Source organism: Microbacterium sp. ARD31, assembly GCF_031844425.1.
On the sequence record NZ_JAUZVE010000045.1, the window covers coordinates 1 to 54,241 of the forward strand.

Consider the following 54,241-nt stretch of genomic DNA (forward strand, 5'->3'; position numbering starts at 1 on the left):
CCAAGAGCAGCCTGCACGCGCTCCTGCGCACGATGACCGACCGCGGGTGGCTGCAGACCGACCCGACCGGCAGCGTCTACCAGCTCGGCATCCACTCCCTCGTCGTCAGCTCCGCCTACCTCGACGGCGACCCCGTGCTCGCCCGGGCGCAGTCCGTCCTCGACGAGGTCGCCTCGGCCACCGAGGAGACCGTGCACCTCGGGCGCCTCGACGGTGCCGACGTCATCTACACCGCCAAGCGCGAGTCGATGCACCCGCTGCGCATGCACTCCGCCGTCGGCCGCCGCCTGCCCGCCTACGCGACCTCGCTCGGACGCGCCCTGCTCGCCGAGATGCCGCCCGAGGACCGCCGCGACCTCGTGCCCGAGTCGATCAGCGCGATCACGCCCAACACCACCACCGACAAGGAGGCCGTGCTCGAGATCATCGACCGCGCGGCCTACCAGGGCTACGCGACCGAGAGCGAGGAGTCGTGCATGGGCGTGCGCTGCTTCGGCGTCGCGCTCCCGTTCAGCCACCAGGCCGTCGACGCGCTCAGCGTCGCGGTGCCGATCAGCCGCCTCGACAACGGTCGCGAGGACCTCATCATCGAGACGCTGCTCAGCGTGAAGGCCCGCCTGGCCGCAGTCCACGGCAACAGCCTGGTGCGCTGACGCCCCCGCTCGCCCCTCACCGCAACGGCCCTCAGTGGGCCAGGCGCTCCAGGACCGCCCGCAGCGGCGGCCAGCCGTCGCGACCGCGGCGGGTGACGGCGTACGCCCGGAGGAACAGCGAGGGCTGCCTCAGTCGTACGACGCTGACGCCACGCCGCGACGCTCGCCCGCGTGGCAGCAGCCCCACTCCCCTGCCGGCGACGACGAGGTCGTCGAGCAGCTCGAGGGAGTCGATGCGGTGCACCACCCGGGGCGTGAAGCCGGCGCGCGAGGCCAGGGTGCGCAGCGCCACCTCGTCGGCGGTGTTGCGGGAGTTCACGATCCAGTCGCGGTCGGCGAGGTCGCCCAGGCCGAGGTGGCGGTCGCGGGTCGGCACGCCGATGCCCCACTCGACGTCCCACAGCGGCGTGACCTCGTGGTCCGCGCGCCAGTCGAGCGGGGCGAGGTCGTAGTCGTAGACGAGCGCGAGGTCGACCTCGTCGCGGGCGAGCAGGTCGAAGGACTCGAACGGCTCGTGCTCGTGCACCCGGACCTCGATGCCGGGATGCGCGGTGCGCAGCTCGTCGATGGCCGGCAGCAGCGAGCGCCGTACGGCCGAGGCGAAGCCCGCCACGCGCAGCACGCCGAAGGGCTCGGAGGTCGGGTCGAGGTCGAGCCGCGCCGCGTCGACCGCGGCGAGGATGGTCACTGCGTGCTCGGCGAGCCGGCGCCCGGCCGGGGTGAGCCGCACGCGGCGCCCGTCGGGCTCGAGCAGCGCGCTGCCCACGTCACGGGCGAGTGCGGCGATGCCCTGCGAGACGCTCGACGTGGTGGTGCCCATCGCGTGGGCCACCTCGTGCATCGAGCCGAGCCGCGACAGCTCGAGGAGCATCTGGAGGCGACGGACGTCCACTCCGTCATTGTGCAGGTTTCGCGAACGGTCCGTCCAGCAAGGTCACGTGGACGCGAACACCACCCGCACCGTTCACTGGTCGCATGCAGCTCTCCCCCGCCCGCACCGGCGCCTCGATGGCGGTCGCCTCGATGCTCTGCGTCCAGCTCGGCCTCGCCGCGTCCGTCGGCCTGATCGACGACGTCGGTGCAGGCGGTGCTGCGTGGCTGCGCCTCTTCTGGGCCGGCGTGCTGTTGCTGGTGCTGGTCCGTCCGCGGCGCGCCACCTTCAGCCCGGCGGCGCTCCGTGCCGGCACCGCCCTCGGCGTCGCCACCGCCGGCGTGACGCTGCTGTTCATGGCCGCCATCGCCCGGCTCCCGCTCGGCACCGCCAGCGCGCTCGAGTTCCTCGGCCCGCTCGGCGTCGCCGTGGTCCGCAGCCGTGGCGCCGCACGTCTCTGGGCGCTGCTGGCCGCGGCGGGCGTCGTGTGCCTGACCCAGCCGTGGACCGGCGACGCCGACCCGCTGGGCGTCGGCTTCGCCCTGGCCGCGGCCTGCTGCTGGGCGGCGTACATCCTGCTGACGCAACGGGTCGGCGACGAGGTCAGCGGGCTCGGCGGGCTCGCCATCTCCATGCCGGTCGCGGCGGTGGTGGCCACGGTGGTCGCCGGTCCCGGCGTGGTCGGTGACCTCACCCCGGAGCTGATGCTCGTCGGGCTCGGCCTGGCCGTCCTGCTGCCGGTGGTGCCGTTCGCGCTCGAGCTGCTCGCGCTGCGCCGGCTGACCACCGGGGCCTTCGGCACCCTGATGGCCCTCGAGCCCGCCTTCGCCCTGGGCATCGGCTTCGTCGCGCTCGCGCAGGTGCCCAACGCCCTGTCCGTCGCCGGCGTCGCGCTGGTGGTCGCGGCCGGCATCGGTGCCGAGCGCAGCGGGGCGCGCCACGACGTGCACCTCGCCGAGCCGGCGACCCCGGCGCCGACCTCGGTCTGACAGGGCGCGCTCACCCGAGGTCGCGGACCCCGGTGGCCGACGGCGAGTTCTCCGTGGCGCAGAACGCCAGGCCGGCGGGGTCGCGCATCGTGTGCCAGCCGCGGCCGCGACCCACGTCCTCGGCGCCGAGCGCGAGCAGCCGACCGACCTCGGCGTCGAGGTCGTCGGTCCCGTGGTCGAGGTGTGCGCGGACCGCGCCGTCCGGCTCGTCGAGGCGCTGGAACAGCAGCTGGAGGGGTGATCGTCCGTCGTGCCACTTGCCGGCGAACTCGGGCGACGGCGAGTCGACCCAGCGGCCGGGCAGGAGGTCACGCCAGAACGCCACCTCGCTGTCGAAGGCCGCTGCGGGCGCGTCGACGCACACCTGGACGAGTCGGCCGCGATGACCGCCCGTCCACTTCACAGGCCCCGGGACGACGCGTCCCTCCTCCGGCCCGGCCGACCGCAGGACGCAGAACGGCAGGCCGCCCGGTGACGCCAGGGTGGTCCAGCGGTCGTGCTCGGAGACCACCTCCGCGCCGAGCGCGGCCGCGCGGGCGAGGGTGGCCACCGGGTCCGGCACCTCGACGTCGAGGTGGACGCGCGGCGGTCCCTCGATCTCCTGCACGTGGACATAGGGCTGGACGTGGGACTGGCCATGGCGCTCCCCCGCATCGGGTTCGAGGCTGCGCAGCTCGGGGTGGCCCGGCCAGGGCGCGCCGGGCTGCCACCCGAGCGCGGCGGACCAGAAGGCGAGCTGCGCGTCGTACACCTCGGGAGGGACGTCGAGGACCACGTGCAACCAGCTCGGGGGGACCGCCATGGCCGAGCAGTTCCCGCAGGGGCCCGGCTTCATCCCTGCCAGCGCCGCGCGGTCGTGGCGCGCCGCGGCAAGGTCTGGCACGTTGGGCACGTGACTGCCGAGGCCGCACCCGCCGTCGCGCCGCGCGACTGGACAGCCGAGCCCGCGGACGTGCTGCTCGCCGACGGGACCATCGCGGTCATCCGGTCGCTGCGCGAGGACGACCGCGACGCCGTCCTCGCGCTGCACGAGTCGGTGTCGGTCGACACGCTGCGGCTGCGGTTCTTCTCCCCCAGCAGGGAGGCCGGTCGTCACTACGTCGCCCACCTCTTCGCGCCGGAGAACACCCGTTCGGCTGCGCTGGTGGCCGTGATCCGCGGCCGGGTGGCCGGGCTCGCCACCGCCGAGCTGCTCTCGCCGGACAGCGCCGAGGTGGCCTTCCTCGTCGCCGACGAGGACCGCGGGCGCGGCCTCGGCAGCCTGCTCCTCGAGCACCTCGCCGCGCTGGGTCGGCGCCACGGCGTGAGCCGGTTCGAGGCGGAGGTGCTCGGCGACAACTACGGCATGCTGCGCGTCTTCCGCGCCGCCGGGTTCGCCGCGACCCGCCGCACCGTCGAGGGCGAGGTCGAGGTCGAGCTGCGCACCGACGCGTCCCGGGAGGCGGTCGAGGCGGCGGACCGGCGCGAGTGGCGCGCGGCCGCCCGGTCCCTGCGGCCGCTCCTGCACCCGACGAGCGTCGCCGTCGTCGGGGTCCGCCGTTCCGCCGGCGGCTTCGGTCACGGCGTGCTGCAGGCGATCCGCGAGTCGTCGTACTCCGGCGCGCTGCACGTCGTCCACCCTGAGGCCGAGTCGATCGACGGCCTCCCCGCCGTCCGCGGCCTCGCCGAGCTCGACGGGCCGGTCGATCTCGTCGTGGTCGCGGTGCCCGCCGAGGGCGTGGCCGACGTGCTGCGCGACGCCGCCGCGAACGGGGCCGGGGCCGCGGTGGTGATCTCGTCCGGCTTCTCGGGCACCGGCAGCGACGACCGGCGCCGCGAGCTCCTCGAGCTCGCACGCAGCCACAGCCTGCGCCTCGTCGGGCCCAACTCCCAGGGCGTGCTGGACAACGCCGAGGGGCTCAACGCGACCCTGCTCCACGACGTCCCCGACGTCGGAGGCCTCGCCGTCGCCTCGCAGTCGGGCGGCATGGGGTTCGCGCTGCTCGACCTCGCCCGCGACGTCGGGCTGGGCGTCCAGGCCTTCGTCTCGCTCGGCGACAAGATCGACGTCTCCAGCAACGACCTCCTCGCCGCCTGGATGGACGACGATGCCGTGCAGGCAGGCGCGCTCTACCTCGAGTCGTTCGGCAACGCGCTCAAGTTCGCACGGACCGCGCGCCGGTTCGCCGAGCAGAAGCCGTTGCTCGCCGTGGTCGGCGGCCGCTCCCGCGCGCGGCAGGACCCGGCCTCGGGATCCACCGTCGGCGTGGGCGTCGACGCGCTCCTCGACCAGTCCGGCGTCATCGCCTGCCGCACCGGCGCCGAGCTCACCGAGACCGCGCTGCTGCTCGTGGAGCAGCCGCTGCCGGCCGGCCTGCGGGTCTGCATCGTGTCGAACACCGGCGGCGTCGGCGCGCTGACCACCGACCGGGCCGACGGCCAGGGCATGGTCGTGGAGCCGCCGTCTCCCGGCCTGGCCGCCGCCCTGCGCGCGGCGGCGCCCGCCGCGGTCGACGTACGCAACCCGGTCGACCTCGGCGCCGACGTCGCACCGGAGGAGCTCACCGCCGTGCTGCGGGCCGTCCTCGACAGCGGCGAGGCCGACGCGGTGCTCGTCATGCTCGTCGCCAACCGGCTCACCGACCGCGACGCCCTCTTCGCCGCCGTCGCCGCCGCCCGCCCCGCCGGCGAGGAGGTCCCGCTGCTGCTCGTCGCGCCCGGGGCCGCCTTCGAGGCGGCGCGCGGGCTGCCGGGCGTCACGTCCTACCGCACGACCGACGCCGCGATCGGGGCGCTCGGGCGCGCCATGCGCTACGCCGCCTGGCGACGCGTCCCCACCGACCAGCCCGAGGTCGAGCTCGGCACGCGCGGTGTCCACGCGCGCACCTGGGCGCGCGCCCGCCTCGCCGCCCGTGGAGGCGAGCCCGAGTGGCTGGCTCCCGACGCGCAGGCCGAGCTGCTCGCGCCCTACGGCATCCACCTGGTCGGCACCCTGGCGTCCGGTCCCGAGCAGGCCGCGCAGGAGGCTGCCGAGGTCGGCTTCCCGGTGGCGGTGAAGGTCGCCGACCCGACGGTGCTGCACAAGTCCGACCGCGGCCTGGTGCGCATCGACGTACGCACCGGGGCGGACGTCGCCGACGCCGTACGCCGCTTCGCCGAGGAGCTCGGCCGCCCCGACGTCGACGTGCTGGTCCAGCCGCTCGTGCTCGGCCACCAGGCCTCGGTCGGGCTGGTGCGCGACCCGCAGCTCGGTCCGCTCGTCCGGGTGGCGGGCGGTGCTGCCGGCCCGGCCGGCAGCTGGGCCGAGGACGTCCTGCTCCTGCCACCGGTCGAGGCCGCCGACGCCGCCCGTGCCGTGCGCGCCCTGCGGCTGTGGCCGCAGCTCGTGGGCGACCACGGCCTGGAGGAGGTCGACCTGGCGCCGCTCGAGGCGCTGGTGGTCTCGGTGGGACGGTTGGCCGTCGACGTGCCCCACGTCGTCGACCTCACCCTCGAGCCCGTCGTCGTCAACGCCCACGGGCTCTTCTGCGTCGACGTCAAGGTCCGCATCGCCGAGCCGCCCGAGCTCGACACCGGTGTGCCGCGCCGCCTTCGCTCCTAGGCCATCGCCTCCAGCACTGCCGCCCGCACGCGCGGGTCGACCAGTGGCGGCACCTCGTCCGGGGCGAACCAGCCGATGTCGACGTGCTCCTCGGGCGCGACGTTGGCCGGCACGCCCTCCCACACCGGCACCAGCCAGGAACTCAGGACCGCCTCCCCGGCCCCCGGACGGACGGTCACCCGGCAGAGGTGGGACGTCGACGCCGCCGTGATCCGCACGCCGAGCTCCTCGTGGAGCTCGCGCGCCAGCGCCTCCAGCTCCGACTCACCCGCCTCCACCACCCCACCGGGCAGGTCCCACACGTCGGGGAACGCCTGCTTGTCGGGCCTGCGGTGCGCGAGCAGCACCCGCCCCTCGCGGACGAGCACGCCGACGACGACCTGGACCATCCCCGGATCGAAGCACGGCCGTACGACAGCGGCTGCGACGAGCTTTCGTCAGGCGCCCGCCGACTGCCGGTCGCGGAGGTCCGCCAGCGCCTCGTCGAGCTCGGGGTGGGCGAAGCGGAAGCCGTTCTCGAGGAGGCGGGCGGGCACCGCGCGACGACCGGTCAGCGCGAGCGCCGGGTCCGTGCGCAGCAGCATCGCTCCGATGCGGACCAGAGCAGCCGGCGTCGGCGGGGCCGCCGGACGACCGAGGCTGCGACGCAGTGCTGCCATCAGGTCGGCGTTGCGGGCGGGTTCCGGCCCGGTCGCGTGCAGGACCCCTGAGAGCGGCGACTCCGGCTCGAGGATCGTGCGGACGATCGCCAGCCAGTCGTCGACGTGTGTCCAGCTCACCCACTGGGTGCCCGGCCCGACGCGGCCGCCGAGTCCCCAGCGCGCGAGCGACCAGAGCCGGTCGAGCGCCGGGGTGTCGTTGTCCAGCACGATCCCGGTGCGCAGCACGACGAGCCGCCCGGCGTTCGCGCCCTCGACCGCCGCCTCCCACGCCCGGGCGACACCGGCCATCTGGGGCGGGCCCGCGGCGGGCGGTGCCGACTCGTCGAGGACGACGTCACCGGCGTCGCCGTAGATCGCGAGCGTGCTGGCCTGCACCCAGACCGGGACGGGCGAGCCGAGCGTGCGGCTCGCCTCGACCAGCGCCTGGGTCGGCTCCACGCGTGATGTCGTGAGCAGCTCGATGTTGGCGGCGGTCGGCCGGCGGTCCACGAGCTCACCGGCGAGGTTGACCACGGCGCTGCCCGCGAGCTCCTCGCCCCACGGCCCCAGCGTGCGTCCGTCCCACCCGACCTGGCGGTGGGGACCGGGTCGCGGACGACGGGTCAGGACGACCACCTCGTGCCCGGCGGCGGCCAGGTCGGCGCACAACCGACGTCCCAACGCACCCGACCCACCCGCCACCACGACCTTCACGGGCGCGAATGTACGGCAGCCCGCTGGCGGGTTCCGCGCACGCCGCACGTGAGCACACGTGTCCGAGATCTGGCCCTCGCCGGGCCGTTCGGAGGGCGACGTCTCGGACACGTGTGCGCGGTGACGGCTACGCCTCCCGCACGACCTCGAGCGCCTGGCGCGCGATCTCCCACTCCTCGTCGGTGGGTACGACGAGCACGGCGACCCCGGACCCGCCGGTGGAGACGGCACGCGCGGAGGAGGAGCGCTCCTCGTTGCGGACCGGGTCGAGCTCGATCCCGAGCCGGGAGAGCCCCGAGAGAGCGGCGGCGCGGAGCTCGGCGCTGTGCTGGCCGACGCCGCCGGTGAAGACCACCGCGTGCAGCTCGCCGAGCGCGGCGTAGTAGGCACCGACGTACTTGCGGACGCGGTAGGCGTAGACGTCGAACGCCAGGCTCGCCGCCCGGTCGCCCGCCGCGCGCCGCTGCGACACCTCGCGGAAGTCGTTGACCCCGGCGAGCCCGAGCAGGCCGGACTCGCGGTAGAGGGCGCGGTCGACCTCGTCGAGCGACCAGCCCAGCTCGCGGTGCAGGTGTCCGTGGATGGCGGGGTCGAGGTCACCGGAGCGGGTGCCCATCACCAGGCCCTCGAGCGGCGTCAGCCCCATCGAGGTGTCGATCGACCGGCCGCCGCGCACGGCCGCCGCGGACGCGCCGTTGCCGAGGTGCAGCACGACGAGGTTGGTCTCCTCGAGCGGGCGGTCGAGCATCTCGGCCGCGCGGCGCGACACGAAGGCGTACGACGTCCCGTGGAAGCCGTAGCGCCGGATCCGGTGCTCCTCGCGCCAGGCGACGGGCACGGCGTACGTGTAGGCGTGCTCGGGCATCGTCTGGTGGAACGCGGTGTCGAAGACCGCGACCTGGGGCACCTCCGGGAAGAGCCGGCGCGCCACCCGGAGCCCCTCGAGGTTGGCGGGGTTGTGCAGCGGCGCGAGCGGGACGAGGTCCCCCACCGTCTCGAGCAGGCGGTCGTCGACGACGACCGGCTCGGCGAACAGGTCGCCGCCGTGCACGACGCGGTGGCCCACCGCGGCGAGGTCACCGGCGTCGATGGCGGGACCGTGACGGTCGAAGGCGTCCATCGCCGAGCGGAGCGCGTCCTCGAAGTCCGCGACCTTCCGCTCCTCGGTGTGGTCCTCACCGCCCACCGAGTGCGTCAGCGTGCCGCTGGCCTCACCGATCCGCTCGACCGTGCCCGACGCCTCGGCCTCGCCGGTGGCGCCGTCGAGGAGGCGGTACTTCAGCGACGACGACCCCGCGTTGAGGACCAGCACCCGTTCGGTCACGATCGCTCCTGGGCCTGGATCGCGGTGATCGCGACCGTGTTGACGATGTCGCGCACCAGCGCCCCACGCGAGAGGTCGTTGACCGGCTTGTTGAGCCCCTGCAGCACCGGTCCGACCGCGAGCGCCCCGGCCGATCGCTGCACGGCCTTGTAGGTGTTGTTGCCCGTGTTGAGGTCGGGGAAGACGAAGACCGTCGCCCGCCCTGCGACGGCGGAGTCGGGCAGCTTGGTGCGCGCGACCGCGGCGTCGATGGCGGCGTCGTACTGGATCGGGCCCTCGACGAGCAGGTCGGGCGCCCGCTCGCGGACCCGCGCGGTCGCCTCGGTGACCTTCTCCACGTCCGTCCCGCTCCCGGACGTGCCGGTGGAGTACGACAGCATCGCGACGCGCGGCTCGACCCCGAACGCCGCCGCGGTGCGGGCCGAGGCGATCGCGATGTCGGCGAGCTGGGTCGCGGTGGGGTCGGGGTTGACCGCGCAGTCGCCGTAGACGAGCACCTGGTCCTTGAGGCACATGAAGAACACCGACGACACCACCGACACCTCGGGCACCGTGCGGATGATCTCGAGCGCCGGCCGGATCGTGTGGGCCGTGGTGTGCACCGCGCCCGACACCATCCCGTCGGCGAGGCCGAGCTCGACCATCATCGTGCCGAAGTACGACACGTCGACGACGATGTCGCGCGCCGCCTCGAGGTCGATGCCCTTGTGCGCGCGCCGCGTGGCGTACTCCTGCGCGAACCGCTCGCGCAGCTCCTCGTCGTAGGGGCTGAGCACGCGCGCGGCGGACACGTCGATGCCGAGGTGGGCCGCCCTGGCCCGCACGATCATCGGGTCGCCGAGCAGGGTCAGGTCGGCGACGTTGCGGCGCAGCAGGATGTCGGCCGCGCGCAGGATCCGCTCCTCCTCCCCCTCCGGCAGCACGATGTGCCGGCGGTCGGCGATCGCGTCGTCGAGCACCTGGTGCTCGAACATCAGCGGCGTCACCACGGAGGTGCGGGCCACCTCGAGCCCGCTCATCAGCTCCTCGCCGTCGACGTGCTCGGCGAACAGCGTGAGCGCGGTCGCGATCTTGCGCGGGGAGTCCTTGTCGAGCCGGCCGCGTCGGTTGGTCAGGGCGGTCGACGTGGCGTGCGTGCCGAGGTCGGTGGCGATGATCGGAAGCGCCACCTCCAGCCCGTCGAGGAGCCGGCCGACCTGCTCGGGCAGGTCCAGCCCGCCGTTGAGGACGATGCCGGAGATCTGCGGGAAGCTCGCCGACTGGTGAGCCGTGAGCACGCCGAGCACCACCTCGGGCCGGTCACCGGGGGTCACCACCAGCGCACCGTCGAACAGGCGGTCCAGCACGTTGGGCAGCGTCATCGCGGCGACGACGAGGCCCGGCACCTCGCGCGTCAGCTGGGACTCGTCGCCGCGCACCAGGTGCCCGCCGCACGCCGCCATCAGGTCGGCCACCGACGGCGCGCTGAGCAGCGGCTGCTCCGGCAGCGCGAAGGCCGGTACGCCGTCGCGGCGCAGCGCAACGGCCGTGCGCTCGGTCGCCGACGGGTCGACGCGGTTGGCGATGACCGCGAAGAGGGACGCGTGGTTGGCGGCGAGCTCGGCCTCGGCCATCGCCGCGGCCGTGCACAGCTGGGCGGTGTCGCGGCCGTTGCCGCTGAGGACGAGCAGGACGGGCGCGCCGAGGTTGGCCGCGACCCGGGCGTTGAAGGCGAACTCCGCCGGCGCCCCGACGTCGGTGTAGTCGCTGCCGACGATCACCACCGCGTCGCTCTGCTCGGCGACCTGGTGGTAGCGCGCGACGATGCGGTCCATCGCGCCGTCGGGGTCGGCGTGCACGTCGTCGTAGCTGACCCCGGCGCACTCGTCGTACGTCAGCGCGACGGCGTCGTGCGACACCAGCAGGTCCAGGACGTAGTCGTGCTCGTCACCCGTCGAGGCGTCGGTGCGGACCACCGGGCGGAACACCGCGACCCGCGCGACCCGGCGCGAGAGCTGCTCGAGCACCCCCAGCGCCACGGCGGACTTCCCGGTGAACCCCTCGACCCCGGCGACGTACACGCTGCGTGCCATGGGGCGAGCGTAGCGAGTGGTCGCGGTGGTGAACTCAACGACCACAACCTCGACGGTGGCGGCCTGGTCCCCCACCGTGATGATGGTCACACCACGAGGTGTCACAGCCTGAGCAGCGCCAACGATCGGAGCCCACCCATGGAGATCCTCCACTCGTCGATCGCGATCCTCGCCGCGATCGTCCTCATCATCAGGTTCAAGGTCGACCCCGTCATCTCGCTGGTCCTGGCCTGCATCTACCTCGGCCTGGCCGCGGGGCTGGGTGCCGAGGGCACGATCGAGCAGATCACCGGCGGGTTCGGCGAGATCATGGTGGAGGTCGGCCTGCTCATCGGCTTCGGCGTCCTCATCGGCGCCCTCATGCACGCAATGGGCACGTTCAGGGACCTGGTGGAGATCCTCGCCCGCCGCGTCGGTCGACGCCTGCCCTACGCGATGGCCGCCACCCTGGCCACGATCTTCCCCTCCATCTACGTCGACGTGCAGGTGGTGCTCGCCGCGCCGATGGCCAAGGAGTCCGCTCCGGCGGTCGATCGCCGCCACGGCCTGCCCTGGCTCGCCGGGGCCATGGCGATCGGCATCTTCGCCGGCTACGTCTTCGTCGTGCCGGGCCTCGCCGCGGTCGCGGTCGCCGGGCTCATGGACGTGCCGCTGGGGACCTACGTGCTGTACGGCCTCCCGATCGGGCTCGTGACGGCGCTGGTCACGACCCTGCTGTTCCGCGTGCTGCTGAGCCGGGGTTGGTGGAACGACGCCACGGACATCGACCCCGACGTCACCGTCGAGGAGGGCCGCATCCACGACAGCTCGGAGGAGGTCCCGGTCGCCGAGGGCTCGGCCCGGCTGCCGCTCCCGGTGAGGCTGCTGCCGATCCTGGTGCCCCTGCTGCTGATCGGCACCGGGGCGATCACCGGGCTGGCGGACATCACCCACCCCGTGCTCACCTTCCTCGGCGACGCGAACATCGCGCTCTTCCTCGGGCTGATGATCGCCTTCGTCATGGTGCGTGCGTCGATGGGTGCCGACGGTGTCGGCACGGTCCTCACCGCGGGGTTCCACACCACCGGCGAGATCCTGCTGGTGACCGGCGTGGGCGGCAGCCTGGGAGCGGTCATCGCGGCGACCGGCCTGGACAAGAGCCTGGAGCAGCTGTTCACGGCCGACGAGAGCGCATCGGTGGTGGTGAGCATCCTGCTCGCCTGGCTCATCGCCGCGGTCCTCCACTTCGCCATCGGATCGGTCTCCGTCGGCGCCATCACCGCGGCCGGCATCATCTCCCCGGTCGTCGGCACGCTGGGCGTCGACCCCGTGGTGATCGCACTCGCCATCGCCTCTGGTGCGATGTTCGCACTGCACGTCAACAGCAACTTCTTCTGGATGTTCAGCACCCTGCTCGACCTCACCACGAAGGGGAGCCTCAAGACCCTGACCATGGCGACGTCCCTGGGCGCGCTGGTGTCACTGCCGCTCGTGATGGTGGCCAGCGTGGTGGCCGCCGCCACCTGAACAGCAACAGGGCCTGATCTGCGTTTCCGCAGATCAGGCCCTGTTCTTTGTAGCGGGGGCATTGTTTGATCCCGCGCACCCTGGCTTCTTAGGTCTGGTCATCCACGCTCACTTCCCTGGTTGCGCACCTGGTCGTCCACCTGGTCCTGGGTTCAGCTTCGGTCGCCTCTACATAATCGATCAGCACAATCAGCGTGCCGCGGGTTCGCAGCGAGACAATGGCCTCGCTGTTGCTGGCCCGCCGCAGCGTGCCCGCCGTCACTGTCTCTGACCCAACGCGCGCTCGTACTCCCGCATGTCGAGCGCGAGTACGGTGCCGAGTCGTTGGAGCTGGTCGAACAATCGGATGGCGAAGTGGATGAGCTGGCGTTCATGGTCGCTGAAGGTCAGCGTTGTCTCTGGTTCGTCCGTCTGTCCATCGACGGGGGCCGGCGTGTAGTCGAACGCAATCTGGTCAAGGGCAACGCCGATGTCGAGGGAGTCTTCCTCCCCCGGCGCGGGGAGATGCTCGGCGAGCTTCGCCATTGCGCCTTCGTGCGAGGTCCACGAGGAGTGAGCCGTCAAGATCCCTCCGATGATGTGCTTCTCGCTCGGGTCGGTCGCGCGGTAGGTCCCGCCCGCGTGCTTGATCGCAGCTGAGCTTCGGTGCAGGCTGCGGACGGAGGCGACCTTCTCTCGTGCGTAGGTGAGGTAGGTCGAGTTCATCGTGGGCTTGGCCTCGAAGACGGCGTACACGCTCTCCACCGGCACGAACTTCGTTCCACCGCTCCCGCCGAACCACATCGGTGAGTACTGCTTGTCGTAGATCGCGACGTCGATCTGCTGGCTCGAGTCGCCTCGCGAGTCAACGGCGAAGATCGGCCCGACCGAGTAGCGGGCCGGCAGGAAGTCGCTGAGCAGCATGACCCAGTCGGCCTCGGACTGGTCTCCCAGGGTGCCCGGGTGGCCGGTGACGGTCCGAATGCCGGCGTGCGTGAGCAGCAGTCGGTCCTGGAGGTGCTGGAACGCTTCGTCGAGCTTGAACACTGGCTTCGTCTCGTCGGACGATCCGGGCGAGGTCATGGCAGGGCTCCTAGGTGGAGGGGTACGGCGGTCGCGGTTCGACCTTCGATGACCCACGTCACGATGGTTGGAGCATGTTCGCGAACGTGCGGGAAATCGCGTGAGATCGAGGCGTCATAGGTTTCCAGGCGAGCCGGCGGGCTAGGGACTCCGACAGGCCCGATGATGATGCTGATGAACCGGTCGAACCCGAGATCAGCGTCGTCGAGGTGGCGAAGGTAGGACGACAGATCGGTCTCGCTAGGCACCGGACGAACGTGTACATGCGTGTGCCACTCCCCCAGCCAAACGGCCCGTTGCTGCTGCCATGCCTCCTGAGCGAGCTCTTCGGCATGGTCCAGGTCCCTGTCGAAGGACGTCGGCGTGCGCACGGCCCGCGGGCCAGGGCCCCCTGCGACCGAGACGTGACAGCCCATGGACGTCTCGTGCCCGAGGAGGATCCCGCCGGTTTCCGATTCGACACCTCCAGCCCGTACGTGCTGCTCGATCGCAGCGAGGGCTTCCTTCGTGATCAGGACGTTGCTCCCCTCCTGCCCCGACATCTGCCCCACTCCCGGCTCACCGACCATCGGGACCCCAAGTGCGGTGGCGTCGTAGCGCTGACCGGGGCGTGGTCAGAGGGGGTCGCATGTGGGGCAGCCATCCCTGGGTGGCGGGAGTTCCGACCAGCGGACATCCATGGCCGTCGTGACGTCGAAGGGCTCGTGGAGCGTGTCGGCTGACGGTCGGAGGCCGACGACGGCGTGCTCACCGGGAAGGCGGTGCGCCAGGTCGCCGTGCTGCTGCTCGAGGACTGTCCCGACCGCGACCTTGGCGGCGAGGTGGCCGATGAACCACAGGTCCGGTCCGACCGCAGTCATCGGACGGTGCGGGTCACCCGTGCCGTAGCCGACCTCCTGATGTGCCTCGAGGTCCAGCCCGCCGCCAGCCATGAGGGCGGCGCGCTGGCAGAGCAGGCACCCGTAGCGGCCGCCCGGGCGAAGGCGGATGACCTCGCCGATGGCGCCGTCGTCAAGCACGCACGCGAGCACCGCAGGGACCTGCGCTCGTCGAGCGAGGTGACTCACAACTCGCCTCGCCGCGATGCCGTCCGCCGCGCAAACGACAGCGTCGTAGCGCGGGAACAGGGTGCGCATGTAGTGAGCTGAGCTCACGACGTTGACCGGGTACGGACGAACGCGTGTGTCCGGCCACGCGCGGGTGATCCGGTCGGCAAGTGCGTCAACCTTGAGCAGCCCGACGGACTCAGGGCCAAGGACGTGGCGGACCTGGTTGTGCCACAGGAAGCGATCTGGGTCGATGAGGTCCATGGTGCCGACGCCGTACGCGGCCAAGGCGTCTGCGACAACCCCGCCGATGCTCCCCACCCCGACGACACCTACGTGCATCTGCTGCAGCGCAGCGACGGGCCACTGTGGGTCGAGCTGGCCGATGCCGACCTCTTCCGGCTCAAACGCCACTGAGAGCGGGGTGACTCCATCGTCCGAGAGGTGCCAGCCCGCGTACTCGGGCACGCCGGCGTCTCGCCAGTCCTCCGGCATGTCGCGCTCGTGAGTGATGAGCAACAGCGCGCCTCCACGCGGAGCGCGCACGTTCGGCACCAGGGCGGTGAATCCGTCGTAAGTGATCGCTGTTCCGGGCCGGTGCATCAGACGCCAGTGCGCCACGTGGGTGCCGGCCGGTACGTCGGTCAGCCACTGACCGGCGACCTCGCGCCCTCCAACGTCTGCAAGGGCCCTGTAGGTCCGCGACAGGCGCGGTCGTGCACGGTAGTGGGCGGCGGTCTCGATCTTCGTGACTACGAGCAGGTCGTCGTCCTTGTTGGAGAACTGCGCGGCGAGTTCCCCACCGGCGAAGTTCGTCTTGTGGATGTACTCCCGCACGGCCGCGGGGACGATGATCTGGGTCGATTGCGCGCTCACGGGCGCACCTCGCGGACTTCTACTTGCCCTTGCTGGCCGGAGGAGGTCGCCGGTGTGTCGGGGGCTGCAACGCGGCCCTCCGCGCGACCGATCAGGCCGTCGAGCGACGCGTCCGAGACGATGCCAGACAGGGTCATGGTGTCGATGGCCCCAGCCTTCATGAGCGCGTACTCGATCCGCCACCCGCACGCCTTCTCCAGCAGCTCGACGACGCTGGTCGCCGGGTCCCAGTCGGCCAGGGTCTGCATGAGGCACAGGCTCCCGTCCGGAGCGACGTGCCACGTGTGCTGGCTGCGCTCGATGATCTCTGGTTCCGGAGCGATCGGGTAGACGCGCGGTGGCACCATAGGATGCGCGGCCGCGTAGTAGATCTCGCAGGTGAGGCCCTCGTCGACCAAGTCAGTCAGTCCGGGCGGCTCGGGGCGGTCGAACGGCCAGATCGGGAGCCGTCCGGACCACATGCCGTGGTGGACATCGTCGGGTGTCGCGCCTGGCCCCGCCGTGAAGGCCAAGTCGGGCGCGAACTTGGCGACATCCGCGAGGTCTCGTTCCAGACGGCCCGGTTCGGCGTCGTGCCAGTAGATCGGAGGTCCCAGCTCGTCGTGCGCCGTCATGCCACTCACCCCTGCGGGGTGTCCTTGACCGGCCGGCGCCGCGGCTCGGTCGTCGGAGTGGGGTCGGCCCCGGGCACGAGGGGCACGACTGCTGGCGACGGGTTGGGCGTGCCCGACTTCGACGGCGGGGGCGGCGGAGGCGGCGGGAACCCTTCGCCGAAGATCTCGTGCCACTTGGTGAGGGCCTTGTGGATGTCGTTGTTCGCCTGCGCCGTGATGGCCTCACTCGCGAGGATCGCCGAGCTCCTCAGACGCTCGCCGAGACCGATCATGTCAAGGTCGGCCTGAATCGCGCCGCACACCCCAGCAGGGTCCTCGATCGCGGTAGCGGACTCCACCCGGTAGGCGGCCTTGACGAAGAACTCCTTGAGGGCGGTCGGTCGGTTGTTGCCGGAGGGCATGTGATCGAGAGCGAGGATCTCCATGACCAGCGACTTGATGTCGATGTCCTGCTTGTGGGCCCAGTCCTTGAGCATGCGAACCAGGCCGGCGAAGCGGTTCCACTCGGCGTGTTTCTTGGCGACCTGCTCGATGAGCTCCTCGGGATCGGTGTAGATCCACTTCTCGCTGAGCTTCTCGGGGACGAGGAACATGCCCTCGCGCCGCAGAGCGGGCATGGCGTCGACCGTGAAGGGTTCGTCAGCGTCGGGGTCGTCGAGGAAGCACTTCACTGCATGGTTGCGCGGACTGGCGAGCCGCACCTCTTGAGCGAACGTGCCGTTGGTCGCACCGAGCAGCTTGTTCACGAGGGCACGGGTGTGGTCGAGCGCCTCGCCAGCCGACTCGCCGGGCGTTCCCCATGTCGGGTGCTCGGCGCCGTCGAACACGACGATCGTGTCGACGTCGTGGATGGGATCGCGGTGCGTACCGCGCCGCAGCGAGCCCGAGGACACCACCTCATCCACGTCGTCACATCCGCCGAGCGAGTCGGTGAACAGGTCGCGACGGCGCCTTGCCTCAACGACCTGGGGGTCATCGGCGTTGACGTGCTTCTGGTAGTCGTCGAACGCGTCGTTGATGCCGCTCATCGCGAGACCTCCAGCGAGGTAGCGCGCGTGCCCGCGCTCATGACGGGTGCAGGTGGCTGACCGGCCATCAGCCGGGTGGAGTAAGGGGTCATCGGGCGGTTTCTCCTGTCGAAGAGGTTCGACGGAGGTCTGACCCGCGTGAGATCTGTCTCTCAAATTCCCGTGCCCGGGATCTACCCCGATCGGGGGTAGGTGTGTCTACACTGCAAGCGACCAAGCAAAACGGTGTAGGCCTTGAGATCAGACGCACGTCGACTCAAGGCCTACGTCCATTTGAGGTGTGAAGTTGGCGTGCCGGATACACGATACGTGGCGCTTTGAGCAATTCGCGACGTTGTGAGCATCGAGAACTACAACGCTGTAGTTATCCACAGAGTACGGGTTAGGAACCTCTTTGGCTACTACATGTTGGGGTCGGCGAACAGCAGGCCACTAGATGAGTCATCCGCCATCAGGTGCGCGAGCGGTTCCTGTGGATAACGCGATGCCCTACGAATCCCATCTGTCTCGTGCGCCACACCAGCCCCAGCTCCGCACCTTCGACCGTTATCAAATCGTTATCCCCGACGGTCTATCCGTCCAAAACTTGCGGCGTCCCCTGGCTCTTTCTGGCGGTTGACTAGATTCGCGCTCATGAGCGCGCCGGTCACGACCTTCGACATCGAGCTCTCTCCGGTAGCGCGTCAGCTCGCGGTGGCCTACCTGCACGACGTCGACCTCGTCGCCGGGCATGAACCCGCAGTGGGCGACCGGTTGGTCCTCCGCGACGAGGGCATGGCCGTCTGGGATGCCGAGGTCGTCGCGATCGAAGGGCTCCGGTTGGGACACAAGTACCGACTCCACATCAGCCCCCGCTCCGGGTAGCGGTAGCGCGAACGAGTCCACAGCCCGTCAGCGGATGCGCGCGGATGTCGTGCCGACCGCGACCCTGACGGCATGAGCATCCCTGAACAGCGCGCCCGTTGGCGCCGACGTGCGACCTGGTTGACGCAGCTGGGCCTTGCCGCCGACGAGCCCGCCCCCGCGGAGACCGTTGAAGAGGTCGGCCATTCTGTGCTCCACCTCCTAGGTGAGATTGAGCGCCTCGAGGATGAGCTGCGCGAATCGCACCGGATCGGTGTTTGGTTGTACGACCATCTCTCCCCGGGAGCCCGCATCCTCCTCGGCGACGTGTCCGAGTGGCCGTGGCTTGTGACCAACACCGAGGAGCGATGATCGCGGTGGCGCGGTCCGTACGGCTCAAGGGGGCACTGTGCTGCCTCAGTTTCGGGGCACGGTGGCGCACATGACCGAGTTCTACGACCACGACCATCGGGCCGAGGCGGCGTTCCTCGACTACATCGCTTCGCCAACGCCGGACAACGCCCACGCGACCGAGCTCGCCATCGCCCTCCTGCAACGCCGCTACGACGGACTCCTCCGACGGTTGGACAGCGACGCAGCCCCACCCCTGGCGCCCGCACACACCCACAACGCCTGGGACCTGCCGGAGGCCTGCCTCGAGGGCAGTCTGACGGACCTCGCGGAGGGGGCGTTGGGGAACCGGCCGGCCACCCTGGCCCACGGTTTCGAGGCCCTGCGCGCACTGGTCCACGACGTCGACGAGGCGAGGCGCTACGCACGACTGCTCTACCAGCAGGTGACGTTCGGGGTGATCGACTACGGCGCCATCGGAGTGCCGATGGACCCGGATGAGTGGCCGGCCTGGTTGACGTACTACGACGGCGAGGAGCCCGCGCGGCAGGACCCCTCGCCGATGTAAGGCCACGGCAGGGACGACGCAGAGTGAGGAGGAGCGCATGGATGCGCTCCTCCTCACTGGTTCTACGGGTGCATGAGGGCGATGCCCTCGGTCAGGCTGTCCCTGACCTTGATCTGCGTGTCTCGGCCGAGCACGATCAGCTTCTCGATCGAGGTCTTGGCGCTGTTGGCCAGGCGTCCGACCTCGTCGAACTGCTCGATGCTGGCGAGGGCGATGTTGAGCCGGGTCTCGATCTGGTCGAGGTCGATCTCGGAGCCGTCGTCGTGCCTGACCTTCAGCATCGCCACGTGCTCGCGGAGAAGCAGGTAGATCAGCTCGACGGTCTCGGCACGCTCGGTACTGACGACGTACGCGCAGGTGTCCACGCGGGCGAACGATCCACCCCCGGGCACCTCTTCGTCCTTCGGTACGAGCACCAGACCGCCAGCCGCGTCGCGGACGCGACACGCGTTGGCGATCTCTTCGCGATGGGCCTTGGCCGACAAGGGCCTTGTTCTCGACTTCGACTCGATTGCGAGTCGAACCTGCCGACCGTGGCCTGTGATAGCCGGCGACAGTGTTGCCACACCGTCACCAGTACGACGAGTTCCTCCTGCACCCGGCTGGCTCCCGGTGCGCTCGAAGAGGTCACCGGCAGCGGTAACGACCTCATTGCACAGAGCCATGGCCTCGTCTTCGTTGGCCGCACCGATCGCACGGCTGCTCTTGGCTCCGGCGGCCTTGGCCACCTGCGCAGCTTCAACGAGGCCCTTGAGCACGCCCAGCTGTTCGCTGAGCTCGCGTCGGGTGCCGCCCAGCTCTTGGAGAAGGTCCTGTCGAAGGGTGTGGACGGGCCCGGCTCTGTCGAGGCTGAGTGCGTCTCGAACGGACTCGGAGTGGCGCGCGAGCGCGGTGGTGATCTCCTGGACCCCGGCGTCCTGGACGGCTCGAGCCGCCTCCATGACGCTGGCCCGGACGTTTCCCGCCTGGCCGGCCAGTGCGGCTTCAACCTGGGCTGGCAGCTTGTCGAGGACGGCATCGGCCGCTCGGGCCACGGCCTCCTCACCGCCGCGGAGCCGGGTCAGCGTCTGGTCGAGGCTGGCCAGCGCGGCTCCGGACTTCTCGTCCACCCGCTCGGCGAACGCGTCGAGGGTACGGGTGAGGCTGCCGGTGTCGATGCCGGCGGTGCCGAGCGAGAGCGCGACCAGCCCGACGGGGATAGCCCGCCGGATCAGGTCGGCAGCGGCTTCGGGACCGTGTTCGGTCAGGTGAGACCGAACGAGGGCCGCCGCCTCGCCGTGGATCACGGAGAGGTCGTGGATGACGACGGCGTCGCCGTTCACGGCGACCGGCGCTGCTCCCTGAGGGATGTGTGCGACGGTCATCGGCCGCCTCCCAACCCAGCAGGGAGAGGCAGGTCAGCCGGAAGGCCGAGCCGTGCCTTGCGGCAGATCAGACAGTCCTCCGGCGGGGTCTCCGCCGTGTGCAGCAGAGCCGCTTCCCAGCACCAGAGCTCGTCCAGCACCGGATACGGGTCGTCCAGCCGATCGCTGAGGGCGCCCTCGACCTGCAGCTGCAGGTCACGCAGGGACGCCTCGTCGGGGCTGTGGTGCGCCGCCGCGGAGGCGGTGCGGTAGGTGAGCTGCACCCAGAGATCGAGAAGACGCTGGGTCTCCCGGTCACGCGGTGGAGCCGGGGTGGCAGCCAGCGCGAGTGCGGGCTGCGGCTGGTTCGTCGGTGTCACGTTGGACCCTCCAGCGGGTGTTGGCCGCAGCAGAAGGAGCCGGATGCCCCCGCCGTCTGCGGGGGCTCTCTTGTGTGGCCCGCCTGCACCGGTGGGCGCGGGTTGTCGCCTCGCAAGGGCATGACCCAGATCACATCAAGAAGTTCGTGCACCTGATTGCGATCCGATCAACACCGGGGACCTTCGGTGATCGCCGCACCAGCGGCGTACCACCGAACCGATCACACCAGGACTCAGATGACCTCCCCCAGCACCAACCCGACCACCCCGACCACCCCGACTAACGACGTGGCGATCGTCGTCCGCCTCCCACAGGACCTCCGTGAGGCCCTCAAGGCACGCGCCGCAGCCGAGGACAGGTCCGTGGCCTCGGTCATGCGCCTGGCGGCACGGCAGTACGTCGAGAGCGAGGTGACCCTGTGACCGCCCAGACGCTGCAGCCGGCGGTTACCGACGGCACTGCGGCCCCCGACGCGTCGTACGAGCTCTTGGGCCGCCTGCGCCTCGCGAGCCGACTCGACAGCCGGAGCACGCCTCCTGAGCTCGGCCCGGACGCACTGCACGGGATCTCCGGACGGATCGTCCAGGCCCTCGCCCCTCTCACCGAGGCGTCGCCCCCGGCGATGCTCCTGACCCTGCTCGTCTCCTTCGCCGCCATGGTGGGGCGCAGCGCCTACGTGAGCGTCGGGCACCAGAAGCACTACCCGATCCTCTTCGGCGTGGTGGTCGGATCATCAGCCCGGGCGCGGAAGGGCACGTCAGCCGCCGCGGTCCGGCCTGTCCTGGATGCCGCCGACGGGGACTTCATGGCCACGCGACACATGCGAGGTGGCATCCAGTCCGGAGAAGCCCTCATCCAGGCACTCGCGTCACTGGCCGAGGGTCCAGAGAACGACGGGGATCAGCGCCTCCTTCTGACCGAGGAGGAGTACGGGCGTCTGCTCACCGTCGCAGGACGTCAGGGCTCGATCATCTCCCCCATCCTGCGGTCGGCTTGGGACGGCGACGCGCTCAGCGCCCGGACGAGGGCGGCGACGCTCGTGGCGGAGCAGCCCCACCTGTCCGTGCTTGGCCATGTGACGATCAACGAGCTCAAGGCGGTCCTGAAGCCGGTAGACATCGCCAACGGGTACGCGAACCGATTCATCCACGTCCTGAGCCACCGTGGTGCGCTCCTTCCTGAGCCCGGGCGTCTGGCCCCGGCCGAGGTCGATGCGTTCGGGACGCAGCTGCGCGCTGCGGTCACCTTCGCTCGCAGTGCCGGCGAAGTCGCTCGCAGCGAAGCGTTCCGCCAGCGGTGGGACTCGTTGTACAACATCGTCGAGTCACAGCCGTCCGGCGGCGACGTCTACGACTCGCTCACCGTCCGAGCGAGCCCGCAGATGCTGCGCCTCGCCACGATCTACGCGCTGCTCGACCAGTCGGCGACGATGGAGCCGGTCCACCTCAGCGCCGCGGCGGCGCTGTGGGAGTACTCCGAGGCGTCGGTCGCCCACATCTGGGGAGCCACCCTTGGCAACCCCGACCTGGATCGCCTTTACTCCGCGGTGTCCGCGGCGGGCGCCCAGGGCCTCAACCGAACCCAGGTCAGCGAGGTCTTCTCCAAGAACAAGGCCAGGTACGAACTGGACGCGCTCGTCCTGAAGCTCGTCGACCTGGGCATGGCGACGGTGTCGTCCCGAGCGTCCGGAGGGAGGCCCAGCTCCATCCTGACGGCCGTGCGCTGACGAAGGAAACGAAGGAACGAAGGAGCCGGCGGGCTTCTTCGTTCTTTCGTTTCCTTCGTGGCCGGCGTCGCGTACTGACCATGAAGCGGCCGGCAAGTTGTCCTCCCGGAAGGAGCGCTCACAGGTAGCGGACATGGCCGCCCCCACCTATGCCCTCGCCCTGCAGTCGTACCTCGACGAGCTGACCCGAGCGCGCACCCTCACCCCGGACCAGCTCGTCGATGAGCTCGGGGCCACGACCGCGATGTGGGCAGCTGTGACCGTCTGCTCGTCCGCGACCTGACCTGACTGCCAAGTCCCCCGGGCCCGAGCATCAGGACTAGGTCGGTCGACCACGGGCGCTGCAGCGCGGTGCCGCGCGCGCACCGTGACGGTGAGCGTGCACCTCCCGGCACAGAACAGGAGTAGGCGTGGAGATCCAGCAGGCCGATACTGTCGCCGTCGCCCTGATGACCGCTGCCAGCGTGCATGACGACACCTGCGCCGTCCTGGCCACCCGAATGGCCTTCGCGCACGTGGACGACCGTGTGCTCGTCGCGTTCTGCCTGGTCGAGGCCTGCTGGTCGTGGGCGCCGCCAACCGCCTTGAGTGACCACCCCGTCCTCGGCCCGGCGCTCCTCTCACTACGAGCCAGCGACGCCCGGGCCGTTCGGTCCGCGTTGGTCTCCGCGATGAGCGGCAAGACCCCCGGCACCTACGCCGCGCTCCTCGTTCAACTCGCGTACGGGGCCGTGCACCTCGTCCCTGACATCAGCGAGCGGCTGCGGGCCCGGGGCCTCACCATCGCAGTCGACCCAGACGACGCGGCGACGAGGCTGGCAGGAAACGGAAGCTGAGCTTCTGACCCTCTACCTTGAAGGTCTTGCCCGGGGTGGAGGAGTCCCTACCCATCTCGGTGAGCCAGAACTCCTCCATCGATCCCATTGCGTCAGCCGACCTCGCCGGCACGGTGCACCGCACCTACCCGAGGAGGACCCCTTGACTCTGTACACCGCCCGCAAGGTCTACAACCCGCTCGCCACCAAGCTCGGCGCCGGCCGACCGATCAGCGGTCACCTGATCCGCTACTCCCTCGTCGGCGACGCCGGCGGCAGCGCCGGCCAGCGCGACTCCCACTTCAGCATCTACGGCGGCGACCCGGACATCGCTGCGATCAGCCAGTTCCCCGACGCTGCTTGGGACCCTGCCCAGCCCGACGTCGGAGCGACGCACGGCATCACGTGGATCACCATGGCCGACCTCCATCACGACGCGACCGGTCATGAGCCGATCGCCGCGGTCGTCTGCGTGGGCGACGTGGTGTTCCTCAACATCACGTTGTCATCGACGATCAAGCACATCGTCCGTCTCGACGGCAAGGACCTGAACGGCGTCACCGTGCTGGTCATGTCGCTGCTCAACCACTTCCCCACCCTCCGGGAGGTCTGCTGGGCCGACGACGTCACGCGCGCCGGTCGCGATCGCGCCGACTGGTCCACGATCACCAACAAGTGCAAGATCCGCGACGTCTCGATGGTCTTCGGCGGTCAGCGCTACGACCAGTCCATCCCCGGCGACGAGCTCGCCCTCGGTGCCCTCGGCCTCGTCGGCGGAAGCGACGACCCCAACCGTCGCCGACGCATGACGGGCAAGCGGCTCATGAAGTACAAGGCCGGTGGTGCGGCCCTTGCCGAACTTCAGATGCCGTACGGCTGGTGCCACAAGAAGGACAAGCACGGCCGCTCCGTCGAAGAGGGCAACCGCGGGCTCGTCCCGGAGGCCCAGCCCGAGATGGCACCGGTCATCGCGAGCCTCTACCAGGCCCACGCCGACGGCGAGACCTACCAGGACATCACCGCGCGCCTCGCGGCGTACGAGGCAGAGGGCCTGATCGTCCGCCGCGACCACACCGACCTCGACAACACCTTCGCCCGAGCACTGGACGACGACAACGCGTCCTACGGAGCCGCCAAGAGCTTCTTCTGCCGCAGCGACTCCAACCCGCGCGCCATCCCCAGCGACCTCGACATCTCGCGCTACCTGGAGGGCGAGGACCCCGCCGAGGTCTTCGATGCCGACGTCCGCTTCTTCCTCGCCAAGGTCGAGCTCATCAGGACCGGCCGGTACTTCCGGCGCCTCAACAACGACATCCGAGGCCGCAACATCGTCCTCGACGGCATCCCGGCAACTTACCGCGACGACCTCGACGAGTACGGGTACTTCGACGTCCTCTCCGCGTCATGGGGATGGCCCACGGACGAGGAGGGGAACGAGATCCCCCGCTTCGGAGTACCCGACCGCGTCTGCCGCCAGGTGGCCGCGCGACTCCTGCGTGAGCTCCGAGCTCCCAAGGCGCCCACCGGTGGACAGGCCCACCACACGCCGACTCGCCGCGCTCTTCAGTGCTTCCCGAACTGGGTCGTCCCGCCGGGCCACCTCGGGTCGAAGTACGACGACGAGCCCACGCAGTGGGGCGTGCAGGCCCGCGTGAACACCAGTGGGCGGGCCAACGCCATCCTGCTGTTCCGGCGTGAGTCGGCCGCTGCGGGCAGCCGTACCGGCCGCGGTTGGTCCTACTTCGGCGTGGGTGAGGGCCGCCCCGACCACACCGCCGCCACGTTCTCCCTGATCGAGCTCGAGGCCTCCGTCGCCTCCCGCCTCGACCACGGCGTGAGGAGCCTGCTGGACCCCACGACGATCGCCCAGCTCACAGAGGCGCAGCGACGCAGCGACGACGCCGACCCCACCACGACTTGGCGCCACCAGATCGCACTGAAGACAGCGGCTAGGACGCCTCTGGAGGACGAGATCAAGGGGCACCGCACGATGGCAGCCATCAGCGCAGCAGCAGGCGACGAGGACGAGGCCAAGGCCTACGCAGCCCAGGTCACCGAGGTGAAGACGAAGGTCGCCGCGTACGACGCTGAGATCGAACGGCTCAAGGCGAAGATCCGCAAGCACGAGTCCGGATCCGCCACTGTGCGACACGACCACACCGACGTCTCCGTCGCTGTCCACCTCGTAGCCGGACTCGAGTCCGCGGCACGAAACAACGGAGAAAGCCCCTCCAAGTTCGGCACCCTGTGCGACGAGACCTTCATCGAATGGCGCTTCCATGTCGACGGTGAGGACGTCCTGTGGTCCTGCACCGCGTTGCTCCCACTCGCGTCCGGCGCACACGCCCAGCTCCCCCTCGCCGGCCGGATCCGCAACGTCCGCACCCGCACCGGACGCAATCTCGCCAACACCGACACCGTCGTGCGCTACCTCTTCGAGGAAGGCCGCGAGTTGACCGCAACGGCAGACCTGCTGCAGGTGACCCGCGCGACGCTGCTGAAGAAGCGTGTCATGCCCTGGCTGGTGGCCAACGGCGTCACCTCACGCGGAGCCAAGTGCGCCCTCGTCGACCACCCGATCGCCGAGGTCCGCCAAGAGCTCCACCGATGGGTGACGCGGGCGGCAGACGACAACACCAAGTCGACCACCAGCGCCTACACGGAGCGGCTTCGTTCGACGTACACCGATCCGAACCTCAAGTGGGGCGACGCCGCGGTCCCGGACGACACCGCCTGGATCTCCGAAGCCCTGGCACTGCTCACCGTCGACACACCCACCCGCCGTCACGGCCTTCCGGTCCTCGACGTCGCACTCGCCCTGGGCAAGACCGACGACGAGGTCCGGGAGCTGGTGAAGCCGCAGCGGCGATCTGGAGGCTTCACACGGCCCGTCTACCTGACCTACGCCAACCAGGCCAAGACGCACGTCAAGGCGATCCCATGCCCGCACGACCGGTGCCGCGGACGTCGCCACGCCGACCACGTCACCCTCTTCCCCGAGGTCGCAGCAAGCGGCTACGGAGTCATCTGCTCGCACTGCCGTCGCACACCGGCAGAGGACGGTGCTTGGCCCACGACGCAGTACCCGACCACGTACCTCGGGCGCTGGACCAGCGCCGGCGGCGGCGGCGGGAGCCTCCGGGAGGCTCCGCGCACCATCCCAAGTCCCCGGTGAGGCCGGCCCCCCTTCTCGTGTGATGGCGAGGAGGGGGCTGGGAAGCGCAGCCTTGTGGCGCAAGAAAGCCCCTACGTGCCCGGCGTGAAGCACATCGACTGGCCGGTCGCCGACCCGGGCGGCCAGGACGAGGAGACCGTGCGCGACCACCATCGGCGACATCGACGGCCGCGTCCCCACGCTCCTCCTCGAGCTCTCCCGGACATCGAGCTGCCGCCCTCCGTCCTGGCCTGAGCCGAAGCGGGCCTAATCGAGCGTGAGCTGCGCGCGGTGGAAGTCGTAGTGCTGCGTCGCGTAGCGGTGGACCTGGTCGAGCGTCATCGTCTCCTGGAAGAACGGGTCCCAGTCGACCGGGAAGTGCATCCCACGGGCCATCGCCGCGTCGGACTCGGCGTCCAGGCGTCGATGAAGCCGGTCGATGGTGCGGTCGAACTGACGCGTCAACCGAGGACCGTGGAAGACCAGGGCGCCTCCGACAGCACCCGCGTAGTTGATGTGATGGAAAGGTCGTGTGCCCGCGTTCAAGGTGGCGGCGAAGGTGCGGCTGAACGGGTCCGGTAGCTGTCCGAGGAGTCGCACCAGCGGAAGCAGCCGACGGACGAGCAGGTACCCGAACGCCATGTGCCACAGCATCTGACCGTTCGTCCACCGGGTCCCGTTCGTGCGTCGGCGCAGGTCGTCTGCGGTGGCGCGAGAGACAAGTTGGTGCAGGTCGGTGCGCACCCGCTCCAGCTCGGCATGGATGCTCGCCCGGTCGACCGTCTCCTGCATCACCATGATGCAGTCTCCCGCGTGCGGGACTCTCCTGAGAACAGCAACCACGCACCGTTGCCGGCGAGGGGTGTCGACTCGGCACCCAGGTGGGACAGTGGAGGTCCGGAGACAAACCCAAGCCGTCTCCAGCTCAAGCCGATGAGGAGCTCTACGTGCAGGTCGAGCTGTTGTACTTCGACGGGTGCCCGAACTGGCAGGTCGCCGACCAGCGCCTCCAGGAGGCGCTCTCTCTGGCGGGCCGGGATGACGTCACCGTGCACCGGCGGTGCGTCGAGACCCCTGAGCAGGCCGGCGAGCTGGGTTTCATAGGCTCTCCCAGCATCCGCATCAACGGACGAGACCTGTTCATCACTGGCGGCGAACAGGTCGGACTGTCGTGCCGCATGTACCCCACGCCGGCTGGCCTGAGGGGCTCACCGGAGGTCGAGCAGCTCGTGGAGGCGTTGTCGTGAGGAAGGGTCTCCTCGTCGTGGTCGGGGCGTACGTCGCGGTAGCCGGGGGCACTCGCGTTGCGGAAGCTCTCGGAGCGAGGTGTTGCGGATGTCCGGAAGACTGCTGGTGCCGCCGTCCCGGCCTGAGCCTGTTCCGGTGGGTGTTCCCGTGGCGTCACAAGCTGGCGGAGCCTGAAACCCAAGGCGAGGTCGAGCACGCCGCCGCTGGCGGCATGCGGTAGATCAAGCGCTGCCTGGGGTCCTGCGAACCGGTCAGACGGGTCGGGGCGCGTACATGATGACGGCGACCCCGACCAGGCACACGAGCGCTCCGACAATGTCGTAGCGGTCGGGCCGGAACCCGTCCATGACCATGCCCCACGCCAGGGAACCCGCGACGAACACGCCGCCGTACGCGGCGAGGATGCGGCCGAAGTTCGCGTCGGGCTGGAGCGTGGCGACGAACCCGTACAGGCCGAGTGCGATGACGCCGGCGCCGACCCACAGCCAGCCGCGGTGTTCGCGAACGCCCTGCCACACGAGCCAGGCGCCGCCGATTTCGGCGACGGCTGCGAGGGCGAACAGGAGCAGGGACTTCGCGACGGTCATGCGTGCAGTCTCCCAACCAGTGTGCGGCCGCGTGGCGACGGCCGCGCTGTGGTCGAGTCTGGAGCTCTGGTTCGAGCTAGTGGTCAGGCGTCGTCGGTGGTGCGCGTGGGTCCGAGCTCGACGAGCTCAGGGCCGCTGGCGGTTGGGTCGGTTGGCGCGCAAGACATGCGTCGCACGCGTGCACGGCGGGTGAGCACGGCGGCGACAGTGAGCAGGCCGACGACGAAGGCGAACACGACACCGGCGAACACGAGCGTGACCGCTGTGGCGGCGAAGCCGGCCACACCGAGGACCCCGACAATGGGAGCTGCGCAGCACACGGCACAGGCGGCTGCTGCGGCGCCGACGAGGTGATGGTTGCCGGGCCGGACGCCCGTGGCGCCGCTGTCGGCGTCGGGGGCCTCGGTCATCGGTGCGTCCTCGAGCACGCCCGGCTGCCCGTCGCGGGTGCGTGCGCGCTGTCGGGGTGGAGGGTGATGGCCTCGAACGGGATCGGGCAGCACTGCGATGACGCGCAGGCCAGGAGGTCGTCGCAGCCGGCGTCGAGTGCGGCGGTGAGATTGTCGCGGATGGCGTTGAGGTCGGCGATGCGTTCCTCGACTTCGACGAGCTTGGTGCGGGCGCGTTGCTGGAGTCCGGCGTCGATGCGCCTTCCGTGGCGGTGCCGGCCGAGCTCGAGCAGCTCGGCGACCTCGTCGAGGGTGAATCCGAGGCGTTGGGCGGCCTTGATGACCCTGAGCACGGTGACGGTCTCGGGTGGGTAGAGCCGGTGTCCTCCCGGGCTGCGGTCGGGGCCGGCGAGGAGGCCGCGGCGCTCGTAGTAGCGCAGCGTCTCGATGTTGAGGCCGGCGGCGGCCGCGACTTGACCGCGACGCATCCCTGCCGTGTCGGCGACCCCTCCCCCGGGCGTCTGGGCCTCCGGGGCGCTCATGATGCTGCGGCCAGCACGGCGCGGGCGCGGTCGAGGAGTCCTGTGAGGACGTTGGCGCGTGCGGGCGGCACCTCGATGTCCAGGCTCACGTGGCCGGGTTGGGGCTCGCTGACGGTGAAGGTGAAGAACGAGCAGCAGGCGGTCTCCGCTTCGGAGAGCCGGCGGGCGCGGTGCGCGAGCTCGTTGTTGCCGGTCAACACCAGGTGCGCGTACGTGTCGCTGGGCTGGTCGATCGAGCGCAGCGACGTGGTGAACAGGTCGTCGAACTCCGCGACGCGTAGCGGCCGATCGGCGGTTGGGAGGGTGCATGCCTCGACGTCGGCCCATGCCAACCCGGTACCGGGGGCGTCGCCGCTGGTGCTCTGGTCCATGGGCCCACGGTAAGCCTGTACCCGGGTACAGGATGCAAGCCCTTGGTTGAGGGTCGTTCAGCGTGTGCCGGTTCGCTGCCGAAGTGGGGCCTTTCGACCCCACGAGCGGGACCCATCCGGCACAGGCGCGAGAGGCCCCACGCCTGATGAAGTAGGGGTGAGATGACAAGGCCGCGAGTGAGGTGAGTGCGATGTGGGGCGACTACGACAGGATGCACGACGGGTACGGCTTCGGGTGGTTTGCGCTGATCGTGTTGCTCGTGGTGCTCGTCGGCCTTGCAGTCACGCTGCTCGTGGTGATGCTGCGCAGTCCCGGACGCGTTCTTGGCCGCGGTGGGCCTGACCTGTCCCCCGCGCCTGCCGGTTCATCGGAGGCGGCTCTCATCCTGCGGCGCCGGTTCGCAGCTGGAGAAATCGACGAGGATGAGTTCCGGCGTCGCCTGGCTGCCTTGTCCGAACCCCTCTAGTAGGTCAGGCCGCCGTCGTTGCGTAGGTGCCACGCTTCGGTGTCCCCCACGACGCACCTTGTGGTCGACCCCGCTCGGGATCGAAGGCCAGGTTGTTGATGCCCCAGCACGTGCCTCCTCCGACCGAGTCGCCGATGTCGAAGCGCCACGTCTTCGAGATGCCTTGCGGGACCGTCACGGGAGTAGGGGACGGCAAGGTGCGCGGCAGGCGCAGTGGGTCGCGTCAGAACAGCTAGGGCAGCAGGGTGCTCCAGTAGTCCCAGAACCGCTCGAGGATGAGCGCGAGGACCGTCAGGTAGGCGACGGTGAGGACGACCGCATGGTTGCCCACCAAGACGGCGGCGGCCCGGCTGTCGCGGGCGCGGGTCCCGAAGACGCCGCGGCGCAGGTTCGCCAACGTCACGTACCAGAACGTCGGCAGGACCACCGCCCACACGACCATGCAGTACGGGCACAGGGCGCCGATGCGGTACAGCGACTGGAAGATCAGCCACCCGACGAACACCGCACCGGCGATGGCGCCAGCCTGTAGTCCGAGCCAGTACCAGCGCCGCAACCGCGCGCCGGCGAGCAGCACGGCACCCGTCGCGGCCAGGACCGGGAACCCGGCCAGCCCCAGGAGCGGGTTCGGGAACCCGAACACCTCGGCCTGGTCGGTGCGCATGATGGACCCGCAGTTCAGGACCGGGTTGATGCTGCACGTCGGCACGTACGCCGCGTCGGTGAGGAGCTCGATCTTCTCCACGGTCAGCACGAACGCCGCCAGTGCCCCGGCCAGCCCGCCGAGGAGGAGCAGCCACGGCAGCAGACGACCGAACGGTTCACCGCCGTCGGCCTCAGCGTGGGGCGTCGTGCGCCGGTCGCGGTCGGACTTCCGAAGCGGGGTGTCAGCCTGCGAGGGCAGCGTCGAGCGCATCGGTGAGGTCCTCGTAGGTGCGGGGCTGGAGCTGCGCGCCGTCGACGAAGAACGTCGGCGTGCCCTGGACGCCGAGCGCCTGACCATCGGCCACGTCCTTCGCGACCCGTTCGGCGGTGGCCGGGTCGTTGTAGTCGGCCTTCCACTGGTCCATGTCGAGGCCGAGGTCCTCGGCGAAGCCGGTGAACACGTCGTCGGCGGGGACCTGCTGCTCTCCCCACTGCGTCTGGGTCTCGTACATGCGGTGGTACATGTCCTCGAACTTGCCCTGCTGGGCGGCTGCCTCGACGGCGCGGGCGGCGCGTTCGCCGTTGAAGTGGCCGGGCATCGGGAAGTACCGGGCGACGAACGTGACCCGGCCGGCGTACTCCTCGCGCAGCTGCTCGACCGCGGGGTAGGCGGCCCGGCAGCCTTCGCACTCGAAGTCGAGGAACTCCACGAACGTCACGTCGGAGTCGCCTTCCTCGCCGAGGACGTGGGAGTCGGCCCGGACCAGCTGGGACTCACCCGTCGCGGCGGGCGTCGTCTTGGGTTCGTCGTCCGTGATGGCGCCGAGGCTCAGCACTCCGAGCAGGACGAGGACGAAGGCGCCGATGATGGCGACGGACCGTTTGGCTTGGGTGCTCATGTTCGCTTTCGGGTCGAGTGGTCGAACGGCTGGCGAGGCGGGTGTGTCGGGGACAGTCGAGCGTTCAGGGTTGAACGGGTCACCAGTCGAGTTCCTGACAGGTGTGGTCGGCGGCCGCTTCGACCTGCAGCGTGGCGTGCTCGATGCCGTGGTCGGCTCGCAGCACGCGGCGTGCTTCGGTGAGGACGGTCGCGGCGGCGACGGTGTCGCGGGCGACGAGGTGGGCGGTGGCGACGTGCATGCCGGAGGTCAGGGTCCACACGTGGAGGTCGTGGACGTCGTCGACGCCGTCGATGGCTTCCAGGTCGGCAGTGACGTCGTCCATCCGCATGCCGGCTGGGACGTGCTGGCCGAGGACGGCGAGGACCTCGCGGCCCAGCATGACGGCGCGAACGGCGACGAACGCGCCGATGGCCAGCGCGACCACGGTGTCCCAGTACGACTGGCCTGTGTAGGCGACCAGGGCGCCGGCGGCGATGACGCCGACGGACCCGGCGGTGTCGGCGACGACCTCAAGGTAGGCGCCCTTGACGTTGAGGCTTTCGGCGGCTCCGCCGCGTAGCAGCAGCATCGCGATGATGTTGACGACCAGGCCGAGGGCGCCGATGACGAGCATCGGGCCGGTCTCGACCTCGACGTCGTGGCCGATGCGGCCGATGGCCTCGACCACGACGTAGACCGCGACGCCGAGCATCAGCAGCACCGCGAGGCCGGAGGCGAACACCTCGGCGCGGTAAGAGCCGTAGGTGCGGCGGCCGGTGGTGTCGGCGCGGGTTGCGATGCGGGTGGCGACCAGCGCGGCGCCGAGGGCGACGACGTCGGCGGCCATGTGGCCGGCGTCCGAGAGCAGGGCCAGCGATCCGGACAGCAGACCGTAGGTGAGCTCGACGACGAAGAACACCGCGACGAGGCCGAAGGACACCGCGAGGCGCCATCGGTGCTTGCCGCCAGCGTGACCGGCCGGCGGGCCGTGGCTGTGTCCGGCGCCCATCAGATGGCTTCCCGCGTCGGCCGGGAGACGCTGGCGGGTTCGGGCGTGCGGCGTCCGAGCCCAGGCAGGAACCGACCCACGGTGGCCGCGTAGGCGGCGTACACCTCGCCGTGGGTGCGGAGCAGGTACGGCTCCTCCACGACGCGCACCTGCAGCTGCAGCGCGACCAGGAGGAGGACGAACCCGAGCAGCGCCACTGCGTTCGGCACCATGAGCGCCAGGCCGAGGCCGGTGGCGGCCATGGCGGTGAAGATGGGGTTGCGGACCATCGCGAACGGGCCGGTGGTCACGAGGTCGGTGTGTTCGCTGTCGTCGACGCCGATGCGCCAGCTGGTGCCCATCGCGAGCTGGGTGCCAAACGTGGCCAGCACGCCTGCGGCCGCCGTCACCAGCCCAACGGCCTGGAAAGCGGGCGCGGCGAGGAATTGGACCGGGCCTAGGCCGAGGAGCGCCGTAACGGGACCAAGGACACCGGCTACCAGCGCGGCGCCGAACAGGACGCCGGCCCACCACTCGGGCGAGCCGAAGCGGCCCGAGATGCCGCGCCAGCCGGTGTCGCCGGTTCGGCGCCACTGCAGCCAGGTCCGCAGTCCGAACCCGACACCCAGGTAGACCGCGTAGATGCCCAGCGCGCCCACCGCAGCCACGTCTGTGCCGGGCTCAGTCATCGTCCTCACCGTTCTCGTCGTCGTCATCGTCGTCATCGTCTTCGACCAGCTCGCCTTCCCACGCCTCGCGGCCTTCGTGGATGGCGAACGCGGCGATGACGAAGCCGGCGACGGGGTCGAGCCAGGCGGCGCCGGTTAGGGCGTACAGGCCGAGACCCAGCAGGGTGGAGATGCTGAGCAGGACACAGATCCGGGTCTCCGCGGCGTCGGCGAGGATGAGCGAGTCCCCACCGAGCTGCTCGCCCACGCGACGCTTCGCACGGGCGAGCACCGGCATCACGACGACGGATGCGACGAGCAGGACGATGCCGACCATCGAGTTCTCCGGAGCCTCGCCGCCGAGCAGCGAGCGGGTGCCCTCGAACACGACGTACGCGGCCAGGACGAAGAACGTGATGGCGACGGCCTTCAGGGTGCGTCGCTCCTTCGCCTCGTCGGCTTCGCCATGCCGTAGGCGGGCCGAGAGCCGCAGGCCGACGAGGACGGAGGCGGCGGACTCGATGCCGGAGTCGAGACCGAACCCGACCAGCGACACCAGGCCGGCCATGAGGCCGACGGTGATGGCGACCGCGCCCTCGATGACGTTGTAGGCGACCGTGAACTGGGCCAGCCGCAGCCCCCGGCGGGTGAGCCGTTCGGCTTCAGCTTCGCTCAGGCTGGTGGGGCCCGGAATGTTGGGTGCGATCCCGGACATCACTTCCGCCGCTGGATCTGCAAGACCGAGTCCGGCACGGGCGCCGAGGTCGCGTCGACACCGTCATCCGCGCTGCTGGGAGTGCAGCAGCCATCGCTGCAGGTGCCGCTGTCGCAGCATCCGGCGTCGACATCCTGGGGGTCCGAGCCGACGGCGACGGGTCCGCAGCCGCAGCTCTCTCCACGCCACGCCTCCAGCCCCTCACGGACTGCGACCGCGGCGATGACGAGCCCGGCGATGGGGTCGGCCCAGGACCAGCCGAGCGTCGCGTTGAGCACGAGGCCGACGAGGAGCACGGCGGAGAGGTAGGTGCACAGCAGGGTCTGGGTGGAGTCCGCGACGACCGCGTTGGAGCCGAGCGCCTTCCCTGTGCGGCGTTGCGCCCAGGACAGGAACGGCATGATGGCCAGCGACGCGATGGCGAGTCCGATGCCGACCGGGGAGGCGTCGGGGTCGTGGTCACCGAGCAGCGCGCGGAGCGACTCGAAGGACACGTAGGCGGCGAGCGCGAAGAACGACAGCGCCATCAGCCGGAGCGCTTGGCGTTCCCGGGTCTCGGGGAGGCGGTGACGGAACTGCCACAAGATGATGAGGCCGCTGGAGACCTCGACGATGGAGTCCAGGCCGAACCCGACGAGGGCGACGGAGCCCGCGACGATGCCGGCGGTGATGGCGATGACGGCCTCGATGACGTTGTACGTCACCGACGCCGCGGCCAAGAGCTGCGCGCGGCGTCCGAGCCGGGCTCGGTCCTCGCTCGTCAGCACGGGGTGGGCGTGGTCGGGCTGCGTCGTGGCGTGGTCGTGGATGGTCATGCGGTCTCCTCAGTCGAGGGAACGGTCGGGTGCAGCGTCAGAGCGCCGTAGTTGTCGCACAGCGCGACGGCCTCACCCGTGGCGTCGAGCAGCTCGTCGGCGCTGGCGAAGAGCCGGTGCAGCAGCTCGGGGTGGGTGAGCGAGTACACCGACGCACGGCCCTGCGCGCGGGAGGTGACCAGGCCGCAGTCCTTGAGGCAGGCCAGGTGCTTCGAGCACGAGCTCTGCGGGAGGCCCAGGTGGTTGACGAGGTCGACGACGCGTTGTTCGCCCTCACTGAGGCGCTGCAGGATGGCGAGGCGGGTGGGGTCGGAGAACCCGTGGAACAGGCACGCGGCGGCGGTGAAGCCGGCGTGCGTGCGTGGCGAGCTCGTGGTCTCAGTCATCACAAAACGTGATGTTAGCCCAGATCATGTTGGTGATGGTGATGGGGACTGGTGCAGCGTCATGGAGGCACGCCGCGGTTTGGTCCGTGAAGTCGTCAGATCGGGGCTGCTGCTCGAGGGCGAAGGTCGCGTTGACGCTGGCGGCGAGCAGGTCGGACGAGCCGGCCCAGCAGGCCGGCAACGAGACCGGCAAGCACCGCGAGCCAGCCGAGCGCGATGAGCAGCGAGCCGGTCTCGTCGAAGCTGCTGGTGAGGGCGGCGTCGTAGAGGACTCGGCTGGCTCCGTACCCCGGCAGGAGGTGCGCCAGGGTGGAGAGCTCGGGGTTGAGCATGGGGCTCTGCTCGATGGCGAGGTCGAGGAACGGGAGGAGGAACGCGACGAGCACGCCGCCGACGCGGCCGAAGAGCCAGCCGACCAGGACGCCGACGAGGGCGTAGGTGAACGCGAGGAGCAGGTTGGCGAGCACGTACGGGGCCCACTGGCCGGGCTCGAAGAACAGCGCGGTGACCGCGAGCGAGGCGGCGGTGACGACGACGGCCAGCACGGCCACGACGAGGAGCCGGGACGTGAGCAGGCTGACCGGGTGGAACCCCGCGAGGGCGAGCCGACGGTCCGCGGCGCGCGCGCCGAGCGCGGTGAACAGCCCCACGACGGCGGCCAGCGCTCCGACCGAGATGGGCGCCATCAGACCTGGGTGGGTGTCGGGGAACCAGAACGTGGCGGGCACGGTCCGGCCGGCTTCGCGGACCATCATCGTTTCGTACCCCTCGGGCGTGGTGAATGCGGACAGGGCGACGAACAGGCCCGGGACAGCGACAAGGAGCGCCCACAGCACCCGGTTTCTGCCGACTTCCCGGAGGCCCATCCGGGTGCCGACGGCCAGCTGGCCGCGGGCCGAGCCCGAGCTGGTGCGTGCGTGGGCCTGGGCGGTGCGGCTGGTGGTCGCGACGACCAGCCAGCTGAGTGCGACGGCGACGAGGGTCCAGATGAGCGCCCAGCCCAGGTCGCCGGGCCGGCCCGCGTGACCGGACGGCTCGCCCATCATCCACAGGCTCAGGTAGTGGGTCGGGAAGACCTTGGACACGAGGGTGTCGGCGGGCCGGAACGCGGGCCCCAAGACGACGTCGACGAGCCAGACGAACAAGACGAGCACCGTGCCGTTGACCGGGTTGGCCACGAGGGCGCCGATGAGGGCGCCGAGGGCCAGGTAGATGACCGCGAACATCACGGTCGCCGCGGCGACTCGGGCGGGGTGGTCGAGGCCACCGACGCGGACCACGAGCGTCAGGTAGGACGCGGTGGCGGCCACCACCGCGAGCGCGGCTCCGGTCGTCATGCGTGCCAGGACCAGGCGTGCCGCGGGTAGTCCCGCCAGGACGAGGCGCTGGTCGGCGGCGCGGGCGGAGCGGACCTGGAAGTACATCGCGACCGCGGCTACGAACCCGGCCGTCCAGCCGGCCGTGGTCGTCTCGGCCTGGGGCCCACCCTGGCCGCCAAGGAGCTCGCCGGCGTCGGTGATGACACCGCCCACGATGGCGACGAACACGACCGGGACGACGACGAGCAGGCCGAGGGTGACCCGGTTGCGGGCTGCCTCGACGAGGAAGCGACGCACCAGCAGCCCGCGGGTGCTGTCGACGGTCCCTGCAACGGAGGCGGATGCGGTGCTCATCGGGTGCTCACACGGTGTCAGGTGGGGGTGCGCCAGGCTGGGCAGCGCGGGCCTGGGGTGGCCGGTCGTAGGTCGTGCCGTCGCGCAGCTGGACGATGCGGTCGAAGCGGTGCTCGTCGACGACGAAGTGGCTGATGATGAGCACGCTGCGCCCCGCGGCTCGGCGTTCGGCGACGAGGTCCCAGAACCTCAGGTAGGTGTCGAAGTCGAACCCGGCGTACGGCTCGTCGAGGAGCAGCACCTCGGGGTCGGCGAGCAGCGCGAGCCCGAGGTTGAGCTTGGACAGGGTGCCGCCGGAGAGCTGGTCGGCGCGCGTGCCGGCGTAGCGGGTGAACCCGAGGGTCTCGTAGAGCCGGCGACGCGACGCATGCTCGACGGCCGGGCTCATCCGGTAGGCGTGCCCGAACAGCTCGAAGTGCTCATCGCACGTCAGGCGCTCGTACACGACCGGCTCTTGCGGGCAGTAGCCGAGCCGTCCGACGTGCTCCACGGTGCCGGCGTTCGGGGCGAGCTCGCCGACGAGGACCTTCATCAGCGTGGACTTCCCCGACCCGTTCTCCCCGACCAGACCGACGACCTCACCCGGAAGCAGCTCAAGGCTGGCGCCTTGGAGGACCGCCTGGGCGTGCCGGGCCGGCCAGATGCCGCGCCGGTACGACTTCTCGACACCGGACGCGGTCATCAGCGGCCGACCAGCCGCCGTAGATGCGGCGTGGCCGGCGGGGCGGGGTGTGGCCTGGGCGGTCATGACGACCTCAGCGGTCCTGAGGGTGCTGGTCATCGGAGCGGTCGTGCGACTTCGTGCTGCTGTCATTGCTGCCGCCGCCGTGCATCCCCATCATTCCGCCCATCATCACCATCATCATCAGCGGGCAGATGAGGGCGATGCCGACGAAGGCGAGGGTGCCGGCGGGGACGCCGACCCAGAGTGCGCCGACGATGGCGATGGCGGCTGCGACCGCGAACAGCCCAAGGTTCGGGCCGCGGGTCATGTTGGTGTTCATCGTTCTGCTCCTTGTCGTGGGTGGTGGACGGGTGGTTCGTGGGTGAGCGCGTGGGTTCAGAGGCGGATCACCTGCCGGATGGTGGCGGCGACTTCGTCCATCAGGGCCTGTCCGGCTTCGCTGGAGTCGCGGGCGGCTTCGAGGACGCAGTGGCGCACGTGGTCGTCGAGAAGCGCCGCGGCGACCTCTTCGGTTGCCCGGGTCACGGCGGCGAGCTGGTTGACCACGTCGGGGCACCAGCGGTCGTCGGCGACCATCTTCTGCACGCCGCGGACCTGGCCCTCGATGCGACGCAACCGGTTCAGGTAGCTGTGCTGTCGACCGGTGTAGCCGCGGGCGGCAGGGAGGGAGCTGTCGGTGGCAGGGCGGTGGCACTCGTGCGCTCCGGCCGCAGCTTGGCGGATCGTGTCGCGGGTGCTTTCGGTGGTAACCATGGCGGGCTCCTCGTGGGTTCTGCTCTTGTTCCATGGTGCGCGCGCATACCCCCGGGGGGTAGGGTCTTTCGGCCCCCGAGTGGCTGCTTTGCCGCGGCGGTCGTCCCGTGCTCGCGCCCATCGAGGGCCACAGCTCCGCGTTGGCCTGCGGCGTCTTGCTGGGGGTCAGGGCGGAGACGTCAGCGGTGGAGAAGGCGGGTCAGGTCGGCGGCGTAGTCGGGTGGGGTGGCGCCGCCGGTGTAGATGACGGTGCTGCCGTCAGGACCGAACAGGTAGACGACGCTGGAGTGGTCCATGGTGTACCCATCGGGGTCGCCGTCGGGGTGGGTGTGCCCTTCCTCCGTCGACTGATGCTCGTGTGCGCCGGCGTCGGTTCCCTCGGGAGGCGGCGAGGACTTGCCGCTGTTGGAGGCGTACAGGGAGTCCTCTGCACGGTGCACATGCTTGAGGGGTCCGCGTAGTCCAACGATGTCAGGGTCGAACTGGTCCAGCCACCTGCGGAGAACCGGCGGGGTGTCACGCTTGGGGTCGACGGTGACGAAGACCAGGTTGACCTTGCTGGCCGCGACGGGGGGTAGGGACCTGCGTGCGGCGGCGAGGTCGGCCATGGTGGTGGGGCAGATGTCGTGGCAGTTGGTGAAGCCGAAGAAGACCGCTGTGGCGGTGTCCGGGGGCGGCTCGTCCATCCGGTAGGGGTTGCCGTCGGTGTCGCGCAGCGTGACGGGCGCGGGGGTGAGGGGCGGGTCTACGAGGGTGCCGTGGAACTCGTCGGCGTCGCGGCTGGTGACAGCGTTGCCGCTGCGGGGGTCGGCGTCCTGGGAGCTGCAGGCCGTGGCGGCGGTGAGGGTGAGGGCGGCGGCCAGGCCCAGCCGCGCCAAGCGACGGCGACGGGTTCGGGGGGTCTGTCGCGCACGGCTCGGTGTGGTGTTCACAGGGGGACCTGCCAGTTCGCGACCCAGCCCTGCAGTTGGGCCATCAGCAGTGTCCAGGCTCCGCTGACCTGGAGGATGCCGACGATGATGAGGAGCACGCCCCCGATGCGGGTGACGGCGCGGGCGTGCCGGCGCGCGTAGGCGAACACGCGGAACGCACGCTGAACGCCGAGGGCGGCGAGGAGGAACGGGATGCCGAGACCCAGGCTGTAGGCGAAGGACAGCACGGCACCGCGGCCGGCTCCCCCCGCGGTGACGGACAGGGTGAGGACCGCGGCCAGGGTGGGCCCCATGCACGGGGTCCAGCCGATGCCGAACATGACGCCGAGCAGGGGGGCGCCGGCGACGCCGACGCGAGGGTTGGCGTCGAGACGGACGGTGCGGTTGAGGAACGGCACGCGGGTGAGGGCGCCGGTGAAGACGATGCCGAGGACGATGGTGAGGACGCCAAGGACTCGGGTGATGGGCTCTTGGTAGGTGATGAGGAACGCGCCGGCGGTGCCGAAGAGGGCGCCGTAGCTGGTGAACACGGCGGCAAACCCGAGGACGAACAGCAGCGTCCCGGTGACGGTGCGGCTGGGCAGCAGCCGGGGTCGGGGTCGGGTCAGCGTGCTCGGAGCGCCGGGCGTTCCCGACGTACTGGTCACGTCGTGGGCCTGGGCCTGGGTGGTGGCGTCGGCGCCGCTGGTGCCGGTGACGTACGCGAGGTAGCCGGGTACGAGCGGGAGGCAGCAGGGGCTGAGGAAGGACACGAGTCCGGCGGCCATCGCGATGGGGATGGCGACGAGCATCGGGCCGTAGGTGACGAGGTCGCCCGGGTTGGCGGCCAGCGGGCTCACGACGCGTCTCCTTCCCGGGCGTCGGTGCCGGTCGAAGTCGGGTCGTCGTCTTCGGCGAGGAGGTCATCGAGGATGCCCTGGAGGGTGCTCTCGTCGACGGCACCGATGACGCGGGCTGCGACGTTGCCGTCGCGGTCGACGACAAGGCTGCTGGGGATGGCGGCACTGGGGATGACGGACCCAAACGGCAGGAGCGCCTTGCCGGCAGGGTCGAACACGCTCGGGTAGGGCACGTCGTAGTTCTTCACGAACGCCCGGGCGGAGGCGAGGCTGTCGCGGGTGTCGATACCGACGAACTGGACGCCTTGGCTGGCGGTCGCGTTGGCGATGCGGACGAGACCGGGCGCTTCGGCGCGGCACGGCCCGCACCACGAGCCCCACACGTTGATGACGACGATCTGGCCCGAGAGGTCGTCGAGGTTGAAGTCGCTGTCGTCGAGGGTGCGCCCCTCGAGCGGGGGCGCGGGGGCGCGGTCACCGGCCGGGTAGGCAGTGAGGCCCGGCCCCGCGATACCGCGGTCGCTGCCACGACCGGAGGCGTCGGCGGTCCAGGGTGTCGTGCGGACCAACCACAGCCCAAGGAGCACGACGGCTACGACGAGCACCGCGACGAGGGCGATGCGGGCCGGCCGGGAGGGACGTCCAGGGGGCGATGTCTGCGGGTGTGGCGTGTCGGTCATGGCAGGGTCAGCTCGATCTGCTGGTCAGGTTCGAGCTGCAGGTCGGCGGGGTCGCCGGTCACGGGTGTGCCGTTGCTGGTCACCGTCATCTTCTCCCCGGGCTTCGCCTGGGCGCCACCGATCTGGGTGGGCGTGAGCGCGACGCCCCACTGGGTGAACAGCTGGCCGAGGGTGAACTTCTCGCCGACGGTGTCGGCTTCGATGTGGATGGTGCCGTCGCCCTCGTGGGTGTGGACCGCGGACATCGCGCCGGTGGCGGGGTCGACGCCGATGTTGGGCGCGACGGGGACCGGTTCTCCGCCGACGGTGATGGCCAGGTGGGGGTGGTAGTGCTCGGCGGTGCCCATCGGGCCGAGGTCGAGGCCGGCGGCGGCGACCCGGGCGGGGACGTCGCCGGGTGCGGGCCACGGCGGGAGGGACGTGGCGTCAGGCGTGACCTCGGCCGCATCCGAGGAGCTCGACCCGGACGAGCTGGTCGGGCCGGCGGCTTTGCTGCAGCCGGTCAGGGTGAGGGCGAGGGCTGCTGTGACGGCGACGGCCGCCAGGGGTGTCTTCATGAGGCCTTCTTCTGCAGGTGGGTGTCCGAGGCGTCCGGGCGTGAGGCTGGTCGGCCCAGGCCCGGGACGCGGCATGCGGGGGATGCGGCGGTGGAATCGACGGGCGGACGCCACCGATGAGGGTGGCGTCCGCACGCGCCGAGACTCAGGAGCCGAGCAGGTCCTTCATCGTCTCGATCTCCTGCTGCTGTGCGTCGATGATCTGACCGGCGAGGTCGACGGCGTCCTTGAACTGGCCGTCGGCCTGCTCGGTCTCGGCCATCTCGATGGCGCCTTCGTGGTGCTCGACCATCATCTCGAGCCACATGTCCTGGAACTCGGAGTCCGGAGCGTCCTCGAGCTCGTTCATCTCGTCGGCGCTCATCATGCCGGGCATGTCGTCGTGCCCCATGTCGTCCATGGTGTCGGACATGTCGCCCATGTCATGACCGGAGTTGACGTGGTCGCGCATGGTCGCCGGGACGTCCTCACCCCACTTCGTGAGCCAGTCGGCCATGGTCTCGATCTCAGGGCCCTGTGCGTCGCGGATGTCCTCGGCGAGGGCCTGGACCTCGGGGTCGAGCTCTCGCTTCAGGGTCAGGTCGACCATCGAGAGCGCCTGCGCGTGGTGCGTGATCATGTCGCTGGCGAAGGCGACATCAGCGTCGTTGTGCTCGGTGGTGCTGACCTCGGCCTGGCCGGCCGCGTCGCTGGTGTCGTCGCCGCAGGCGGTGAGGCCGGCGCCGAGAGCGAGGGTGAGCGCGAACGCGCTGAGCGCGCGCGTGCGGGTCTTGTTCTTGGCGTGCATGGAAGTTCTCCAGAAGTCAGGTGGGTGGTGTGGGCAGGCGGAGGCGACACCCGGCCGGACGCTGCTGTCGAAAAGTCGAACTCGACGGTCGAGGTCAGCGGTGGCGGGTGGTCGCAGGGCCTGTCAGCACCTGATGACGGAGAACTGCCACTCGTGGGGTGGGCCGGTGCCACGCACCCACTGAAGCGCCCGCGCGCGTACGGCGGCGGGCATGAACGCGACCGGAAGCAGCGGCCGGAAGAGTCCCGCGGCGAGCACCGCCAGGAGCGTGAGGCCGGCTGCGGCGAGCATCACGACGCACAGCATGACCATGCCGGCCATGCCGTGGCCGGACCCAGAGCCGGCGCCGGGGCTTGAGCCGGCGCTGGAGTGGTCCGAGAGCTGAGCGGCTGACGCGTGGTGGGGGCGCGCGGCGTGCAAGTCGCCGGAGGGCATGGCCGCATCGTGGCCAGCGGTCATGCCCGGCATACTCATCGCGCTCGACGCGGCTGCGGGTGCCGCGGGAGTGCCGTGGCTCGCTAGCGCGTGCATGCCGAGGATGCCGACGACCAGGGCGACGACCAGGCCCGCGAGTGCGGTGCGGCCGCTGGGACGCGCAGCCGCCGGCACCCGCAGGAACCTGCGGGTGCGGACGGCGGTCGGGGGCGCGGAGGTCATCGGTGTCGATGTTACGGGCGGCGCGGTCAGCCCAGGCGCTGGGTGCGCAGCCGTAGCGCGTTGATGATGACGCTGACTGACGAAAGCGCCATCGCGGCCGCGGCGATGACCGGGGACAGCAGCCACCCGAACACCGGGTAGAGCACGCCTGCGGCGATGGGGATGCCGGCCGAATTGTAGAAAAATGCCAGAAACAGGTTGCTGCGAAGGTTGCCCATGACTGCGTGGGAGAGCTGGCGGGCGTGGGCGATGCCGTTGAGGTCGCCGCGCAGCAGGGTGACACCGGCGGACTCCATCGCGACGTCGGTGCCGGTGCCCATCGCCAGACCCACATCGGCCGCGGCCAGCGCCGGAGCATCGTTCACCCCATCGCCACTCATGGCGACCACGCGGCCCTCGGCGCGGAGCTTGTTGACGACGTCGGCCTTGTGGTCGGGAAGCACCTCGGCCTCGACCCGGTCGATGCCGAGTTCGCTTGCGACGGCTTGCGCGGTGACCTGGTTGTCGCCGGTGAGCATGATGACCTCGATGCCCTCCTTGCGCAGCGCGGCCAGGGCGGCGGGGGTGGTGGCCTTGACCTGGTCGGCGATGCCGATGACACCAGCAGGGGTGCTGTCGACGGCCACGAGGACGGCGGTGGCACCGGTGCGACGCAGCCGGTCTGCCTTCTCAGCGAGGACTGCGGGGTCGATGCCCTGGCTGGTGAGGAACCCCGCCGTGCCGATGAGCACCTTGCGGCCCTCGACGGTCCCAAGGACGCCCTTGCCGGCCGGGGCGTCGAAGTCAGCAACTTCGGGCAACCCCGTCGAGCTATCGGCCAGGTCGGCCTGGGCCTTGTCGACGATGGCACGCGCGAGCGGGTGCTCGGAGGCGTTCTCCACCGCGGCCGCGAACCGCAGCAGCTCGGCGGCGCTCAGGTCGCCGAACCCGTCGGCGAGCTCGACCGCCACCACCGCCGGCTTGCCTTCGGTGAGGGTCCCGGTCTTGTCGACGACGACGGTGTCGACCTTCTCCATCCGCTCGAGCGCCTCGGCGTTCTTGATGAGCACGCCCATCTGCGCGCCGCGACCGACCCCAACCATGATGGACATGGGCGTGGCCAGCCCCAGCGCACACGGGCAGGCGATGATGAGGACGCTGACGGCCACGACGAGCGCGTGAGCGAGCTTCGGGTCGGGCCCGACGAGGGCCCAGATGATGAACGCGAGCACGGCGATGCCGATGACCGCGGGCACGAACACCGCGGACACCTTGTCGACGGTGCGCTGGATGGGTGCGCGGGAGCGCTGCGCTTCGGCGACCATCTGCACGATGCGGGCGAGCATGGTGTCGCGACCGACCGCGCTGGCGCGTACGAGGAGCGCGCCGGTGGAGTTGAGGGTTCCGCCGATGGCCTTGTCGCCCGGCTCCTTCGTCACGGGCATGGACTCACCGGTCACCAGGGACTCGTCGACGGCCGACTTCCCGTCCTCGACGACACCATCGACGGGGACCTTCTCGCCGGGGCGGACGCGGAGCAGGTCGCCGAGCTGAACCTGGTCGAGGGTGACCTCTTCCTCGGTGCCGTCGTCACGCACCCGCCTGGCGGTCTTCGGGGACAGGTCGAGAAGCGCCTTGATGGCGCCTGAGGTGGCCTCACGGGCGCGTAGCTCGAGGACCTGACCGAGCAGGACGAGGGTGGTGATGACGGCGGCGGCCTCGAAGTAGACGTCGACGGCGCCGTCTTCGCGGAACGCGGCGGGGAAGATGCCCGGGGCCACCGTTGCGACGACGGAGAACAGCCAGGCGACGCCAGTGCCCATTGCGATGAGCGTGAACATGTTCAGCTTCATGGTGCGTACCGACGCCCAGCCGCGGGTGAAGAACGGCCATCCGGCCCACAGGACCACCGGTGTGGCCAACGCGAGCTGGACCCACGCGGACGTGGTGGCGGAGACGGCGTCGTGCAGCGGTTCGATGAGGTCGCGGCCCATGCCGAGGATGACGACGGGGATGGACAGGGCCACGCCGAACCAGAAGCGGCGGGTCATGTCGCGCAGCTCCGGCGACGGGCCCGAGTCGACCGTGACCATCACCGGCTCCAGCGCCATGCCGCAGATGGGGCACGCTCCGGGGCCGGGTCGGCGGATCTCGGGGTGCATCGGGCACGTGTACTCCACTGCCTCCCCCTCGCCGGGCGTGGGCGGGGCAATGCCACTGGCCGTCGCAGCGTGTCCGGCGTGCGTGTGAGCGTTCCCGGCCTGGTCGTGGCTTGCGTACCGGTCGGGCGTGGCCTGGAACTTGTCCTTGCAGCTGGCCGAGCAGAAGTAGAACTCCTGCCCCTCGTGGGTGAGCGTGTGCTCGGTCGCGGCCGGGTCGACGCTCATTCCGCACACCGGGTCCGTGACCTGGTGCGTCGTGGCTTTGTCCGACTCGTGCATGTGCGCGTTCATGTCAACCAGCATACCCCTAGGGGGTATGCGGTCAAGGGTCATAGGAACCTTCTTCCGGGTACCGTTCACCACGCTGCGCAACAACGAGCCACTCTGATACGAGCGCCCCAAGACCCTCCACGCGAGCCGAATCGCCTCATCGGTCGCGTGGAGCTCGGGGTCTCGAGCCTGGACCCGTCAGACGGCCAGCGCGAGGCGTGAGGGGTCGTGCTCGGCCAGGTACCTCAGCACGCTGACCCGAGTGACGTGGTGCCGTCGCTGGTACTGCACCCGCACCAGCAGGCCGTCAGCAACGAGCGCGTCGATGTCGGCGCTCGCAAGGCCGGTTGCGGCCGACACCTCGGCCCAGGTCATGAGGTCGTCGCGGACCGTGGGAGCGCCGTGACGAACCGGACGTCGGGTGGCCTCGACATCCGCGAGGCTCGCGCGGGTGACCATGCGACGACCGTCGTGGGCGCGCTCGTCCTTGTCGAGCGTCCCGTCGTCCACCAGGTGCTCCACTGCGGCCACCGACGTCCCCAACGCCTTCGCAGCGACGGAGTAGGGAACGGCACGCTCGTGCAGCGCCGCCTGAGCCGCGTAGTGGTCGCGCACCGCGGTGGCGGTGGGCGCAGGGACAACGTAGTCGCGCTCTCCCCAGGCCTCGAGCTCGAGACCCTGAGCGCGGACGAACTGATACACGGTGTGGTAGGTCGTACCGACCTCCTCGGCGAGCCGGACCAGGGTGATGCGCGTCGTCAAGCGCTCGCGGAGCGCCATGGCGTCCGAAAGACGCACGCGGCGTTCCTCTCCCTGTCCACGGCCTCCACACGGGATGGTGGGCACCACCCCGTCCGCCATCCAGAGGCGGGCGGTCTTGGGGGTCACGTCCCAGAGCTGGGCGGCCTCGGCCGATCCGAGGAGCGGCTCGCCGCCCTCGTCGGTCGAGAGGACGAGCCAACCGCGTTCGGCGAGCTCGGCGTCGATGCGGGCGCCGTCCTTCTGCAGGGCGGGCTGGTTGCCCGTGGTGCAGCGGACCGTCGTGGGAAGGAGCAGCCCGGCAGGCAGGTTGGCGATGAGCTCACCCTGGATGAGGACGGCGATGGCCTTGGCGGGCCGGAGCTTGGGGTCGTCGAGCAGGTAGTGGCGGTGCAGGACGGCGGTGCCGGGCAGGTGGCCGGCGAACCGACGTGTGTGGCTGTCCTTGACCTCGAGACGGTCGAGGTCGGACAGGATCGTGCGCCGCATGTCGTGGGGCTGGCACGAGAACACCTCGTCGATGACGTCCTCCTCTGTGGTGCAGTCGACCCTCACGGCCTCGGCGGCCCCGGCCAAGGCAGCGCGGAAGGCCTCCTGTCCGCCGGCGTTACGTCGGGTGAGACCGGGGATGAGTCGGGCGTCCTGGCGGATCACGCCGTCGGCGTCGGTGTGGAAGACCGCGATGATGGTCCGGATGAGGTCCATCAACGTGGGCGGGACGACCAGCACGCGCTCGGAGTTCTTGGTCTTGAGGTCGTCCGTGTGGTCGCTGGTATGCGTCGTACCATCCGGGGCGGTCTGGGTGAACTTCTTGCCGCCCTGTGCCTTGACGGCCACAGCGCCGTACTGCCCCGCACCCTGGTCGAGCACGTCGTACACCCGGATGCCGTAGGCCTCACCGATGCGGAGGCCGAGGATGCGCATGAGCCAGAGGACGAGCTGGTGCACGACGTGCAGGCGGGAGGCGATGTCCGCGCACCGGCGGAGGCTGACGGGCTGGCGCGGTGCGCTGGGAGCCCTGTCGGTGCGGTGCATCTTCAGGCTGGTGCGGTCCTGCGGGACGTCCACGCCGTGGTCGAGGGCGTACTTGCACACCTCGTCGTAGGCCCACATGACGTCGTTGGCGACGTCCTGCGAGAGGCTGCCGTTGGTGCGCGGGCCGCGACGGAGCTTGCCAGTCGGACCCAGGACGGCCTCGCTGTAGAGGTCGGCGACCCGGAAGCGGTGCACGGCTGCCGTGGGGTCAACAGGGTTGAGCACGCCGTCGGCCTTGCGGCGCTTGAGGGTCGACTTCGATGCCGTCATCTTCGGCAGCGCCAGCGCCTCGGCCATCGTGACGAGACCGGTGGGGTCGACTCCCTCAGGGACCGTGACCGTGGCCTCGGTCGTTGAGCGGGTGAGGGACGCCTGCAACGCCTTCACCTCGTCACGCACCATGGTCTCCATCACCAGACCCCGCTGGTCCATGAAGGCCTCGATGCGCTTGATGTGGCCCTTGGTGGCCGTCGAACGGTCGTGCTTCGCGCGCTTCAGCTCGCTGTAGTACTCGGTGTGCCACGGGTCCGCCATCGTGCGGAAGGCGGTTCCAGTCTTGGCGCTCCGCTTGCCTGCGACGCGGCCCTCAGTGTCAGGGACCGGCAGGTCGGTGCCGCCCTCGATGGCGGGGATACCCTCTGCGATCCAGCGGTCGGCTGCCTCCTCGGTGGTGAACGTGTAGCTCTGGCGCTTGGTCGCGCCGCGGTGGATCGGGAGGCTGGCGGTCCAGCCCTTGTCCGTCAGCTTCTTGGACCCCTTCAGCGGGCGGCTCATGCTGCACCGCCCTTGCGCACGAGGCTCTTGAGAAGGGCGATGGTGCCGGCGCGCTCGTCGGCGAGCGCGACGGCTGCGGTGAGCTGCTCCTCGAGGCGGATGACCTGCTCGCGCAGCGCCTTCGTCTCCTTGGACTCGCGACGGGCGGCGAGCTCGTTCTCGACCTGCTCGACCTTGGAAGGGTCGAGGTCGCCGGTGGCGACGAGGTCGCTCACCGGGACGCGCCAGGTCTTGCGGCCGGTCTCGTCCTGGACGGCGTTGGGCCAGCGGCCCTGGCCGGAGTCGTTCCAGTTCTTGATGGTCTTGATGTCGCGACCGGTGAGGTCGGCGATCTCGCTCAGGGTGAGGGTGGTGTCGGGGCTGTAGGTGGCCGGCGTCGTGGCGCCGGGCTTCATCGGTGCGGTCATGTGGGGGGACCGTCCGGCGCGTTCGGGGTCCCGCAATGCCCGCCACCGGTCGGGCTCAATCTTTCTCGAGACGCCACTCCGGACGCCCCCGGTCGCCCCCGCTCGCCCCAGGTCCGGCACGCGAGCCAAGGCGCTGTGAGCGTGGATCGGAGGTGGGGCGCACCAGGTGCAACCGGGTTCACCAGGGGCGTGCCACGCACAATGGAGCCGATAATCGGCCTCGAGAAAGCACCTCGAGCCACTAGATGTGGCCCGAAATGCGCTTGGCCCCCACAAGATGTGGGGGCCAAGGTGCGAATCTTTCGATTCTTTTGTAGCGGGGGCAGGATTTGAACCTGCGACCTCTGGGTTATGAGCCCAGCGAGCTACCGAGCTGCTCCACCCCGCGTCGGTGAAGAGAACATTACAGGGGTGGTCCGCACGACCCAAATCGGGGGTGCGGTGGGCGTCAGCCGGCCAGGCGCACGGCCTCCTCGATGAGCGCGCGACCCTCCTCCATCAGCCGGGCCCACTTGACCGTGTTGCCGGCCTGCTGCGCCGCGTCGGCCTCGGCGAACTTGGCCTCCGCCTGCTGGAGCAGCTGGCGGATCTGCGCCTGCGTGCCGCCGGGCGCCGGCGTCGTCGGGGTCTCGGTCGGCGACTCCGACGGCGACGCGCTCGGCGTCTCGGTCGGCGTCTCGGTCGGGGTCTCTGTCGGCGTGTCGGACGTGCCCGCGAGCGCGTCCTCGATCGCCTCGACCAGCGTGGTGCCGATGCCGACGCGGTTCTCGTACGAGACCAGGACGAAGCGCAGGATCGGGAAGTTCGACTCCCCCGCTCGGCGCGTGTAGACCGGCTGGACGTACATGAACGAGTCGCCGATCGGCAGCGTCAGCAGGTTGCCCGGCACGCGGTCGGCGTCACCGGTCGTGTACGGCAGCAGCGCCTGGCTGACGTCCTCGTTGGTCGAGAACGTGTTGGCGATCTGCAGCGGCCCGCCGGTCGGCTCGTTGGGCAGCTCCAGCACCGAGATGGTGCCGTAGTCGGGACTCGTCGCGTCGCTGTTGACCGCCATGTAGGCCGCGAGGTTGTTCTCCTTGTCGCGCGGCACGTAGACCGACGTCAGCGACCACGTGTCGCCGTCACCGGTGTCGGTGAAGAGGCGGTAGGGCGGCTGGAGCCGGGTCGTGCGCTGCGGGTCGCTGGGCACCTCCCAGCGGCTCGATCCCTCGAACCACGCCGACGCCGAGGTCTCGTGGTAGCGCTGGAACTGGAAGCGCTGGGCCTTGAAGAGGTCCTCGGGGTAGCGGAGGTGCTCCTCCAGCGACTCGGGGATGTCGTCCTTGGGCTGCACGACGCCGGGGAAGATCTCGGTCCACGCCTCGAGGATGGGGTCCTCCTCGTCCCACTCGTAGAGCGTCACGGTGCCGTCGTAGGCGTCGACCGTGGCCTTGACCGAGTTGCGGAGGTAGTTGACCTCGTCGGTCGGCAGCGTCTGGAAGCCGGTGTCCTCCTGCAGGGAGTCGTCGGTCATCTCCTCGAGCGACTCCCGCTGCGAGAGCGGGTACTTGTCGGTGACGGTGTAGCCGTCGAGGATCCACTGGATCCGGCCGTCCACGACGGCGGGATAGGGGTCGGAGTCGACGGTCAGCCACGGGGCGACCTTCTCCACCATCTGGCGGGGGTTGCGGTCGTAGAGGATCTTGGAGTTCTCGTGCACGCGGCTCGACAGGATCAGGTTGGGCTCGCTGAAGCGCACGGCGTAGAGCAGCTGCGTGAAGATGTTGCCGATCGGCACGCCCGCGTCGCCGTCGTACGTCGTGGCGACGTCCTCCTCGCTGCGGTCGCCCTGCGGGAGGTCGAACTCCACCGGCCCGCCGTCGGGGTCGAGGCCGACGATGCTGTAGGACGGGCTCTGCTCGCCGAAGTAGACGCGCGTCTCGTAGCCGTCCTCACCGGCGAGGCGGGTCAGGGTGTCCTCGTCGGCCTCCGCGCCCTCGGCCCACTGGATGCCGGTCTGCTGGGTGGAGTCGTCCTCGGGACGCTGGTTGGCGAAGGCGGCGATCACGCCGTTGCCGTGCGTGTAGGCGGTGTGGAGGTTGGACCAGTTCTGGTCGTTCTCCGCGAGTCCGCTCTGGTCGAGCTCGCGGACGCCGAGCACCACGGCCCGGTCCGTGCCGTCGATCTCGTAGCGGTCGACGTCGAGCACGTTGGGCACCGAGTAGTAGGCACGGACCTGTTGCTGCTGCTCGAAGATCTCGCTCACGATCTGCGGGTCGACCAGCGGGATGCCGTCCGTCATCCCGTCGAGCGCCTCCAGGCGGCCGTCGAGGGGGACGGCCGTGCCCTCGACGTTGCGGACGTCGATCTGGTCGAGCTGGTAGGCCTTCCGCGTCGCGTCGATGTTGGCCTTGATGTAGGGGCCCTCGCGGTCGGGCACGTTGGGGTTGACCCGGATCGCCTGGACGAGGGTCGGCACGATGAGGCCGAGGATGATCGCCGAGAGCGCGAAGAGCGCCACGCCGACCGAGGGCAGCAGCCACGTACGGCGCCAGATGTTGGCGAGGAACAGCACGCCGCACACGATCGCGATGCCGGCCAGAATCTCCTTCGCGGGCAGCACGGCCTTGTCGTCGGTGTAGCCCATGCCGGTGAAGATCGACCCGGAGTTGGTCACCAGGTCGAAGCGGTCGAGCCAGTAGTCGACCGCCTTGGCGAGCACGAACAGCGCCAGGAAGGCCGAGACCTGGATCTGCGCCGCGCTGGTCAGCCGCTCCCCCGGCCGTGCCGAGAGGCGGATGCCACCGAAGAGGTAGTTGACCAAGATCGCCGCCAGCAGCCCGACGACCGCGAGTGCCATCACGAAGTCGACGGCGTAGTGCCAGAACGGCAGGTCGAAGACGTAGAAGCCGACGTCCTTCTTGAAGTACGGGTCGGTGGTGCCGAAGGACTGGCCGTGCCGCCACAGCGAGTAGTTGCGCCACTGCCCCGTGGCGGAGGCACCGGCGAACAGGCCCATCACCGTGGCCACGCCCCCGATGACCCAGCCCATCCGCGGTGCCAGGAGCTGGCGGTAGCGGTCCAGCCCGTCGTCGGGCGTGCCCGGCATCCCGGGCCACAGCACCGGACGGAAGCGGTAGGCCATCGACATCGCCACCGCCACGGTGGCGGCCATCAGGCCGGCGAAGACCAGGAACAGCCCCACGCGCGTCAGGAGCAGCGTGGTGAAGACCTCGCTGTAGCCGACGGAGCGGAACCACAGCCGCTCGGTCCAGAAGGAGGCGAAGCCGCTGAGCAGCATGAACGCCACGATCAGCACGATCGCGGTGATCACCAGCGCGCCGGGGCGCCGCGAGGTGGGCGCCGGGCGCGGCGGGGTCGGTCGGGAGTTGTCGAACGGAGTGCTCATTCGGGTTCCTGCTCAGGCGTTCTCGGTGGGGGTGTCGTGCAGCGTCGCGTGGAGGAGCTCCAGCAGGCCGGGCACCAGCTCGGTGCCGTTGACGACCGACTGCTCGTCGTCGTGGGCGCGCAGCCGGAGGGCGCAGTACGACGCCCCGGCGCGGGTCACGCCGGCGACCATGCGGACCTCCTGGCGGTCGGGGTGCTCACGGGCGAACAGCTCGGCGGCCGTCGGGTCGTCGGGGATGTCGTCGTCGGCGCCCGGTGGCAGCACCAGCCGCTCGATCACGGCGGCGCAGCCGGCGACGCTGCCGGGCCAGGCGATCGAGTGGAGCGCCTCCTCGAGGGGTTGGCCCGGAGGCAGCCCCTCCTGCTCGATCGGGGTGAAGGAGCCGTCGTCGCCGGGGCCGTCGATGGACATCGCCGCGGCGAGGGCTGGCTCCTGCGCGACCAGCTCGGCGGTGTCGACGAGGGCGTAGAGCCGGGCCGGCTGGTCCCAGCCGTCGGCGGCCACGTGGGCCTCGATCTCCAGCACCGCAGTGGCCAGCGCCGGGTCCTCGGGGAGGTCGGGAACGGCGGCCGGGTCGTCGGTCGTCATCAGGCGGTGTCCTCGCAGGTCGGGAGATCGGTGTCGTGGTCGGCGGTCCAGTCGTCGAGCGTCTGGACCGCTGCGTGCATCGTGGTCGCCTTCGCCAAGCGCATGTCGCCGGTGTCGACGCCGCCGATGGCGTCGCAGTTGTCGGCCGGCACCAGGAACAGCTCGGCACCGGCGTCGCGGGCGGCGGCGATCTTCTGCTGGATGCCGCCGATCGGCCCGACCTCGCCGGAAGGAGTGATCGTGCCGGTGCCGGCGACCGCCTCGCCGCCGGTCAGGGAACCGGGGGTGAGGGTGTCGTAGATGGCCAGCGACATCATCAGGCCGGCGCTCGGCCCGCCGATGTTGTCGGAGATGCTGACGCTGACCTGGAAGGGGAAGTCGAACCCGACGCCGGGCGTGATGCCGATGCGCTTGTCACCGTCGACCTCGCGCGGCGTGACCTCGACGGTCATCTTCTCGCCGTCGCGGCGCACGACGAACGCGAGCGGCTCTCCCACCTCGGCGGCGTCCACCGCGTCGACGACGTCCTGGGCGTCGGTGATCCTGGTGCCGCCGACCTCGAGCAGCACGTCGCGCACCTCGAGCTTGCCGTCGGCGGGCAGCGACGGCGTGACGTCCTGCACCTCGACGATGGGGTCGACCTCCTCGCCGAGCTCGGTGAGGGCGGCCGCGACCGCGGTGTCCTGGGAGGACACCATGGCCACCGCGGACTCACGGTCGCTGGACTCGTCGGTCTCGTCGGGCGCGTAGATCGACGAGCGCGGCCACACGGCCGCGTCGGGGTCGAAGTAGGCGCGCAGCAGCTCCGGGAGCGAGACGTCGTCCTCGGGCTGGCTGACGTAGACCGTGGTCATCCGCAGCTCGCCGTCGTCGTGGAACGACTTGTGCCCGGTGACGGTCACGGTCTCCTTGCCGTCGTTCTCGGCGAGGATGTCGACGGTGGGCCCGGGGTAGTAGGTGACGTAGGGCAGCGGCGCGAAGGCGGCGGTCCCCCACAGCACGGCCAGCAGGCACAGTGCGAGCAGCCCCGCCCTGGTCCGCTGACTCATGGGCGCAACTCTCTCAAACCCCGACAACCACGCGACAACCAGCCGACACCGTCGTGTCGCTCAGGAGGCGCGGCGGGTGCGGTCGGCCCCGGTGGCGCCGGCGTTGCTGGGGCGCACGGCGATGCCCGTGCTCCGGTCGCGGACCGCGGGCGGCGTACGGCGTGCGCGCGCGGGCAGGTCCTTGGCGAGCGCCTTGCCGAGCCGTGCGGCGGCGACGTCGCGGTCGACCTCGCCCCGGCCGTCGCGGCTGACCCAACCCACCCACAGCATCGCCACGACCGTCACCACGGCGGCGGGCGCGAGCCAGAGCAGGATCTCCACGGCCCGAGCCTAGGCGCGCACGGCGCCGGGTTCGGGGAGGCCCTACGGCGTGCCGACCCACTCCTCGGTCCGGTCGTCGAAGACCTGGTGCTTCCAGATCGGCACCTCGGCCTTGAGCGTGTCGATGAGGTCGCGCGAGGCGGCGAACGCGTCTCCGCGGTGGGCCGCGGTCGTCGCCACGACGACGGCGAGGTCACCGATCTGCAGGGGGCCGACGCGGTGCACGGCTGCCACACCGCGTACGTCGTGCTGCTCGGCGACCCGGCGGCACACGTCCTCCAGCCGGGCCAGGGCGGTGGGGTGGGCGGAGTAGTCCAGGGCCGTCACGCCCTTGCCGCCGTCGTGGTCGCGGACCTGGCCGATGAAGAGGGTGAGGCCGCCGGCGCCGTCGTCGCCCAGGGCGTCGACCACCTCGGCGACGTCGAGCGGGGTGTCGCGGATGGCCACGAGGCGCACTAGATCGGACGCGGCATCGGATCCGGGATCGGGCACGTCTTCGAACTGGGCGTCGGTCACGGCCCCGAGTGTAGGCCTGACGGACGGTGCCGGGTCTGGGCGCGGTGAGTACCGTGGAGCCATGAGTGACACCCCCGGCGGCCCCGGATCGTCCGGCCCCAACCCTGACGACAACAACCCCTTCAAGGGCACGCCGTTCGAGCAGATCTTCTCCCAGATGGGCGGCTTCGGCCCCGGCGGCGGCATGCCCGACCTCAACCAGCTGATGGCGCAGATGCAGTCGCTGTTCGCGCCGCACGACGGCCCGGTCAACTGGGACACCGTCCGCGACCTCGCCCGCCGCGCCGCCGCGCAGGAGCCCGACCCCGCGGTGAGCCCCGCGCAGTCCGCCGCGGTCGCCGACGCCGTACGCCTCGCGGACCACTGGCTCGACACCACGACCGAGTTCCCCTCCGGCGTCTCCACCACCGCGGCCTGGTCCCGGGCGGAGTGGATCGTCGAGACCCTCGACGTGTGGAAGGTGCTCGTCGAGCCGATCGCCGGCTCCGCCACGACCGCCCTCGGGCAGGCCATGCCCGAGGAGATGCGGCAGCTCGCCGGTCCCCTGATGGCGATGCTCGGCAAGGCCAGC

At 70.5% G+C, this 54,241-nt stretch carries 60 protein-coding genes and 1 tRNA gene (1 of these 61 cut by a window edge); 16 read left to right on the forward strand and 45 right to left on the reverse strand.

Annotation, left to right across the window (positions count from 1 at the left end):
* Positions 1 to 653: IclR family transcriptional regulator (locus Q9S36_RS42090; RefSeq protein WP_311290726.1), on the forward strand; the 653-nt coding region annotated here is incomplete at its 5' end.
* Positions 654 to 684: 31 nt separating this feature from the next.
* Here Q9S36_RS42090 and Q9S36_RS42095 read toward each other — a convergent pair.
* Entirely contained in the window at positions 685 to 1,545 is an 861-nt protein-coding gene (locus Q9S36_RS42095; RefSeq protein ID WP_311290727.1) for a LysR substrate-binding domain-containing protein, read from the reverse strand.
* Positions 1,546 to 1,628: 83 nt separating this feature from the next.
* On the opposite strand from Q9S36_RS42095, the gene Q9S36_RS42100 reads away from it, so the two are divergent.
* Positions 1,629 to 2,513: an EamA family transporter gene (locus Q9S36_RS42100; RefSeq protein ID WP_311290728.1), complete on the forward strand. Its 885-nt coding sequence runs from the start codon at positions 1,629 to 1,631 to the stop codon at positions 2,511 to 2,513.
* 10 nt (positions 2,514 to 2,523) lie between these two features.
* Here Q9S36_RS42100 and Q9S36_RS42105 read toward each other — a convergent pair whose 3' ends face one another.
* A complete protein-coding gene (locus Q9S36_RS42105; RefSeq protein ID WP_311290729.1) occupies positions 2,524 to 3,315 on the reverse strand; it encodes a VOC family protein in 792 nt (263 codons plus the stop codon).
* A gap of 90 nt (positions 3,316 to 3,405) precedes the next feature.
* Between Q9S36_RS42105 and Q9S36_RS42110 the strand changes: the two genes are divergently transcribed.
* Entirely contained in the window at positions 3,406 to 6,093 is a 2,688-nt protein-coding gene (locus tag Q9S36_RS42110) for a GNAT family N-acetyltransferase (protein WP_311290730.1), read from the forward strand.
* Here the strand turns inward: Q9S36_RS42110 and Q9S36_RS42115 are convergent.
* The 4 genes from Q9S36_RS42115 to pta all read right to left on the reverse strand — a co-directional run bounded on the left by Q9S36_RS42115 (position 6,090) and on the right by pta (position 10,844).
* Complete coding sequence (locus tag Q9S36_RS42115) at positions 6,090 to 6,482, reverse strand: NUDIX domain-containing protein (protein WP_311290731.1); 393 nt, start codon at positions 6,480 to 6,482, stop codon at positions 6,090 to 6,092. The two genes, Q9S36_RS42110 and Q9S36_RS42115, sit on opposite strands and share 4 nt — an antisense overlap.
* 48 nt (positions 6,483 to 6,530) lie before the next feature.
* The gene (locus tag Q9S36_RS42120; protein WP_311290732.1) at positions 6,531 to 7,448 is read right to left on the reverse strand and encodes a TIGR01777 family oxidoreductase; all 918 of its coding nucleotides are present in this window, start codon (positions 7,446 to 7,448) and stop codon (positions 6,531 to 6,533) included.
* A 127-nt stretch (positions 7,449 to 7,575) separates the two neighbouring features.
* Positions 7,576 to 8,772 (reverse strand): acetate kinase, encoded by a 1,197-nt coding sequence (locus tag Q9S36_RS42125; protein WP_311290733.1) that lies wholly within the window; start codon positions 8,770 to 8,772, stop codon positions 7,576 to 7,578.
* Complete coding sequence (gene pta, locus Q9S36_RS42130; RefSeq protein WP_311290734.1) at positions 8,769 to 10,844, reverse strand: phosphate acetyltransferase; 2,076 nt, start codon at positions 10,842 to 10,844, stop codon at positions 8,769 to 8,771. Before pta ends, Q9S36_RS42125 begins: the two co-directional genes overlap by 4 nt.
* Before the next feature lie 138 nt (positions 10,845 to 10,982).
* Here pta and Q9S36_RS42135 point away from each other — a divergent pair, with 138 nt between their 5' ends.
* Complete coding sequence (locus Q9S36_RS42135) at positions 10,983 to 12,350, forward strand: SLC13 family permease (protein ID WP_311290735.1); 1,368 nt, start codon at positions 10,983 to 10,985, stop codon at positions 12,348 to 12,350.
* A 258-nt stretch (positions 12,351 to 12,608) separates the two neighbouring features.
* Here the strand turns inward: Q9S36_RS42135 and Q9S36_RS42140 are convergent, their stop codons facing one another.
* The 5 genes from Q9S36_RS42140 to Q9S36_RS42155 are packed head-to-tail and all read right to left on the reverse strand — an operon-like array spanning position 12,609 to position 16,976.
* Entirely contained in the window at positions 12,609 to 13,376 is a 768-nt protein-coding gene (locus Q9S36_RS42140; protein ID WP_311290736.1) for a DUF6602 domain-containing protein, read from the reverse strand.
* A gap of 32 nt (positions 13,377 to 13,408) precedes the next feature.
* Positions 13,409 to 13,981, reverse strand: a complete 573-nt coding sequence (locus tag Q9S36_RS51710; protein ID WP_396653953.1) for a Mov34/MPN/PAD-1 family protein — start codon at positions 13,979 to 13,981, stop codon at positions 13,409 to 13,411.
* Between the two features lie 45 nt (positions 13,982 to 14,026).
* Complete coding sequence (locus tag Q9S36_RS42145) at positions 14,027 to 15,295, reverse strand: ThiF family adenylyltransferase (protein WP_311290737.1); 1,269 nt, start codon at positions 15,293 to 15,295, stop codon at positions 14,027 to 14,029.
* 35 nt (positions 15,296 to 15,330) lie between these two features.
* Positions 15,331 to 15,948 (reverse strand): hypothetical protein, encoded by a 618-nt coding sequence (locus tag Q9S36_RS42150; protein ID WP_311290738.1) that lies wholly within the window; start codon positions 15,946 to 15,948, stop codon positions 15,331 to 15,333.
* A 5-nt stretch (positions 15,949 to 15,953) separates the two neighbouring features.
* Positions 15,954 to 16,976, reverse strand: a complete 1,023-nt coding sequence (locus Q9S36_RS42155; RefSeq protein WP_311290739.1) for a nucleotidyltransferase — start codon at positions 16,974 to 16,976, stop codon at positions 15,954 to 15,956.
* A gap of 633 nt (positions 16,977 to 17,609) precedes the next feature.
* Between Q9S36_RS42155 and Q9S36_RS42160 the strand changes: the two genes are divergently transcribed.
* From Q9S36_RS42160 to Q9S36_RS42170, 3 genes are all read left to right on the forward strand, one after another.
* On the forward strand, positions 17,610 to 17,840 hold the full coding sequence (locus tag Q9S36_RS42160) for a hypothetical protein (protein ID WP_311290740.1): 231 nt from the start codon (positions 17,610 to 17,612) through the stop codon (positions 17,838 to 17,840).
* 72 nt (positions 17,841 to 17,912) lie between these two features.
* A complete protein-coding gene (locus tag Q9S36_RS42165; RefSeq protein WP_311290741.1) occupies positions 17,913 to 18,191 on the forward strand; it encodes a hypothetical protein in 279 nt (92 codons plus the stop codon).
* Positions 18,192 to 18,261: 70 nt separating this feature from the next.
* Positions 18,262 to 18,738, forward strand: a complete 477-nt coding sequence (locus Q9S36_RS42170; protein ID WP_311290742.1) for a hypothetical protein — start codon at positions 18,262 to 18,264, stop codon at positions 18,736 to 18,738.
* 62 nt (positions 18,739 to 18,800) lie between these two features.
* On the opposite strand, the gene Q9S36_RS42175 is transcribed toward Q9S36_RS42170, so the two are convergent.
* Positions 18,801 to 20,060, reverse strand: a complete 1,260-nt coding sequence (locus tag Q9S36_RS42175; RefSeq protein ID WP_311290743.1) for a hypothetical protein — start codon at positions 20,058 to 20,060, stop codon at positions 18,801 to 18,803.
* 38 nt (positions 20,061 to 20,098) lie between these two features.
* A complete protein-coding gene (locus Q9S36_RS42180; protein WP_311290744.1) occupies positions 20,099 to 20,461 on the reverse strand; it encodes a hypothetical protein in 363 nt (120 codons plus the stop codon).
* Positions 20,462 to 20,698: 237 nt separating this feature from the next.
* Here Q9S36_RS42180 and Q9S36_RS42185 point away from each other — a divergent pair, with 237 nt between their 5' ends.
* From Q9S36_RS42185 to Q9S36_RS42210, 6 genes are all read left to right on the forward strand, one after another.
* Positions 20,699 to 20,884, forward strand: a complete 186-nt coding sequence (locus Q9S36_RS42185) for a ribbon-helix-helix domain-containing protein (protein ID WP_311290745.1) — start codon at positions 20,699 to 20,701, stop codon at positions 20,882 to 20,884.
* A complete protein-coding gene (locus tag Q9S36_RS42190) occupies positions 20,881 to 22,188 on the forward strand; it encodes a DUF3987 domain-containing protein (RefSeq protein WP_311290746.1) in 1,308 nt (435 codons plus the stop codon). The genes Q9S36_RS42185 and Q9S36_RS42190 overlap by 4 nt, the downstream gene beginning before the upstream one ends.
* Before the next feature lie 133 nt (positions 22,189 to 22,321).
* On the forward strand, positions 22,322 to 22,471 hold the full coding sequence (locus Q9S36_RS42195) for a hypothetical protein (protein ID WP_165807085.1): 150 nt from the start codon (positions 22,322 to 22,324) through the stop codon (positions 22,469 to 22,471).
* A gap of 127 nt (positions 22,472 to 22,598) precedes the next feature.
* Entirely contained in the window at positions 22,599 to 23,024 is a 426-nt protein-coding gene (locus Q9S36_RS42200) for a hypothetical protein (RefSeq protein ID WP_108343944.1), read from the forward strand.
* Positions 23,025 to 23,166: 142 nt separating this feature from the next.
* Positions 23,167 to 26,178 (forward strand): hypothetical protein, encoded by a 3,012-nt coding sequence (locus tag Q9S36_RS42205; protein ID WP_311290747.1) that lies wholly within the window; start codon positions 23,167 to 23,169, stop codon positions 26,176 to 26,178.
* An 84-nt stretch (positions 26,179 to 26,262) separates the two neighbouring features.
* Complete coding sequence (locus Q9S36_RS42210; RefSeq protein WP_311290748.1) at positions 26,263 to 26,412, forward strand: hypothetical protein; 150 nt, start codon at positions 26,263 to 26,265, stop codon at positions 26,410 to 26,412.
* A 12-nt stretch (positions 26,413 to 26,424) separates the two neighbouring features.
* Here the strand turns inward: Q9S36_RS42210 and Q9S36_RS42215 are convergent, their stop codons facing one another.
* A complete protein-coding gene (locus tag Q9S36_RS42215) occupies positions 26,425 to 26,955 on the reverse strand; it encodes a DinB family protein (protein WP_311290749.1) in 531 nt (176 codons plus the stop codon).
* Between the two features lie 149 nt (positions 26,956 to 27,104).
* Here Q9S36_RS42215 and Q9S36_RS42220 point away from each other — a divergent pair, with 149 nt between their 5' ends.
* Positions 27,105 to 27,404, forward strand: a complete 300-nt coding sequence (locus Q9S36_RS42220) for a thioredoxin family protein (RefSeq protein ID WP_311290750.1) — start codon at positions 27,105 to 27,107, stop codon at positions 27,402 to 27,404.
* A 252-nt stretch (positions 27,405 to 27,656) separates the two neighbouring features.
* Here Q9S36_RS42220 and Q9S36_RS42225 read toward each other — a convergent pair whose 3' ends face one another.
* The 4 genes from Q9S36_RS42225 to Q9S36_RS42240 all read right to left on the reverse strand — a co-directional run bounded on the left by Q9S36_RS42225 (position 27,657) and on the right by Q9S36_RS42240 (position 29,294).
* Positions 27,657 to 27,992, reverse strand: a complete 336-nt coding sequence (locus tag Q9S36_RS42225) for a YnfA family protein (protein WP_211732883.1) — start codon at positions 27,990 to 27,992, stop codon at positions 27,657 to 27,659.
* Positions 27,993 to 28,075: 83 nt separating this feature from the next.
* Complete coding sequence (locus Q9S36_RS42230; protein ID WP_311290752.1) at positions 28,076 to 28,402, reverse strand: hypothetical protein; 327 nt, start codon at positions 28,400 to 28,402, stop codon at positions 28,076 to 28,078.
* Positions 28,399 to 28,923 carry a MerR family transcriptional regulator gene (locus Q9S36_RS42235; protein ID WP_311290753.1) on the reverse strand — a complete coding sequence of 175 codons (525 nt, stop codon included), beginning with the start codon at positions 28,921 to 28,923 and terminating at the stop codon, positions 28,399 to 28,401. Before Q9S36_RS42235 ends, Q9S36_RS42230 begins: the two co-directional genes overlap by 4 nt.
* Positions 28,920 to 29,294: a hypothetical protein gene (locus tag Q9S36_RS42240; RefSeq protein WP_311290754.1), complete on the reverse strand. Its 375-nt coding sequence runs from the start codon at positions 29,292 to 29,294 to the stop codon at positions 28,920 to 28,922. Before Q9S36_RS42240 ends, Q9S36_RS42235 begins: the two co-directional genes overlap by 4 nt.
* A 191-nt stretch (positions 29,295 to 29,485) precedes the next feature.
* Here Q9S36_RS42240 and Q9S36_RS42245 point away from each other — a divergent pair, with 191 nt between their 5' ends.
* On the forward strand, positions 29,486 to 29,761 hold the full coding sequence (locus Q9S36_RS42245) for an SHOCT domain-containing protein (RefSeq protein ID WP_311290755.1): 276 nt from the start codon (positions 29,486 to 29,488) through the stop codon (positions 29,759 to 29,761).
* Between the two features lie 4 nt (positions 29,762 to 29,765).
* Here the strand turns inward: Q9S36_RS42245 and Q9S36_RS42250 are convergent, their stop codons facing one another.
* The 27 genes from Q9S36_RS42250 to Q9S36_RS42380 form a co-directional block, all read right to left on the reverse strand.
* Positions 29,766 to 29,939 carry a hypothetical protein gene (locus Q9S36_RS42250; protein WP_311290756.1) on the reverse strand — a complete coding sequence of 58 codons (174 nt, stop codon included), beginning with the start codon at positions 29,937 to 29,939 and terminating at the stop codon, positions 29,766 to 29,768.
* A gap of 54 nt (positions 29,940 to 29,993) precedes the next feature.
* Entirely contained in the window at positions 29,994 to 30,677 is a 684-nt protein-coding gene (locus tag Q9S36_RS42255; protein ID WP_311290757.1) for a vitamin K epoxide reductase family protein, read from the reverse strand.
* Entirely contained in the window at positions 30,649 to 31,305 is a 657-nt protein-coding gene (locus Q9S36_RS42260; RefSeq protein ID WP_311290758.1) for a thioredoxin domain-containing protein, read from the reverse strand. Before Q9S36_RS42260 ends, Q9S36_RS42255 begins: the two co-directional genes overlap by 29 nt.
* A 79-nt stretch (positions 31,306 to 31,384) precedes the next feature.
* The gene (locus Q9S36_RS42265) at positions 31,385 to 32,296 is read right to left on the reverse strand and encodes a cation diffusion facilitator family transporter (RefSeq protein WP_311290759.1); all 912 of its coding nucleotides are present in this window, start codon (positions 32,294 to 32,296) and stop codon (positions 31,385 to 31,387) included.
* Positions 32,296 to 32,964, reverse strand: coding sequence for an isoprenylcysteine carboxylmethyltransferase family protein (locus Q9S36_RS42270; RefSeq protein ID WP_311290760.1), 669 nt, complete (start codon positions 32,962 to 32,964; stop codon positions 32,296 to 32,298). The genes Q9S36_RS42265 and Q9S36_RS42270 overlap by 1 nt, the downstream gene beginning before the upstream one ends.
* A complete protein-coding gene (locus tag Q9S36_RS42275) occupies positions 32,957 to 33,658 on the reverse strand; it encodes a cation transporter (protein WP_311290761.1) in 702 nt (233 codons plus the stop codon). The genes Q9S36_RS42270 and Q9S36_RS42275 overlap by 8 nt, the downstream gene beginning before the upstream one ends.
* A complete protein-coding gene (locus Q9S36_RS42280) occupies positions 33,658 to 34,473 on the reverse strand; it encodes a cation transporter (RefSeq protein ID WP_311290762.1) in 816 nt (271 codons plus the stop codon). Before Q9S36_RS42280 ends, Q9S36_RS42275 begins: the two co-directional genes overlap by 1 nt.
* Positions 34,470 to 34,859 (reverse strand): metalloregulator ArsR/SmtB family transcription factor, encoded by a 390-nt coding sequence (locus tag Q9S36_RS42285; RefSeq protein ID WP_311290763.1) that lies wholly within the window; start codon positions 34,857 to 34,859, stop codon positions 34,470 to 34,472. Before Q9S36_RS42285 ends, Q9S36_RS42280 begins: the two co-directional genes overlap by 4 nt.
* A 95-nt stretch (positions 34,860 to 34,954) precedes the next feature.
* Positions 34,955 to 36,532 carry an ABC transporter permease gene (locus tag Q9S36_RS42290; RefSeq protein WP_311290764.1) on the reverse strand — a complete coding sequence of 526 codons (1,578 nt, stop codon included), beginning with the start codon at positions 36,530 to 36,532 and terminating at the stop codon, positions 34,955 to 34,957.
* A gap of 7 nt (positions 36,533 to 36,539) precedes the next feature.
* The gene (locus Q9S36_RS42295) at positions 36,540 to 37,313 is read right to left on the reverse strand and encodes an ABC transporter ATP-binding protein (protein ID WP_311290765.1); all 774 of its coding nucleotides are present in this window, start codon (positions 37,311 to 37,313) and stop codon (positions 36,540 to 36,542) included.
* Positions 37,288 to 37,536 carry a DUF2933 domain-containing protein gene (locus tag Q9S36_RS42300; protein WP_311290766.1) on the reverse strand — a complete coding sequence of 83 codons (249 nt, stop codon included), beginning with the start codon at positions 37,534 to 37,536 and terminating at the stop codon, positions 37,288 to 37,290. Before Q9S36_RS42300 ends, Q9S36_RS42295 begins: the two co-directional genes overlap by 26 nt.
* Before the next feature lie 56 nt (positions 37,537 to 37,592).
* Entirely contained in the window at positions 37,593 to 37,970 is a 378-nt protein-coding gene (locus Q9S36_RS42305) for a metal-sensitive transcriptional regulator (protein WP_311290767.1), read from the reverse strand.
* A gap of 179 nt (positions 37,971 to 38,149) precedes the next feature.
* Positions 38,150 to 38,902: an SCO family protein gene (locus Q9S36_RS42310; protein ID WP_311290768.1), complete on the reverse strand. Its 753-nt coding sequence runs from the start codon at positions 38,900 to 38,902 to the stop codon at positions 38,150 to 38,152.
* Positions 38,899 to 39,741 (reverse strand): cytochrome c biogenesis protein CcdA, encoded by an 843-nt coding sequence (locus Q9S36_RS42315; RefSeq protein WP_311290769.1) that lies wholly within the window; start codon positions 39,739 to 39,741, stop codon positions 38,899 to 38,901. The genes Q9S36_RS42310 and Q9S36_RS42315 overlap by 4 nt, the downstream gene beginning before the upstream one ends.
* Complete coding sequence (locus tag Q9S36_RS42320) at positions 39,738 to 40,421, reverse strand: TlpA disulfide reductase family protein (RefSeq protein ID WP_311290770.1); 684 nt, start codon at positions 40,419 to 40,421, stop codon at positions 39,738 to 39,740. Before Q9S36_RS42320 ends, Q9S36_RS42315 begins: the two co-directional genes overlap by 4 nt.
* Positions 40,418 to 40,978 carry a hypothetical protein gene (locus tag Q9S36_RS42325; protein WP_211732895.1) on the reverse strand — a complete coding sequence of 187 codons (561 nt, stop codon included), beginning with the start codon at positions 40,976 to 40,978 and terminating at the stop codon, positions 40,418 to 40,420. Before Q9S36_RS42325 ends, Q9S36_RS42320 begins: the two co-directional genes overlap by 4 nt.
* A 145-nt stretch (positions 40,979 to 41,123) precedes the next feature.
* Entirely contained in the window at positions 41,124 to 41,765 is a 642-nt protein-coding gene (locus Q9S36_RS42330) for a DUF305 domain-containing protein (protein WP_311290771.1), read from the reverse strand.
* Between the two features lie 123 nt (positions 41,766 to 41,888).
* Positions 41,889 to 42,422: a hypothetical protein gene (locus Q9S36_RS42335; protein ID WP_311290772.1), complete on the reverse strand. Its 534-nt coding sequence runs from the start codon at positions 42,420 to 42,422 to the stop codon at positions 41,889 to 41,891.
* 26 nt (positions 42,423 to 42,448) lie between these two features.
* Positions 42,449 to 44,854: a heavy metal translocating P-type ATPase gene (locus Q9S36_RS42340; RefSeq protein WP_311290773.1), complete on the reverse strand. Its 2,406-nt coding sequence runs from the start codon at positions 44,852 to 44,854 to the stop codon at positions 42,449 to 42,451.
* Positions 44,855 to 45,031: 177 nt separating this feature from the next.
* A complete protein-coding gene (locus tag Q9S36_RS42345) occupies positions 45,032 to 47,401 on the reverse strand; it encodes a hypothetical protein (RefSeq protein WP_311290774.1) in 2,370 nt (789 codons plus the stop codon).
* Entirely contained in the window at positions 47,398 to 47,808 is a 411-nt protein-coding gene (locus Q9S36_RS42350) for a hypothetical protein (protein WP_311290775.1), read from the reverse strand. The genes Q9S36_RS42345 and Q9S36_RS42350 overlap by 4 nt, the downstream gene beginning before the upstream one ends.
* 314 nt (positions 47,809 to 48,122) lie before the next feature.
* Positions 48,123 to 48,196: transfer RNA gene (locus tag Q9S36_RS42355), tRNA-Met, on the reverse strand.
* Positions 48,197 to 48,256: 60 nt separating this feature from the next.
* Positions 48,257 to 51,196: a UPF0182 family protein gene (locus Q9S36_RS42360; RefSeq protein WP_311290776.1), complete on the reverse strand. Its 2,940-nt coding sequence runs from the start codon at positions 51,194 to 51,196 to the stop codon at positions 48,257 to 48,259.
* Positions 51,197 to 51,208: 12 nt separating this feature from the next.
* Complete coding sequence (locus tag Q9S36_RS42365; protein WP_311290777.1) at positions 51,209 to 51,784, reverse strand: PPA1309 family protein; 576 nt, start codon at positions 51,782 to 51,784, stop codon at positions 51,209 to 51,211.
* Positions 51,784 to 52,833 carry a S16 family serine protease gene (locus tag Q9S36_RS42370; RefSeq protein WP_311290778.1) on the reverse strand — a complete coding sequence of 350 codons (1,050 nt, stop codon included), beginning with the start codon at positions 52,831 to 52,833 and terminating at the stop codon, positions 51,784 to 51,786. Before Q9S36_RS42370 ends, Q9S36_RS42365 begins: the two co-directional genes overlap by 1 nt.
* Before the next feature lie 60 nt (positions 52,834 to 52,893).
* Positions 52,894 to 53,154, reverse strand: coding sequence for a hypothetical protein (locus tag Q9S36_RS42375; RefSeq protein WP_311290779.1), 261 nt, complete (start codon positions 53,152 to 53,154; stop codon positions 52,894 to 52,896).
* Positions 53,155 to 53,196: 42 nt separating this feature from the next.
* Positions 53,197 to 53,670 carry a molybdenum cofactor biosynthesis protein MoaE gene (locus Q9S36_RS42380; RefSeq protein WP_311290780.1) on the reverse strand — a complete coding sequence of 158 codons (474 nt, stop codon included), beginning with the start codon at positions 53,668 to 53,670 and terminating at the stop codon, positions 53,197 to 53,199.
* A 61-nt stretch (positions 53,671 to 53,731) separates the two neighbouring features.
* Between Q9S36_RS42380 and Q9S36_RS42385 the strand changes: the two genes are divergently transcribed.
* A protein-coding gene (locus Q9S36_RS42385) for a zinc-dependent metalloprotease (protein ID WP_311290781.1) crosses the window boundary here: on the forward strand, positions 53,732 to 54,241 show its start. Its footprint extends 822 nt past the window's final position; the window shows 510 of its 1,332 coding nt (coding positions 1-510); the start codon lies at positions 53,732 to 53,734; its stop codon lies beyond the right edge, outside the window.

Excerpts from the sequence above, each read along its gene's own strand:
- Q9S36_RS42100 (WP_311290728.1), top strand. The coding sequence starts at position 1,629 with ATGCAGCTCTCCCCCGCCCGCACCGGCGCCTCGATGGCGGTCGCCTCG.
- Q9S36_RS42105 (WP_311290729.1), bottom strand. The coding sequence starts at position 3,315 with ATGGCGGTCCCCCCGAGCTGGTTGCACGTGGTCCTCGACGTCCCTCCC.
- Q9S36_RS42115 (WP_311290731.1), bottom strand. The coding sequence starts at position 6,482 with ATGGTCCAGGTCGTCGTCGGCGTGCTCGTCCGCGAGGGGCGGGTGCTG.
- pta (WP_311290734.1), bottom strand. The coding sequence starts at position 10,844 with ATGGCACGCAGCGTGTACGTCGCCGGGGTCGAGGGGTTCACCGGGAAG.
- Q9S36_RS42135 (WP_311290735.1), top strand. The coding sequence starts at position 10,983 with ATGGAGATCCTCCACTCGTCGATCGCGATCCTCGCCGCGATCGTCCTC.
- Q9S36_RS51710 (WP_396653953.1), bottom strand. The coding sequence starts at position 13,981 with ATGGTCGGTGAGCCGGGAGTGGGGCAGATGTCGGGGCAGGAGGGGAGC.
- Q9S36_RS42150 (WP_311290738.1), bottom strand. The coding sequence starts at position 15,948 with ATGACGGCGCACGACGAGCTGGGACCTCCGATCTACTGGCACGACGCC.
- Q9S36_RS42155 (WP_311290739.1), bottom strand. The coding sequence starts at position 16,976 with ATGAGCGGCATCAACGACGCGTTCGACGACTACCAGAAGCACGTCAAC.
- Q9S36_RS42160 (WP_311290740.1), top strand. The coding sequence starts at position 17,610 with ATGAGCGCGCCGGTCACGACCTTCGACATCGAGCTCTCTCCGGTAGCG.
- Q9S36_RS42165 (WP_311290741.1), top strand. The coding sequence starts at position 17,913 with ATGAGCATCCCTGAACAGCGCGCCCGTTGGCGCCGACGTGCGACCTGG.
- Q9S36_RS42170 (WP_311290742.1), top strand. The coding sequence starts at position 18,262 with ATGACCGAGTTCTACGACCACGACCATCGGGCCGAGGCGGCGTTCCTC.
- Q9S36_RS42185 (WP_311290745.1), top strand. The coding sequence starts at position 20,699 with ATGACCTCCCCCAGCACCAACCCGACCACCCCGACCACCCCGACTAAC.
- Q9S36_RS42195 (WP_165807085.1), top strand. The coding sequence starts at position 22,322 with ATGGCCGCCCCCACCTATGCCCTCGCCCTGCAGTCGTACCTCGACGAG.
- Q9S36_RS42215 (WP_311290749.1), bottom strand. The coding sequence starts at position 26,955 with ATGGTGATGCAGGAGACGGTCGACCGGGCGAGCATCCATGCCGAGCTG.
- Q9S36_RS42225 (WP_211732883.1), bottom strand. The coding sequence starts at position 27,992 with ATGACCGTCGCGAAGTCCCTGCTCCTGTTCGCCCTCGCAGCCGTCGCC.
- Q9S36_RS42230 (WP_311290752.1), bottom strand. The coding sequence starts at position 28,402 with ATGACCGAGGCCCCCGACGCCGACAGCGGCGCCACGGGCGTCCGGCCC.
- Q9S36_RS42235 (WP_311290753.1), bottom strand. The coding sequence starts at position 28,923 with ATGAGCGCCCCGGAGGCCCAGACGCCCGGGGGAGGGGTCGCCGACACG.
- Q9S36_RS42240 (WP_311290754.1), bottom strand. The coding sequence starts at position 29,294 with ATGGACCAGAGCACCAGCGGCGACGCCCCCGGTACCGGGTTGGCATGG.
- Q9S36_RS42245 (WP_311290755.1), top strand. The coding sequence starts at position 29,486 with ATGTGGGGCGACTACGACAGGATGCACGACGGGTACGGCTTCGGGTGG.
- Q9S36_RS42255 (WP_311290757.1), bottom strand. The coding sequence starts at position 30,677 with ATGCGCTCGACGCTGCCCTCGCAGGCTGACACCCCGCTTCGGAAGTCC.
- Q9S36_RS42260 (WP_311290758.1), bottom strand. The coding sequence starts at position 31,305 with ATGAGCACCCAAGCCAAACGGTCCGTCGCCATCATCGGCGCCTTCGTC.
- Q9S36_RS42265 (WP_311290759.1), bottom strand. The coding sequence starts at position 32,296 with ATGGGCGCCGGACACAGCCACGGCCCGCCGGCCGGTCACGCTGGCGGC.
- Q9S36_RS42270 (WP_311290760.1), bottom strand. The coding sequence starts at position 32,964 with ATGACTGAGCCCGGCACAGACGTGGCTGCGGTGGGCGCGCTGGGCATC.
- Q9S36_RS42275 (WP_311290761.1), bottom strand. The coding sequence starts at position 33,658 with ATGTCCGGGATCGCACCCAACATTCCGGGCCCCACCAGCCTGAGCGAA.
- Q9S36_RS42280 (WP_311290762.1), bottom strand. The coding sequence starts at position 34,473 with ATGACCATCCACGACCACGCCACGACGCAGCCCGACCACGCCCACCCC.
- Q9S36_RS42285 (WP_311290763.1), bottom strand. The coding sequence starts at position 34,859 with ATGACTGAGACCACGAGCTCGCCACGCACGCACGCCGGCTTCACCGCC.
- Q9S36_RS42290 (WP_311290764.1), bottom strand. The coding sequence starts at position 36,532 with ATGAGCACCGCATCCGCCTCCGTTGCAGGGACCGTCGACAGCACCCGC.
- Q9S36_RS42295 (WP_311290765.1), bottom strand. The coding sequence starts at position 37,313 with ATGACCAGCACCCTCAGGACCGCTGAGGTCGTCATGACCGCCCAGGCC.
- Q9S36_RS42300 (WP_311290766.1), bottom strand. The coding sequence starts at position 37,536 with ATGAACACCAACATGACCCGCGGCCCGAACCTTGGGCTGTTCGCGGTC.
- Q9S36_RS42305 (WP_311290767.1), bottom strand. The coding sequence starts at position 37,970 with ATGGTTACCACCGAAAGCACCCGCGACACGATCCGCCAAGCTGCGGCC.
- Q9S36_RS42320 (WP_311290770.1), bottom strand. The coding sequence starts at position 40,421 with ATGACCGACACGCCACACCCGCAGACATCGCCCCCTGGACGTCCCTCC.
- Q9S36_RS42325 (WP_211732895.1), bottom strand. The coding sequence starts at position 40,978 with ATGAAGACACCCCTGGCGGCCGTCGCCGTCACAGCAGCCCTCGCCCTC.
- Q9S36_RS42330 (WP_311290771.1), bottom strand. The coding sequence starts at position 41,765 with ATGCACGCCAAGAACAAGACCCGCACGCGCGCGCTCAGCGCGTTCGCG.
- Q9S36_RS42335 (WP_311290772.1), bottom strand. The coding sequence starts at position 42,422 with ATGACCTCCGCGCCCCCGACCGCCGTCCGCACCCGCAGGTTCCTGCGG.
- Q9S36_RS42340 (WP_311290773.1), bottom strand. The coding sequence starts at position 44,854 with ATGAACGCGCACATGCACGAGTCGGACAAAGCCACGACGCACCAGGTC.
- Q9S36_RS42345 (WP_311290774.1), bottom strand. The coding sequence starts at position 47,401 with ATGAGCCGCCCGCTGAAGGGGTCCAAGAAGCTGACGGACAAGGGCTGG.
- Q9S36_RS42350 (WP_311290775.1), bottom strand. The coding sequence starts at position 47,808 with ATGACCGCACCGATGAAGCCCGGCGCCACGACGCCGGCCACCTACAGC.
- Q9S36_RS42360 (WP_311290776.1), bottom strand. The coding sequence starts at position 51,196 with ATGAGCACTCCGTTCGACAACTCCCGACCGACCCCGCCGCGCCCGGCG.
- Q9S36_RS42365 (WP_311290777.1), bottom strand. The coding sequence starts at position 51,784 with ATGACGACCGACGACCCGGCCGCCGTTCCCGACCTCCCCGAGGACCCG.
- Q9S36_RS42370 (WP_311290778.1), bottom strand. The coding sequence starts at position 52,833 with ATGAGTCAGCGGACCAGGGCGGGGCTGCTCGCACTGTGCCTGCTGGCC.